This is a genomic window from Pseudomonas sp. W2Aug9 (assembly GCF_023127755.1).
Classification (GTDB): domain Bacteria; phylum Pseudomonadota; class Gammaproteobacteria; order Pseudomonadales; family Pseudomonadaceae; genus Aquipseudomonas; species Aquipseudomonas synxantha_A.
The window spans coordinates 1-57,671 of the sequence record NZ_SPKL01000006.1 but is presented as its reverse complement, the minus strand read 5'-3'; the positions used below and the strand labels follow the sequence as shown (position 1 = coordinate 57,671).

Sequence of the window (57,671 nt, the reverse complement as noted above, 5' to 3'; positions counted from 1 at the left end):
TGCACGGTGGATTGTGCAGCGTAATTGGTCGATTGGCAGCCCGCCAGAGTTGCGGAAACGGCCACCGCCACGGCTTGAGCCAGGCGGGTCAATGCGTCTGAAGAAATGGATTTACGAATAGATGACGACATTGGCTGGAAGTAAGTTCCGGGCAAAAATGTCGGGCGATTCTAGAAAGCGCTTTGGTTCCGGTCAACCATTCAGAAATTACGTATCAGATTGCATCCTCTTAGAACTTATCTTTCCAAGCCCTCAAGCTAGCAAACACCTCGGCCCCAGAGCGGTTGTCGCGGCCATTCCGTTCGTCCGCTTTTTGTTTAACGGATGTTTCAGCGGTGCGCAAAAAGGGATTCGTGAGTTTTTCCAGCGCCAGGCTCGAAGGCAGCGTGATCTCGCCACGGGCGCGAAGTTGGGCAACATTTTCCACCCGTTCGGCGATATCGATGTTGTCCGGTTCAACGGCCTGGGCAAACTTGAGGTTGCTTTGTGTGTATTCATGGGTGCAGTACACAAGTGTATCGGCAGGCAGGGCAGCCAGGCGCTGCAGGGAGGCATGCATCTGCTCCGGCGTGCCCTCGAACAGGCGGCCGCAACCGGCAGCGAACAGCGTATCGCCACACAACAACACGCCCTGGTGGTAAAAGGCGATATGCCCCAGCGTGTGCCCCGGCACGGCGTACACGTCGAAGTCCCAGCCCAGCACGTTGATGCGGTCATTGTCGTGCAGGGCTACATCCCGCGCCGGAATCTTTTCATTGGCCGGGCCGTAGACCTTGGCGCCGGTAATATTTTTCAGTTGCTCGACACCGCCCACATGATCATGGTGATGGTGGGTGACCAGAATGTCGCTGAGGGTCCACTCGGTGTTGTGCTTGAGCCAGGCCAGCACCGGCGCGGCATCGCCGGGGTCGACCACGGCGCAGCGCAGGGTGGAAGGGTCTTGTAACAACCAGATGTAGTTGTCGGTGAAGGCGGGTAGGGCACTGATCTGTATCATTCTTCGATTCGCCAAGCTGAACACATTGGTGCATCTTAGAACGTCTAGGCGAGTTGGAGAATGCAATGACTGATAAAGCGTTCGCCCAGGCCGATCCTGAGTGGCTGGCCCTGATCAGCGCGGCCCGCGAATGGTTGTCCGGGCCGATTGGACAATTTCTGCTGGACGAAGAGCGGCGTATGCTCGACGACGAGCTGGGCCGGTTCTTTGGCGGCTATCTGGTGCATTACGGCCCCTCGGCCCAGACGCCGCCTTCGGCGCCCCAGGTGCAACGCAATGTTCGCCTGGGCGCGCCGCTGCCGGGGGTGGAAATCGTCTGTGAGGAACAGGCCTGGCCCTTGAGCGAGCACGCCGCTGATGTGGTGGTGCTGCAGCATGGCCTGGATTTCTGCCTGTCGCCCCATGGGTTGCTGCGCGAAGCCGCGAGCAGCGTGCGCCCAGGTGGCCATTTGCTGATTGTCGGTATCAACCCCTGGAGCAGCTGGGGCTTGCGCCGTGTGTTCGCCCGTGATGGCCTGCGTCAGGCGCGCTGCATCTCGCCATCGCGGGTGGGAGACTGGCTGAACCTGCTGGGCTTTGCGCTGGAGAAACGTCGCTTCGGGTGCTATCGTCCGCCGCTTGCGACAGCCAAGTGGCAGGGCCGCCTGGCGGGCTGGGAACGCCGTGCGGGTGCCTGGCAATTATCCGGCGGCGGCTTCTATCTACTGGTAGCGCGCAAGATCGTGGTCGGGTTGCGGCCGGTGCGTCAGGTTGCGCGCCAGCCCATTGGCAAGCTCGTGCCGATGCCGATGGCCAAGGTCAACCGCAAGCAAAGCGAACGCTGAACCCTTTTTTGATTTCAGGCCGGTTTGTCCGGCCTCGGGATACTGTCGGTCGATTACCGCCAGCCCGTTTTGATGGATACAACCGATGACCGATAGCGTAGAACTCTTCACCGATGGCGCCTGCAAGGGCAACCCCGGCCCGGGCGGCTGGGGTGCCCTGCTGGTGTGCAAGGGCGTGGAGAAGGAACTGTGGGGCGGTGAAGCCAATACCACCAATAACCGCATGGAGCTGATGGGCGCTATTCGTGGCCTGGAAGAGCTCAAGCGGCGCTGCAACGTCTTGCTGGTGACCGACTCGCAATACGTGATGAAGGGCATCAACGAGTGGATGGTCAACTGGAAGAAGCGCGGTTGGAAGACGGCGGCCAAGGAGCCGGTCAAGAATGCTGACTTGTGGCAGTTGCTCGACGAGCAATGCAACCGTCACGACATCACCTGGAAATGGGTGCGTGGGCACATCGGCCACCCTGGCAACGAACGCGCCGACCAGTTGGCCAATCGTGGCGTGGATGAAGTGCGCGGCTACAAGCAGAGCTGAATCAGCTCACGTGTTAACATCGCGCCCTTTGATTCACCACATCACATTGCACACCACACCGTTGAGAGCTGAACCCTGATGGCCATCCGATCTGTTGTACTCGATACCGAAACCACCGGCATGCCGGTGACCGATGGTCACCGGATCATCGAAATCGGTTGCGTCGAACTGATGGGGCGCCGGCTGACCGGCCGCCACTTCCACGTTTACCTGCAACCGGACCGTGACAGTGACGAAGGCGCGATCGGCGTCCACGGCATCACCGATGAATTCCTCAAGGGCAAGCCACGCTTTGCCGAAGTCGCTGATGAGTTCTTCGAGTTCATCAACGGCGCCCAGTTGATCATCCATAACGCGGCGTTCGACATCGGCTTCATCAACAACGAATTTGCCCTGATGGGGCAGACGGACCGTGCGGACATTTCCCAGCACTGCACGATCCTCGATACCTTGATGATGGCCCGTGAGCGTCACCCGGGCCAACGCAACAGCCTCGATGCCTTGTGCAAGCGTTATGGTGTCGATAACTCCGGCCGTGAACTGCACGGCGCCTTGCTCGACTCCGAGATCCTGGCCGACGTTTACCTGACCATGACCGGCGGGCAAACCAGCCTGTCCCTGGCTGGTAATGCCTCTGATGGCAGCGGCTCGGCAGAAGGCTCCGGCAATCGCCCTTCGGAAATCCGCCGCCTGCCGGCCGATCGCAAGCCTACGCCGATCATCCGCGCCAGCGAGCAGGACCTGGTCGAGCACGTGGCGCGGTTGGAAGCGATTGCCAAGGCGGCGGGTGCGCCGGCGTTGTGGACTCAATTGACACAACAATAAGCACGGGGCAGTGCAGTTGATCTTGATGGGCTGCCAAATCTTCATTCGCCACATTCGCTTCCAGCTTCTACCCTGAGTGCAAAGCCCTCCGGAGTAAGAGCGCTCATGTACAAAGACCTCAAGTTCCCTATTCTTATCGTGCACCGTGACATCAAGGCCGACACCGTTGCCGGTGACCGGGTTCGAGGCATCGCCAGGGAGTTGGAACAAGAGGGCTTCAGTATATTTTCTGCGGTGGACTACGCCGAAGGGCGGTTGGTGGCTTCCACCCATCACGGTTTGGCGTGCATGTTGATCGCAGCAGAAGGCGCCGGGGAAAATACCCACCTGCTGCAAAACATGGTCGAGCTAATCCGCCTGGCGCGGGTGAGGGCACCCAACCTGCCGATCTTTGCCCTGGGTGAGCAAGTCACCCTGGAAAACGCGCCGGCCGATGCGATGAGCGAGCTTAACCAGCTACGCGGCATTCTTTATCTGTTCGAAGACACCGTGCCGTTCCTGGCGCGCCAGGTCGCCCGCTCTGCACGCACTTACCTGGACGGCCTGTTACCGCCGTTCTTCAAGGCCTTGGTGCAGCACACCGCCGATTCCAATTATTCCTGGCACACCCCTGGCCATGGCGGTGGCGTGGCATATCGTAAAAGCCCGGTGGGGCAGGCGTTTCACCAGTTCTTCGGGGAGAACACCCTGCGCTCGGACTTGTCTGTTTCTGTCCCTGAACTGGGCTCGCTGCTCGATCATACCGGGCCCCTGGCCGAAGCCGAGGCCCGCGCCGCGCGCAACTTTGGCGCCGACCATACGTTCTTCGTCATCAATGGCACCTCCACCGCCAACAAGATCGTCTGGCATTCCATGGTCGGTCGCGACGACCTGGTGTTGGTGGACCGCAACTGCCACAAATCGGTGTTGCACTCGATCATCATGACCGGCGCTATCCCGCTGTACCTGTGCCCGGAGCGCAACGAACTGGGGATCATCGGCCCGATCCCCCTGAGCGAATTCAGCCCCGAGTCAATCCGCGCCAAGATCGACGCCAGCCCGTTGGCATATGGCCGGCCACCCAAGGTGAAGCTGGCGGTGGTGACCAATTCCACCTACGACGGCCTGTGCTACAACGCCGAACTGATCAAGCAGCAATTGGGTAATAGCGTAGAGGTGCTGCACTTCGATGAAGCCTGGTATGCCTATGCGGCATTTCACGAGTTTTTCGCCGGGCGCTATGGCATGGGCACCTCGCGCACACCGGACAGCCCGCTGGTATTTACCACCCACTCCACCCACAAACTGCTGGCCGCATTCAGCCAGGCATCGATGATTCATGTGCAGGATGGCGGCGCACGGCAGCTGGACCGTGACCGTTTCAACGAAGCCTTCATGATGCACATCTCGACTTCACCGCAATACAGCATCATCGCTTCGCTGGATGTCGCTTCGGCGATGATGGAAGGCCCCGCCGGGCGCTCGCTGTTGCAGGAAATGTTCGACGAGGCCCTGAGTTTCCGCCGCGCGCTGGCCAATCTGCGCCAGCATATTGCTGCCGAGGATTGGTGGTTTTCGATCTGGCAGCCACAGTCGGTGGCGGGTATCGACCGCGTTGCCACGGCGGACTGGCTATTGCATCCCCAGGATGATTGGCACGGCTTTGGCGATGTGGCTGAAGATTATGTCTTGCTGGACCCGATCAAAGTCACCCTGGTGATGCCTGGCCTCAATGCAGGTGGCGCCTTGAGCGATTGTGGGATTCCCGCCGCGGTGGTCAGCAAGTTTCTCTGGGAGCGCGGCCTGGTGGTGGAAAAAACCGGGCTTTATTCGTTCCTCGTGTTGTTTTCCATGGGGATCACCAAAGGCAAGTGGAGCACCTTGCTCACCGAGTTGCTGGAGTTCAAGCGCAGTTACGATGCCAACGTCAGCCTGGCCAGTTGTTTGCCCTCGGTGTACGGCCAGGGGCCGGTACGTTATCAGGGCTTGGGCCTGCGCGATCTTTGCGACCAGTTGCACAGCTGTTACCGTAGCAACGCCACCGCCAAGCATCTCAAGCGCATGTACACGGTATTGCCGCAGATAGCGATGAAACCCGCCGATGCCTACGACCAACTGGTCAGAGGCGAAGTTGAAGCGGTATCCATCGATGCCTTGCCAGGACGCGTCGCAGCCGTAATGCTGGTGCCTTATCCACCGGGCATTCCATTGATCATGCCCGGCGAGCGCTTTACCGAATCAACGCGGTCAATCATCGACTACCTGGCATTTGCCCGCACGTTCGATAGCAGTTTCCCCGGTTTTGTCGCCGATGTTCATGGGCTGCAACACGAAGATGACGGCAGTGGCCGTCGTTACACCGTCGATTGCATCAAGGGTTAAGAATGTTTATGCAGCAAGCTGTGATGAACCCGAAGTACCCAGGGCTCAGTGTGCGCGTCGCCGACGAAGGCTTCGACGCATACGTATGGGGCAATGACTTCAGCTTCGAGGTCAGCGCCTATGGCATACCGCAGATGGGCCAGCGCGTCGAGCAATGGCCGGTTGAGCGCGTCCTGCCGTATCGCAAATGCTATGGCATCGACCCGGAAGAGTTCGCCAGCTTTCGCGATGCCGCCGACAGTGCGATCTTCATGGCCTACCTGGATGACCGTGCGGTAGGGCACATTGTGGTCAGCACCAACTGGAATGGTTTTGCGCATGTTGATGAGTTGGCCGTGGTGTTGCCGGCGCGACGCCATGGCGTGGCCAAGGCGCTGCTGGATGTGGCGCAGTTCTGGGCGCGCAAGAAAAACCTACCGGGCATGATGCTGGAAACCCAGAACAATAATCTGGGTGCCTGCCGCCTGTATGAGCGCTGCGGGTACCTGATGGGCGGGATAGACCAACTGCGTTATCGCGGGATTGATCCACAAACACGCGAGGTGGCGATTTTCTGGTATCGGTTGTTCAAGACCGAGGTGGAAGCAGTCTGAACTCGCTTCTACAAGGGTTTGGTGTCGTTGCAAGCCAGGCTTTCGGCTTTCTGGGTGACTATTTCCAGCAGCGCATTCAAGGCTGGTGATGTCGCACCGTCCTTCAGGGTCAGTGCATAGAGGCTGACCAGTATGGGGGGCGACACCGGGCATACATCCAGCCCGGCCTCCCTTGCACCAAAGGCGGTAAAGGGGTCGACAATCGCCAAGCCTTCTCCGGCCTCGACCATGCTGCGCATCATCTGGTACGTCTGCACCCGCGTTTGCACCACCGGCAGCGGGCGCAGGGCTTGCAGCTTGGCATCCAGCAGGCGGCTGAGCGGGTCATGCCCCTCAAGTCCGATCAGCGACTGCCCGGCCAGGTCTTGCAGCGCAATGTACTTCTGCCTGGGTTTGAGCCAGCCATGGGGCGCGAGCAATTGCAGCTTGCCCTGGGCCAGCACCGTGCTTTGGATTTGCGCATGTTCCGGGTCATGCAGGCTCAGGCCCACATCCGCTTCGTGCAGCAGCAGGCTCCTGACGATATCCCGGGTCGGCTGGCTCGACAGATTGCACGGCGTATCCTGGAAACGTCTGCGCAGCACGGCGATGCTGTGCGGCAACAGCTGGTTGGCCAGAGGCGGGGTGCAAAGGGCACGCAGGGTTGGAGCGTGATGGTGTTTCAAACGGCTGGCCAATCGCTGTACTGGCTCAAAGGCTTCGTACAGTTGGGCAATGTGCGTCTGCAACTCCAGCGTTTCCCGTGTTGCCTGGAGCCGACCGCGCACGCTGGCAAACAGCATGAACCCCAGCTGCAACTCGGCGTCCTTCAGGATTGCGTCTACTTCACCCACAGAGAGTTGCAACCATTCGGCGGCCGTGCCCAGGTGTCCGGTTTGCAAGATGGCCTGAATCACTTCGATATGACGTAAACGCATGGCCGGAGTCTATGTGCAGCGCGATGGGTATTCAATGGTGCAAGCCCTCAGGCGCAAAAAAGACTGCGCGGGTCGCCCCGGCCTATGGCGCTCGGCCATGACCTCATTAGAATGGTGCGTCTGATCAGCAACGACCAATGCCGGCTTGCCGGTACTTACAACAAAAAACAGGTCTGGTCTCAAATGCCTCTACCCTCGACGTTCTTCGGGGTGACGGCCAAGCAACTCGTGGTTCTTGTGACCGTGGGATGCGTGGCGGCTTACCTCTTCAACGACCCCACGCAACACCCATCCGAAGGCCTTGCACTTGAAACGTTCATCCGTTCCCAGGAAAAAGTGAACGAGCAGGTCGGCACTGTGTTGGCGGTTACCTTGATCAAGCAAGTGGAGGCGTACCCCGCGTCCAACCGGTCGGGCTACAAGCGCTCGATGTACGCGGTGGAGGGGGAGAGAGGGCAACTGGTGGTGACGCTCAAACAAAGTGAGCAGGGCATCGAAGTGACGCAGATCCGCAGTCCTTGATGGCCCCGGCCCAGTCAACGCCATCGATGGCCAGGACTGAGCGGGTGTACAAACGGGGACCCTTATGATGCCAGGGTAGTTTTCGATTCGCGGACGAGAATGGTCCCCGACTGGATCAGTTTGAATTCATCGCCTTCCAGTTTCTCTACACGGTCGCCAATGGCCAGCTTGTAGGTGGTGGTGGGCGTCGAGCCAGCCAGGTCGCCTTGCGCCGGGTTGGATTCCTGGAACTCATGCACCGAATATACGCGGCCTTCCGCGTCTCTGGCATGGAACTGTCCGACTAGTACTGCTGCCATCTGTTTAGAACCTCTGGAGATAAACGCTCGATTTGCGGTTCTGTAGACCGTCAGGGAGCGGGGTAGTTTACCTATAATAAAAAAATACTATTCGCTGATATTTTCAGACACTTCCTACGCAGGTTACTGCAAGGAAAACGCCCCGGTAATCATCGAAACCCTCTGGTGAACACGCCGCTAAGCCTTTATAACTACAAGCTCCTTTATTCAGAAGTCGGGAAACCTCAATGAGCAAGGTCTACACGATTGCCGTCCTGGTGGGCAGCTTGAGAAAAGCGTCGATCAACCGCAAGGTCGCCCTGGCCTTGGCCGAGCTGGCGCCTGCCAATCTCAAGTTGAACATTGTTGAAATCGGCGACTTGCCGCTCTACAACGAGGACATCGACGGTGCAACACCGCCCGCAGCCTACAGTACTTTCCGCCAACAGGTGAGTTCATCCGACGCGGTGCTGTTCGTGACCCCGGAATACAACCGCTCCGTACCGGCAGCGTTGAAGAACGCTATCGACGTAGGTTCTCGTCCATATGGGCAAAGCGCCTGGAGCGGCAAGCCTGGTGCGATCATCAGTGTGTCGCCGGGTGCCATTGGTGGTTTCGGCGCCAATCATCACCTGCGCCAGTCACTGGTGTTCCTGGATGTGTGGTGCATGCAGCAGCCGGAAGCTTACCTGGGTGGGGCGGGCAGTGTGTTCGATGAGGCGGGCAAGGTGTCGGAAAAGACCAAACCATTCTTGCAAGCATTTATCGATGCCTACGGCAAATGGGTGGAAAAACAGAAGGCTTGATCGGGCAATGCGCTCAGGTGTGGGAGGAGCAAGCCCCTCCCACCTTTTCGTTTAACGCAGCCAGTTGGTCCGGGCCAGTTCAATCACCTCATCCCCGCGCCCACTCATCACCGCTTTGAGCATATACAAGCTGAACCCTTTGGCCTGTTCCAGCTTGATACTTGGCGGCATCACCAGTTCCTGAGTGGCGGTCACCACGTCTACCAGCACCGGGCCATCATGGGCCAATGCGCGGCGCAAAGCCGGCTCGAGGTCTTCGGATTGCTCCACACGAATCCCCAGGATGCCCATGGCATTGGACATGGCCGCGAAGTCCGGGTTTTTCAACTCGGTACCAGTGTCCAGGTACCCGGCAGCCTTCATTTCCATGGCCACAAACCCCAGGGACGAGTTATTGAACACAATGAGTTTCACCGGCAAATTCAACTGCGCCAGTGAAATGAAATCCCCCATCAACATGGTAAAACCGCCATCGCCCGACATTGAAATCACCTGGCGCCCAGGGAATGCCGCCTGGGCGCCGATGGCCTGAGGCATGGCGTTGGCCATCGAGCCATGATTGAACGAGCCGATCAGCCGGCGTTTGCCATTCATCTTCAAATAACGCGCCGCCCACACCGTGGGTGAGCCGACGTCGGCGGTGAAGATCGCATCATCGTCGGCCAGCTCGCTGAGCAAGCGTGCGACGTACTGGGGGTGGATCGGTCGATTCGCCTTGGAGGGTTGCGCCAAGTCATCCAGCCCCTGACGGGCCTTCTCGTAGTGCTTCAACGAGGTCTCAAGAAAGCTGCGATCGGTCTTGCGGGTCAGGCGCGGCAGCAGGGCATCGATGGTCTCCCTGACATCGGCGGCGATGCCCAGATCCAGCGTGGCGCGTCGTCCCAGGGCTTGCGGGTCGCGATCAACCTGAATGATCTTGGCATCGGTGGGGTAGAACTGGCGGTAGGGGAAGTCGGTGCCGAGCATGATCAAAGTGTCGCAGTCGAGCATGGCGTGGTAACCGGAACTGAAACCGATCAGGCCGGTCATGCCCACGTCAAACGGGTTATCCCACTCCACATGTTCCTTGCCGCGCAACGCGTGCACCACCGGCGCGCCGAGCGCATCGGCCAGCGCTACGACTTGGTCGTGGGCACCGGCACAGCCGCTGCCGCACAGCAGGGTGACCTTTTCACTGCCCTGAAGGATCTCGCTGAGGCGTTGCAGGTCCTGCTCAGCCGGTAAGGTGCGCGGTGCGTGCAGAGCTGGCCAGGGCTTGAGTTTATCTTCCACTTCAAGCAACGACACATCCCCCGGAATCACCACCACCGCTACGCCGCGGTTGAGGATTGCCGAGCGCATGGCACGGTGCAGTACCTGGGGCATCTGCTCGGGGTTGCTCACCAGCTCGATGAAATGGCTGCACTCCTTGAACAGTTCCTGGGGATGGGTTTCCTGGAAATAGTTGAGGCCGATCTCCGACGACGGAATTTGCGCAGCAATCGCCAGCACCGGCACATGGTTGCGATGGCAGTCGAACAAACCATTGATCAAATGCAGGTTGCCCGGCCCGCAACTGCCGGCACACACCGTCAACTCCCCCGTGGCGGCGGCTTCGGCACCGGCGGCAAAGGCGGCGACTTCTTCGTGGCGCACATGCATCCACTCGATACTGTCCATGCTGCGCAGTGCGTCGGTCAGGCCATTGAGACTGTCACCGGTCAGGCCCCAGATGCGCTTGATACCCGCCTGTTCAAGGGTGGTCGCCAGTTGCTGGGCCAGGTTGATTTTCGCCATGAGGAACTCCAGTCGTCAGTGAGGTTAAAAACTGCTGATCAGTAGAGGACAGTTCGATTACAGCGAATGCTCACCCTATAGTGTGAAGATTGCTTCATGGCCACGCGGTATTGGCGGGGGCGCCGGGGGATGAACCACTGGTCACGTACCAGCGCAATGCACGGGGCGACGTTGGCCTTGGTCTGCCCACCCAAATTTGCAGAGCCAAGCAGGACCAAATGTGGGAGGGGGCTTGCTCCCGATAGCGGTGGATCAGGCAACGAATCTGTTGACTGGTACTCCGTCATCGGGGGCAAGCCCCCTTCCACATTTTGATACTCAGCGTCGACGGAACAGCGGCAGCGGCTCGTCCGTCGCAGCCTGATAGGTCACCGAAAAGTCCTTGAGACTTTCCAGCGCTTCGTACGGGTCTTTGTCGGCGCGCAAGGCGAAGGCATCGAACCCGCAGCGGTGCAGGTAGAACAACTGGTCACGCAGCACATCGCCAATCGCCCGCAGTTCGCCCTTGTAGCCATAACGGTCACGTAGCAGGCGGGCGTTCGAGTAGTTGCGGCCATCGGTGAACGCCGGGAAGTTCAGGGCGATGACCTGGAAGTGTTCCACGTCGTCACCGATTTCCTCGGCTTCTTCATCGGCGTCCAGCCACACGCCCAGGCCGCCATCGCGGGCCTTGAGGGCGTGGCCGTGTTCGCGCCACAGGGCCAGCGGCACGATCAGGTCGTCGCAGTTGGAGATGCCGTCGAAGCTCGCGTCCTTGGGCAGCAGGTGCCAGGTTTCGTCGACGACTTCGTTGTTCTTAATGATTCGCTGCATAGACGCGCTCCTTGAACAGGTCGATGCCGATGCGCTGGTAGGTGTCGATGAAACGTTCATCTTCGGTGCGCTGTTCGATGTAGACGTCGATCAGCTTGCCGATCACCTCGGGCATGGCTTCCTGGGCGAAGGATGGGCCAAGGATCTTGCCCAGGCTCGCATCGCGGCTGGCGCTGCCACCCAGGGACACTTGGTAGAATTCTTCGCCTTTCTTGTCCACGCCCAGGATGCCGATGTGGCCGACGTGGTGGTGACCACAGGCGTTCATGCAACCGGAGATGTTCAGGTCCAGCTCGCCGATGTCGAACAGGTAGTCCAGGTCGTCGAAACGGCGCTGGATGGATTCGGCAATCGGGATCGACTTGGCGTTGGCCAGGGAGCAGAAGTCGCCGCCCGGGCAGCAGATGATGTCGGTCAACAGGCCAATGTTCGGCGTGGCAAAACCGCCTTCGCGCAACTCGCCCCACAGGCTGAACAGCTGGCTTTGCTCGACGTCCGCAAGAATGATGTTCTGCTCGTGGGAGGTACGCAGTTGGCCAAAGCTGTAGCGCTCGGCCAGGTCGGCAACGGCGTCCAGCTGCTTGTCGGTGATATCGCCTGGGGCAACGCCGGTGGGCTTGAGCGACAGGGTCACCGCCACATAGCCTGGCTTCTTGTGCGCCAGGGTGTTGCGCGTGCGCCAGCGGGCGAAACCTGGGTGTTGCTGGTCAAGGGCGGCCAGTTCGGCGTTCTGGTTGCGCAGGGCTTTATATTCAGGATCGACAAAATGCTTGGCGACGCGGTGCACTTCGGCTTCGGTCAGGGTGGTCTGGCCGCCGCGCAGGTGTTCCATTTCGGCGTCGACTTTCTGGGCAAACACCTCAGGGGTCAGCGCTTTGACCAGGATCTTGATCCGGGCTTTGTACTTGTTGTCGCGACGGCCGTAGCGGTTGTAGACCCGCAGGATGGCGTCGAGGTAACTCAGCAGGTCCTGCCACGGCAGGAACTCGTTGATGAACGCGCCGACCACCGGGGTACGGCCCAATCCACCACCCACCAGCACGCGGAAACCCAGCTCACCGGCAGCGTTGTACACCGGCTCCAGGCCGATATCGTGCACTTCGATGGCGGCGCGGTCCGAGGTCGAGCCATTGATGGCGATCTTGAACTTGCGCGGCAGGTAGGCGAACTCAGGGTGGAAGGTAGTCCACTGGCGCACGATCTCGCACCACGGCCGTGGGTCGATCAACTCGTCGGCAGCCACGCCGGCAAACTGATCGGTGGTCACGTTGCGCAGGCAGTTACCGCTGGTCTGAATGGCGTGCATTTGCACAGTGGCCAGTTCAGCCAGGATGTCCGGCACGTCTTCCAGGGCCGGCCAGTTGAACTGCACATTCTGGCGGGTACTGATGTGGGCATAGCCTTTGTCGAAGTCGCGGGCAATCCTGGCCATCATTCGCGTCTGGCGCGAAGTCAGCTGGCCATAGGGCACGGCGACCCGCAGCATCGGCGCAAAGCGCTGAACATAAAGGCCATTTTGCAGGCGCAGAGGGCGGAACTCTTCTTCGCTCAGTTCACCTGCTAAGTAGCGTCGGGTCTGATCACGGAACTGCTTGACGCGGTCCTCGATGATGCGCTGATCGTATTCGTCGTATACGTACATATAGGTCCTGTTCTCGGCAAATCTGCGCGCACGGCCGCGCACTCCCAACGGAGCCGGCGCACGATACCAGTTTGCGTATATGCGCAAAAGTGATGTTTGGGTATATGTAAATAACCAAACTGACTAATGAGAACTGTTATCGCCATACCCACATTTGTCATAGGGGCAACTCTGGTCTTTACTGTGGTCGAGTCTTAGTGCCGTCACCTATAAAACTGACAAGAGGCGATGCAATGAGCAATTCCACCAAAGCCCGTAAACCTGACAGTACCGTGGATGCTTGGGCCATTCTGTTCCTGATCATCTTGGTGGTCGGGACGGCCGTGTTCTGGGTCAGCCACCAGTAAAAGAGCGTTGACTGAGCCTCGATTTGCTGTCGCATTGCCACTATTATGGCGATCAATATTCCAGGCTCGAAACAACCATGTTGAAGGTTCTGATTACGTGTATGTGGTTAGCAGGATCGACGTACGGGGCGATGGCCCGGGCGGCGTCGGTGGTTTTTCTTAACCCAGGCTCGTCCACGGAAACCTTTTGGGTCAGTTATGCGCAATTCATGCAGGCCGCCGCCAAGGACCTCGGCCTGGATTTGCGCGTGCGCTATTCCGAGCGGAATGCCGATAACACCCTGGCACAAGCCCGTGAGACGCTGCAAGGCAGTCAGCGGCCCGACTATCTGGTGCTGGTCAATGAGCAATATGTAGCCCCGCCGATCTTGCGCATGGCCCGGGGCAGTGGGGTCAAGCTACTGATTGTGAATAACGCACTGACCGGCGATCAGGTGCAATTGCTGGATGCCCATAAAGACGCTGAGTGGATCGGCAGCCTGGTGGCCGACGATGAGCAGGCCGGTTACCTGATGCTCATCGACCTGCTAGGCAACCATGCCCCGCTCGCGCCAGGGGCATCCCTTGAGCTGTTGGCGTTTTCCGGAGCCAAGAACACCCCGGCTGCGCAGTTGCGTGAAAAAGGTTTGCGCCGTGCGTTGGCCGAGCACCCCCAAGTGCGTCTGCGTCAGCTTGTCTACGGTGAGTGGAACCGCCAGCGTGCCTTTGAGCAGGCCACACTGTTATTCAAACGCTACCCGCAGGCCGCATTGGTGTGGTCGGCCAATGATGAAATGGCACTGGGTGCCATGCAGGCCCTGCAAGACAGCGGGCGGGTGCCGGGTAAAGACGTGTTGTTCAGTGCGCTCAATAGCTCGCCAGAAATCCTCAGGGCACGCTTGGATGGGCGCCTGAGTACCTTGGTGGCAGGGCACTTCACTTTGGGCGGATGGGCGATGGTGTTGATCAATGACCATGCCAAGGGTATCGATATCGGCGCGACCGGCACGCGCGACCGTCAACAAGCATTGTTCCAACTGATCGATGCCGACCAGGCGCGACAGTTGCAGGCGTCGACGCCGTCGGTGGATTTTCGTGCACTGTCGGCCGTAGGCAAGCCGGCATCCTACCGGTACCCGTTCAGCCTGCAATTACTGCTGCGTTAAACCCCGGCCAAGTGCAGCACAAGCTTGACGATGCCGAACAACGTCAAGGCAAATACCGCCGTGAAAAGCAGGCCCAGGATCACAAAGTGGCTGGGCTTGCCGTGGGTAAAGTCACGGGTGCGGTTCTTGCCGCTCTGAACACCAAAGGCCGCTGCCAGGACGCTGTGGAGCATTTGCCAGAAGGTTGGCGGCTTGTTTTTGGCTGGATCGTTCATAAAACCCTCGTGCGCAAGGCTGTCTTACAGAGCATAGACAATTGGGCAGCACGCGGCTGGCTTGTATCAGCCCTCTGAACCCTGCTTCTTGATCGTTCCCACGAGTGGAAACGATCAAGAACGACCGTACACCTCCAGGTGCAGGAACAGCTTCTGATCAAGCGGCGCATCGATCCGTGCGTCATCCAGATAGATCACGACGCGGTTATTGGCCTTGTCCCGCTCCATCAGTTCTTTGCGCGTAAACAGGCGTTCTGCTGGGGTCTTCAGGTGGCCGTAATTAGGCGGTGAGACGGGAGAGTCGACGGAGGTGTAATGGAAGTGCGCGTACCACAGGTTAGCTTCCTCCCACTTTATTCCTGGTTTGATTTTACGTTTGTCACGTATGACATATTCGGTGAGAAAGTCACCGGCCTTCAGTGGAATACGTTTTTTTTTCTTCACCAGGTTGATATCAACAAAACCATGTGTGTGTAAATAATCGACCTTGTAGGCTTTGGGGCGCTGTAACAGATACCCTTCGGCGCACACCTTGTGAGCCTGTTTAGAGGCAGCTTTTGCCGCGTCATCGTAGCGCTTGCGCAGGGCAGCGGCTTCTTCGCCAGTCGCGCTCTCAAGCTCCTTGGCCAATGCTGAAAATTTTGCCGCATGTTGACTCAGCATCTCCTCCCAATCCCTGGGGTTGACTGTCTCGCGTTGACTGGGCTCCTGGAGTTTGCGCTGTTGGAAGCTAATACGTTCATTGATACTGGTTCGCTCGTTTTCGATGGTTTGTGCATCCGCTTTGATTCTTTTCAATGAGCGAACCACAGGCGCGGGCGTTTTTGCCGGCACACTCTCGGGCTTGACGATTTTCCAAACGCCTTCGCTGGGATGTTCGTGGTAAGAGGCGATGATTGCGCCGGTGAGTGGGTCGGCAATGTCGACATAATTGCCCGGTTCATTGGGCTGGTGCGTACGCATGTCGCCCACCAGACTCTTCTTGTCTGCGGTTTTGATCACCCGCCGGGTGGTGGATTTTTGTCGTTTGGTTTTGTCGAGAGCCGGCCTGGGGGCAATCTTTTCTTCAACGAGGATCAAGTTGGCCAGTTGCGCCTCAAGGCTTGAACGTGCCTCACCCAGGTGTTCTAGGTACGACACGCGATAAGCCTCCCGCACGAAACCGGAGTTCATTTCGTACAACGACTTAACGGCATTCTCCAGTTGCTCATAGCGCTCAAGGGCACCCTTGAGGACATTGATTTGCTCCACCGTCGAGTAGCCTGAGGTGGTGCGCATTTCTGTATGTGCGAGCACAATGCTGACGATTTGGGGGTCGTGGAGTACACGGATGAACGGAAACTCCATCACCCCCATTGGGCGATGGGTTCGATTGAACACCAAATCAGTGAACACTAGCAGTGCATGCTGTTTGATCGCCACTGAGGAGATGTTTTGATCGGAAGGGTCTCCTTCCAACAGTAATGGGCGCAGTGCAGGGTCGGCTTGCTTGAGGAAGGTCTCGATCTGTTCTGCCGGCTCGATCATTTGATTGAGGGCCGCTACTTGGCGCTTTTTGGTGTTGATGTACTCATCGTAGGCATGTGTGATGTTTTCCGGTAATTCTCGATTGGCGCGCTCACCGAGCTCGTCGGAGTTTTCGCCGTTGTCGCTTACCAGAGTGTCGGCCATTTTTTGCGCCAGACACGCAAAGACCGAACTCCAGTAGCTATAGATGATTCTTGTGGCCTTATCTCGTGTTTGCCTGCGTGTGGAATCTGTGCGGTCGGCTTGCATCAGTTCATCGGCCTTGGCTTCGATTCGTTGCATCACAGGGATCAATGTCCGGCCGTTTTGTTGGTAGTTGTCGAGTGCTGTTTCCCACTGGGCCCTGGCATGTGCTGTATCGACTCGCCTGGCCGCGTGGCGCCTGGCGACCTGGGCGTGAAGCTGCGGGATGCTGGCTGAGGTGCCGAGGAGTAGCCAGTCCTTTCTCAGAAGTGTTGCCTGGTCGGCCAGATTGGCGCGGGTCGTATTCAAGATGGACTCCAACACAGCGGTAGAGATCACTTCTGAATTCATCTCTATCAAGAGCGCGTCAAATTCTTGTTTTAACGTGCGAATACGCTGGTCACGCTTTGACTTCCACCCACTCAAGCTGTCCCTGGGCATGCCACCCTCCAGCCTGGCACGCCGGTCCAGCCGCCAATGCCCTTGGCCATCGCTGACCAGCTTGAAGCCGGGATGCTGGGGATGGTCCGGATGCACCAGGTAGACCTCGTTGAAACCCGGCACCACGTTCGCCTGAAACAACAACCCGCCGATGCTGGCGTGCCACTTGCCGTCAATCCAGTACAGCCCTTTGAGAACACCGTGTGTTAGAGGGGAGGGTAGCGGAGTGGGCCACGGAACTTGCACATCGAGCAGCGCCTTGAGCAACTTCGCGCCGGCTTGAGGGCTGGCAATCGAGTGACCGAAGTCCAGGGCCGTGTGGCCGGTCGCCGGTGGTTCACCGGGCAGCGATACTGGGCCATGGCGCACTATGGGCGCTTCTTGCGCAGCGGGCAGGCCCACCGGGCGTCGCCACGTTTCCAGGTGCAGGGCATGCTCCTGCGCGGAGGGCTCCGACAACGGCTGTCGAGACCGATCGGAAGGGGCAGTGGCGTGCAGCAGCACCATGGCGGTGTTGAGCAAAAGATCGATCAGGGCCAGCTCACGGGTGGTGGGATCGTTGCTGTCCAGGCCGGCCAGATCCTGCTCCAGGCTGCTGACCAGCACCATGAACCAACCAGCCAGCATGGCCGGGCCCTGTACCAGCGGTAACAGTAGGGTATTGAACAGCAACCACGCGCCTTCCATCACGACGGCCCAGCGGCTTTCGTGGTTGGACACCGACTCGCGGTCCGCCAGGTCGACCAAGGCCCGTGCCGTGCTGCCGAACAGATGATTGAGCAGTTGACCGTTGACTTGCGATTGCAGCCATTCGCCCGCGCCTTCATCGACGGCGAGCGTCGCAGGTGCTGGCTTTTCAGGGATGCTGAATTCATCCCCGGGCAGGAAACGAATGATGTGCGGTTCCTTGATGCCGCCATGGTCATAGATGGGGCGGGCCGTGTCGCTCAGCCACGCCAGCACCGTGTCTTGCAACGCACCGGGCGCGGCCAGTGCGTCGAGCAAGGCCTGGCGGGTCGGGTATTCATGCAGGGCCTCGGCATACAGCGGCTGGTACAGCAGGTGCGGGCCGACACTCGTATCACGCGGCTCGATAATGAACGCGTTGTTGACTTCATCCGGTGCGGCCCCGGGCTTGCGGCACAGGGCCAATGGGCGCAGAACAATCTCCTGTTCGTCGACGATTCGGTCCGAGGGCATTTCACCCATCAACGCTTTGACGTAGCGATAACCGGTGACGGTGACGCCATGCTGCCCGCGAATCTTGTATTCCAGTGCCTGCATCGGCAGCTTGACCTTGAGTTCGCGGGTAAACAGGGTTTCCCGGCGGCGCGCGTCAACCGTGTCGGACAACAAGGTGTCTTTGATTGTTTGTGGATAGGTGGCGCCGATATCGACACGCTGGATCAGCCCGGTACTGCCCAGCAGGTAGTCTTCGTCCAGCCAGGTCGGCAGCGCCTGGGAGCCTTTGGCTGAGAGCGTCAGTGTGCCTTTAGGTTTGCCGGCCAGGTTCTTCAGCGCCAACTCCGTCAGCGACATGCGCACATGCTCGATAATACCGGCGCCGCCTGGATAACCGGCGGCCACGGCAAAGTCCAGCACCACTTCGTCAGGGTCGCAGTCGCCATGATCGGCTTGCATCTGCTTGCGCAGCGCGGCGCGGCTGAAACCGTAGATGTTTTCAATGCCCTCGTTGAACGAGCGGCCCTGGTTGCGTTGCAGCACCTGCGCCATGTCCTGTACGTGGCGATGGTAGGCAAAACGGTCGGTGGCGCTGGCCTGGGCGAGCCATGGCGGCAGTTGCTCATTGACCTTTTGCAAGGTCGGCTCAGCGGCTGTCGGCACCTGGGTAAACAGCAGCGCCGGATCGGTGAGTTTTCCCAGGCGTCGTTCAAGCGTTCTTTCGTCCTGGCCCTGAAATTTCAACGTCGCCAGATCTTCCAGTTGCTGATTGAGGATCAGGCCGGCCTGTTGCTCGAACACATTGCCGTCCGGTTCGTTGCGCCGCCACGTAAGGCTGTCGAACTGGAAGCGCGCCTGCATCCTGGCTCCCCAGGCAACACCGAAGTCATCGAGGCCGTCAAACGCCTGGATATCCCCGGCCACGCTGTACAGCAGCACCTGCTTGTCGCGCACCAGCAGCAGGTCGGGGGTTAGCAGGCTGACCTGTTCGCCGGCATGGGTGAATGTGTTCTCAATCAAATAAACATAGGTGGCGGGTGAGGATTGGGGTAGGCGCTCGGCTTGCACCGGCCAGGTAGCGACGACCCTGAGCATGTCCCGCTGGGTCGGGTTCAAGCTCGATTGGCTGGCGGCTATTGCCGTCATCCGGCCGTTGAGAAATTCGCCCAGCCACTGCCAACGGCTGCTGCCATGGCTGTCGGTTTCGCTCCAGTAGTCGGCCAGCGCAGCCTGGAAATACAGGTGAATCGATTCGGGCAGTTCATCAATGATGCTTGCGATTGCCTGCATGTCGATCAGCGGCGCGGCATCAGGCTTGAGGATCGTGGGGATCTGTTGCGTCAAGTAGTACGCCAGCTCGCGTTTTGGCTGCAGGTCGAGCAGCTGTGGGTTGAGCACATGGGCGATGGCAACTTCCATCAACGACCGGTAGGTGTACACCCCATCGGGGTGCGGGATGGCCAGCTTGACGGTAGCCAAGTCCAGCTTGAGCGACGGATAGCGCTCCAGGATACGGCTGCGCAGGGCGTTGAACACCACGGAATACAAGGCCGGGCGCGTAGCGAAATGCGCATGGATGGCCTGGGCGGGCAGTTGGCTCAGGGTCGTGGGGGTGCTCGGGGTGGGCATGATGAAATCCTTTTACCTGTTTGATAGAAGCGACAGGAAATCGAATGTGGTGACCCCGCAGGCGGTACAGGAATACCACTGCCGGCGCCCCGCCCCGAACGCGCACGACGTCATATATGCACCGCCTGGCCTAGCGGGCGCCGTGATGTGCTGTCAGTCCATTTCAAAGGAGTGACACGATGGACTCTTCATCCCAGCTTTCTTCGCCGGGCGTGCCAACCAACGACGTACCTGAGCCGGTGAAAAAGCTCAACGCCACCCAAAGCCTGCACGGTGACTTCCTGGAGCGCAGCAGTCCTGATTGGCTGATCAGCGCGACGCCGGCCCGCAAGCAGGCGCTCAAGGACGCCAGCACGGTCATGCCAGCGTGGCTCGCGAACGCCACGCCTGAGCAACGCAATGAGGTGACCGGCCGTTTTCTTGCCAACCTCACCACCCAGACGCAACTGGACAAGACGATGGCCTCCTTCCAGGGCATCGACGACTTCGCCCGGCCCTTGCTGCTCACAGCCCTGAAGGATCAGTACCGACTGGACCTCGATGTCGACAAAACCCTGTTGTGCCTGCGCCGCCCGCTGGCGGTGGGGATTGCCGAAGTCGAGGCGGGGGATTTCGAGTTTTTGAAACTGCCCCTGCTGGAAGCGGCCTTGCACAACTTTGAGGCCTACGAGTGCAAGGAGGGCGCTTACCACAAGACCTCCGGGTTCATGCAAGCCACCGGCACCTCCGGCACCTACCACTCGGTGGCGATCAACCTGAAGGTCAGCCAGTTTTTGACGCTGTGTCGAAACCTCAATATCGGCGCCAAATACCAGGCCTACCTGCAATCATTTTTCTACCCCGAAGACGCCAGCGCGCAAGTCACCCTACGTGACCAGTTCATCGCCAATCAGAAGGCCGCCGTCAGGGCCGCCGCCGAGCAGGCACTGTTGACCGGCGATATCGAGCCGGCCGATCACCGCATGCTGCTGTCGGTGATCGAGGGTGAAATTCATCCCTGGATGGGCGACAAGCAGGTCTGGTTCAGGACCCTGGGCCTGATGCGGCTGCGGATGACCGGCTGCATGGTGTTCTCGATCTGCAAGAAATACAGCTACCCGGACGAGCTGATCATCTATGTGCCCCAGGACCCTGAGCATCCGCTCAAGCGCTACCGCTGGCGGCAAATGCAGGCTGAATTCAAGCGCCTGTTCACCGCCCGCGACCCGGCCAAGGCCAATGATCCCTCGCCGACGCCGTACCAGCAGTTTTTCAGTCGCTTCGTGCCCTACGACAAGCGGCCCTACTACTTCAGCCAGTTCACCCAGAAAGCCGCCGACTCACCCACCGACATCTGGCGCTCACCGTGGAAGAAATTGCTGGATTTCACCACGCCGCACTTCATCACCGGCATCAAGGAGTTGCCTCCCGAGGCGCCTGCCAAGCTTGAACCCAACCCCGACCCTTTCCTTGATCCCTCAACGCGCACGCGGCGCGGTAAAGGGATCTGGGCGGCGAACATCGACCCTTGGCAGTACTTCTACGAGCAACACCGCGAGCAGGTAATCGCAGATGCACGGGCCCATGCCGTGCCCACCGCGGACGTGGATGCCAAGGCCCGTGACGCCAAACTGGCGCACCTGCTGGAAATCGGCATGCTGGGGTTGAACATGGTGTCGATGTTCGTACCGGTGCTGGGCGAGGTCATGATGGGGGTGATGGCCGGGCAGTTGCTCTATGAAACCCTGGAAGGTGCGATTGAATGGGGCGAAGGTGACCGCCAGGCGGCCAAGGCGCACTTGATTGACGTGGCCGAGAACCTGGCACAGATCGCCGTGATGGCCGGTGTGGGGGCGGGCGTCAGTCGCTGGCGAGCGGCCAAGGCCGAGCCGGTGATCGAGGCACTGAGCGAGGTTAAGCGGCCCGATGGCCAGGTACGCTTGTGGAAGCCGAGCCTGAGTGGTTATGAACACCCCGTGACCCTGGACCGCGCCGCCTACCCCAACGCCCAAGGGCAGTATGTGAAAGAGGGCAGGACCTATATCCGCCAAGGCCCTCAGGTTTACGAGCAATACTTTGACGAGTCAATTCAGAAGTGGCGGATCAAGCACCCCTCCGACCCCCAGGCCTACCAACCGGTGCTTGAGCACAACGGTCACGGCGCCTGGCGGCATACCCTGGAGCGCCCGCTGGAGTGGGATCGGTTGACGCTGTTGCGGCGCATGGGGCATCAAACCGAGGTATTCACTGACCAGGAGTTGCTCAAGATCGCCGATGTCAGCGGCGTCAGCGACAACACGCTGCGCAAGATGCATATGGACCATACGCTTGCGCCGCCCGAGCTGATTGATACGCTGCGCCTGTTCAAGGCGGATGCAGATGTGTCACGGGTGATCGAGCAACTAGAGGGTACCCGTGATATTGATGACCTGTACCTGTATGCGCTGCCGTTGATCGTTGAAATGCCCGGTTGGCCGCGAGGGCGCGTACTGGAAGTGTTCGAGGGGGCCGGTACCTTCGGCCGGTCGGTCAAGTATGGTGCTCACCGCTCGTTTAAAGGAGGGCGCGCAGCGCTGCCGATCAAGGTGGGGCGCAGCGATATTCTCGGCGGCGAAGTGCCTGCGCGGATTCTATTGGCGTTGGACGATTCAGAGCGGGTGCAGTTGCTCGGCACCGACGGCCCAGGCAGCCTCGACGCGCGCAAGGCGAGGTTCAACCAGCGACTGGCCGACTATGCGCGCCAGCGCAGGCCGGCGATTTTCGACAGTATCTACGGCGGCACCGAGCCGCTGGACAAGCGTATCAGCCTGCTGCAACGCACCTGCCCGGGGCTCAGCAAGGCGGCAGCGCAAACGGTGCTCGACCACGCCCGTGTCGATGAGCTTGAACGGCTAGCCGCCACCGCGCGCGTACCCTTGAACATGCTCGAGGAAGCTCGCTGGTATGCGCGACAAGGACGGTTGGCCCGAGCCTACGCCGGGCTGCGTAGCGAGACGATTGCCGCGGCCGACAGCCGACGGCTGGCGCTGCATGCCCTTCAAACGCTGCCGGGCTGGCCGGATACGTTGCGCCTGGAAGTGCGCAGCACCCACACGCGTGGCACGCTGATCGACAGCATTGGTGCGCCCACCGCGGCGCAGAAAAAATACTTGGTCAAGCACGGCCCCAGCTACCAGGCGTTCGATGAGCGGGGCGAAGCACTCAACAGTCTGGCACCGGAGGGCGACAACTTTTTCGCCTCGCTGATGCATGCCTTGCCCGATGAGGCGCGCCAGAGCCTGGGAGTGCCGCAGGTCAGCCAACACGCCGTGTTGCAACGCAAACTGATCGAGCAAGCCGATGCGCATCGTCTGGAGGCCTCGGCGTGGCTGGAGCCAAAAGTGCCCAGGTTCAAGCCGCCGGTGCGCATCAACGACACGCTGATAGGTTATCAGGCCAGTGGGCGGGGGCCGAGTGTGAGCCCGCTGCTGGCTCATCAGGTGCGCATAATCTATCCGGATCTGGATGAGGTGCAGATCAATGCGTTTTTCCTTGAGCTGGTACGGGCGGGGAACGATGGCCGAGCAATCGTCAGCAGGTTGAAAGCGCTGTTTGAAGAGCGCCAGGCGCTGCATGACGCGCTCAATCATTGGGTCAATCGCTCGTCGGTAGCCAATCGTCAGAGCAATTTCCTCGCCGGGGAAGCGCTCAAGCGTAGCTGGGGCCGTTCTTGGTTGGCCGGGAAAGTGCCGAGTGCCGATGCCTTGGCGTTGACCCTCAATGAACCGTTGCCTTCATTGACGGCGAACTTTTCATACGTGCGTGAACTATCTGTTCTCGGTACGGCCCTGCATGACACCAATATCGATGGGTTTCTGAGCCAGTTTCCCTCTCTCGAAAAACTGACCTTGCGGCCGCCCTATTTCCCAACCGTAGAAACCACGGATGCCAGCCCGAAGTTGACCCGCGTGCCCCAGGTGTTGGCACAGTTCACAGGGCTCAAACATTTGGCAGTCAGCTTCGATGCACATCAGTTGACCGCGCAGTTATCGTCGCAATTGACGGCACTGGCCGGCCTTGAACACCTGGAGCTCGGTTATTTCGCCTACGACGGCCACGTCCTCAACGGCCTGGATTTAAGCCCCTTGCAACGCTTGAAACGCTTGAAGATCGTGGCGCCCAACGTGCCAATGCAATGGCCCGCCTATGTGCAGAAACTGCCGCTTCTGGAGCGACTGGATCTGGCCCAGACCGCCATTGCCACGTTGCCTGCCGAGCTCTATAGCGGGTACGAGCGGTTATGGAGCGGGTTATCGCTGGACTGGTCGACGTTCAGCTATGAAGACTTCAAGCCAGCCTATGAGCACGTCAGGAATTATGCGGGGTCGTTCGGGCCACACCTGGCGAACCTGGACGAAATGGTCAGAGGCTTTGCGCGCGGAGAATTGAGCCTGCTGATGGGCGAGGTCCCTGTCGGCCGTCGAATGACGGACGTGGTCATGGGCCTGTGGAACACGCCACAAACGCGGATGAACGCCGTGCAAGCGCTGCGTGAAGAACACCTCGGCATTTTCAAGCCGTTCTACGAACCCTCTTTGGTCCCCGTACTCCGGGTGCGCTGGAGGGACGGGCAGAATGCAAGCATCCTGGCGTTGCTGAAGAAAAGCTGGCGCGGGGCGGTATGCCAACGCTATGGCCTGCCGACCGATATCGATATTTCGATGTTTGAACTGCCGGATCCAAAGATGTCGCCGACCAATCCCCTGGTCGCTGAAAAAATCCGCGAATTGCCAGTGTTGCCGGCCGGTACCTTTTCGCATGTCAAAACGTTAAAGGTGAATTGGCTGGAGGATGTGCCGCCTGATCAGCTCAGTGGTTTCATCCAGGCGTTCGCCGGAACGCAAAGCCTTGAACTGCGCTTCAGTCGCCTCACTGAGGTACCGATCAGTGCGGACATCCTGCCGGAATTGACACACCTGGACTTGTCCGACAACCAGATCGCAGTGACCCCGGCAGTACAGGCTCAATTCAATGGGTTGAACAGGCTGCAAGTGCTGAGCCTGCAATATAACCGGCTGGGCACCCTCGACGTCAGCGCACTGACCCGCCTGACGGCGCTGAACCTGCGCGAATCGATGCTACGGGAATGGCCGCAAGGCGCTGAACACCTCGCGCAATTGGCTTGCCTGGACTTACGTGACAATCAGTTGACGAGCCTTGCACCGCTTGCGATTGATGATTCAGATGTGTTGATGCGCACTGAGTTGGCAGGCAACCCGTTGAGCGTCGAAGGCACGACGGTACTCAATGCAGCGCGGCGTCGGGTCGAGACGACCAAAGGATTGCCTGAGGGAGCGTTGAGTCGGTTTGCGCTGGATCAGGAACCCCTGGTGTTTCCCCCGAAGCACACCGCAGGTTCGGTAGCGCACTATTTGCTGCCCTTGCCATCGGGTAATGGACACTTTGAGGGGGTTCCGGAAAATGCGATAAGGGCGTTAAGCCCGCTCTTGACGCAAGAGCAAGCCATGGCCAGGGTCAGGCAACTGCGCGAGACGGGGCTGAGCGACCTGCAAATAGATACGCAGGTCGCTCGGTGGTATCAGACCCATGACGTGCTGACGCGTGAGTTGAATGGTTGGTTGTTTACCCGCGAGGCGCGCGCTTTTGGCGACAGTCTCGACAGTCTGAAGCGAGTAACCCCCGCGCAGGCGATCCGCGAATCCTGGGTTCGGGCTGTGGTAGAAGGGCGCCCGGCTGGCGAGGTCGAGACGTTGAGCTTGCAGGCGACCCAACCTGGTGATTTTCCCGCGCTCTCCGTGCCGTTTACCCATGTGCGCAGCCTCAATCTGACGGGGGTCAAGCTCACTGCGCAAGGCAGCAACGGGTTTTTAGCCGCCTTTGGCCCATTGAACCGGTTGATACTCAGTGGTAATGAGCTGACAGCACTGCCCGAAGCCGTTCAACGCATGGAGCAGCTTGAGCGTCTGGAACTGGCCTACAACGCCTTCACGCAAGCGCCGTCGTTGCCTGCTCGATTGCGCAGTGAGCGCTTGCGTTGGTTGGACTTGAATCATAACAACCTGCAGGCCTTTGATATGCGGGACTTCAGTCGCCTGGAGACATTGGACGTGAGCTACAACGACATCGCAAGCTGGCCCGAGGGTGCGTTGGAGTCGCAGCACCTGACCCGGCTGAACCTGAGCGGCAATGCGCTGGTGTCCTTCCCGCAGTCTTTACTCGAAGGCGCGCACGACGGCTTGGTGTCAGGTACGGACCTGTCCGATAACCATAACCTGACCGCGCAAGCCCTTGAACAAATGCGCAATTACGCCGAGGCGCATGAGGCCAATGAGGTCATGGGCTTTTCGCGAGCAGAACTCGACCGCGCCCATCGTCGCAATTATGGCGGGTCCGACACTGAGTCGGACCCGGACTCCGACTCCGATGCTGATTCGGGCTCTGGTTCTGACGACGATGATAGTGATCCGGACGCCGGCTACCTGCCGGCTGAGAGCATTGAAAACCCGCTGCAAAATACCGCGCAGCCGGCACTTGACCCCTGGTTGGCCGATACCTCAGCGGAGTTGGCGACACAACGAACAGCGCTGTGGAATCAACTGGCACAGGCGCAGGATCATGATCGGTTTTTCCACCTCATTTCGCTGTTGCGCCTGACCTCGGAATTCAACCTCAATCGTCCAAGCCTCACGCAACGGGTATGGGGCGTTATCGCGGGGGCCGCAGAAAATGCCGAGTTGCGCGGTACCCTGTTCATCGAAGCCGAAACCCATGGCACCTGTATCGATGGCCGCATCCTCACGTTCAGTGAGATGGAAGTGCGGGTGTTCGAATACCGCGCCTTGCGCGATATCCCACAGCAGCGGCTCGACCTCAGGGGCCGGGCGCTGCTGAACCTGTCGCGGCAGTTGTTTCGGTTGAGCAGGGCCGATCAACTCGCAGAAGCCGCCGCGGTGGGCATGGACCGGGCCGAGGTGCGCTTGAGTTACCGGATCGGCTTGACCCGCGGCTGGCCCGACGGCCTGGAGCTGCCTGGGCAGCCGACCTACATGGCGTTCGCAAACCCGATCAATGCCGAGCTACAGGCACAGTTACGCGCACAAATCCTGGCAACTGAAAGTACCGATGCGTTTGTCGAAAGCCTGATTCAACGTGAGTACTGGTTGCGTTATCTGGATGAGCGTTACGCCGAACAGTTCGAGGCCCTTGAGGACGAACTGGCACGCCGTTATGAAGCCTTGGAGGACGCGCACAGTGATCGGGGCGATGCCCAGAGCATGGCGCGCTATGAGCAAGCCATAGGCCAGTTGGAGATCGAACGGGCCGCCGCCCGTACTCAGAAACGCATGGAGCTGTCCCGGGCGGAGATACAACGGTTATCGGGCATGGAACCTGCCACGCCCGCTCCGTCGTCACCCCAGCCCGGTCCGTCCTGGCGTCCCTGAAGCGGCAATTTAAGAGCGCCGAACCGGGTGGTCGGGGTTTAACCTCAGTTGTCATACCCCAGGTTCGGCGCCAGCCAGCGCTCCGTCACGCTGAGGTCCTGGCCTTTGCGCGCGGTGTAGCTGGCGACCTGGTCCTTGTCGACCTTACCCACGGCAAAGTACTGCGCCTGCGGGTGGGCGAAGTACCAGCCGCTGACTGCTGCTGCGGGGAACATCGCATAGTGCTCGGTGAGGAACACCCCGCTGCGCCCGGCGTGCATTTCACGGGCCTCGGGGTCCAGCAGTTGGAACAGCTGGGCTTTCTCGGTGTGATCCGGGCACGCCGGGTAGCCGGGGGCAGGGCGGATGCCGCTGTACTGCTCCTTGATCAGCGCCTCGTTGTCCAGTTGTTCATCCTTGGCATAGCCCCAGTGTTCTTTGCGCACTTGCTGGTGCAGCCATTCGGCGCAGGCTTCGGCCAGGCGGTCGGCGAGGGCCTTGACCATGATCGAGTTGTAGTCGTCGCCAGCGTCCTGGTAAGCCTTGGCCACTTCCTCGGCACCGATGCCGGCGGTGGTGATGAAGCCACCGATGTAGTCGGTCACGCCGCTGTCCTTGGGCGCGACGAAGTCGGCCAGGGAAAAATTCGGCTTGCCGTCGGTCTTGATGATTTGTTGGCGCAGGTGATGCAGTTTGGCGATGGGCTGGCCGTCGTCGCCGTAGACTTCCAGGTCATCGTCCTGCACCTGATTGGTCGGCCAGAAACCGAACACCGCGCGGGCGCTGATGAGTTTCTCGTCGATCAGCTTCTTGAGCATTTCCTGGGCATCGGCGTACAGCGCAGTGGCGGCTTCACCGACCACCTCGTCTTCGAGGATGCGCGGGAACTTGCCGGCCAGGTCCCAGGAGATAAAGAACGGCGTCCAGTCGATGTACTCGGCCAGGACGTTGAGGTCGATATTGTCCAGCACCTTGGCGCCGGTAAAGGTCGGTTTGACCGGGGTGTAGCTGCTCCAGTCGAACTGCGGCTTCTTGGCGATGGCCGCCGGGTAGCTCAGGCGTTCGGTACGCGCACTGCGGTTGGAGGTGCGTTCACGCACGTCGATGTATTCCAGGCGGGTTTTCTCGACGAAACCGGCCTTCAGTTCCTTGGACAGCAACTGCGTGGCCACACCCACGGCGCGCGAGGCGTCGGTCACGTAGATCACGGCGTCATTGCTGTACTTGGGCTCGATTTTCACTGCCGTGTGCGCCTTGGAGGTGGTCGCGCCACCGATCATCAACGGCAGGTGGAAGTCCTGGCGCTGCATCTCGCGGGCCACATGCACCATTTCATCCAGGGACGGCGTGATCAGGCCGGACAGGCCGATGATGTCGCACTTCTGCTCCTTGGCCACCTGCAGGATCTTCTCGGCAGGCACCATTACACCCAAATCCACGATGTCATAGCCGTTGCACCCGAGCACCACGCCGACGATGTTCTTGCCGATGTCATGCACGTCGCCTTTGACCGTGGCCATCAGGATCTTGCCCTTGGCCTCCGGCTTGTCGCCTTTTTCCAGCTCGATAAACGGGATCAAGTGGGCCACGGCCTGCTTCATTACGCGGGCGGATTTCACCACCTGGGGCAGGAACATTTTGCCGGCGCCGAACAGGTCGCCGACGATGTTCATGCCGGACATCAGCGGGCCTTCGATCACTTCGATCGGACGTGCGAACGACAGGCGCGACTCTTCGGTGTCTTCGACGATATGCGTGGTGATGCCCTTGACCAGCGCATGTTCCAGACGCTTGTTGACGTCCCAGCCACGCCATTCCTCGGTCTCGGCTTCCTTGACGCTGCCGTCGCCTTTGTACTTGTCGGCAATCGCCAGCAGGGCGTCGGTGCCTTCCGGCGTGCGGTTAAGCACCACGTCTTCCACGGCGTCACGCAGCTCGACCGGGATCTGGTCGTAGATCTCCAACTGGCCGGCGTTGACGATACCCATGGTCAGGCCGTTGCGGATCGCATACAGCAGGAACACCGAGTGGATCGCCTCACGCACCGGGTTGTTGCCGCGGAACGAGAATGACACGTTGGATACGCCGCCGGAGGTCAGCGCATACGGCAGTTCGTCGCGGATGTAGGCACAGGCGTTGATGAAATCGACGGCGTAATTGTTGTGCTCCTCGATACCGGTGGCGACGGCGAAGATATTCGGGTCGAAGATGATGTCTTCCGGCGGGAAGCCGACTTCATTCACCAGAATGTCGTAGGAGCGTTTGCAGATCTCTTTTTTACGCGCTTCGGTGTCGGCCTGCCCGGCTTCGTCGAAGGCCATCACCACTACCGCAGCGCCGTAACGCTTGCATAGTTTGGCGTGATGAATGAACTGCTCGACGCCTTCCTTCATGCTGATGGAGTTGACGATGCCCTTGCCCTGGATGCATTTGAGGCCGGCCTCGATCACTTCCCACTTGGAGGAGTCGATCATGATCGGCACACGGGAGATGTCCGGCTCTCCGGCAATCAGATTGAGGAAGGTGACCATGGCCTTCTTCGAATCCAACATGCCTTCATCCATGTTGATGTCGATCACCTGGGCGCCGGCTTCCACCTGCTGCAGGGCGACTTCCAGGGCTTCGGTGTAGTTGTCTTCGCGGATCAGCCGAGCGAACTTGGCCGAGCCGGTAATGTTGGTACGCTCGCCGACGTTGACGAACAACGAGCTGCGATCGATGGTGAACGGCTCCAGGCCGGACAGGCGACAGGCCTTGGGAATGTCCGGGATCGGGCGGGGCGCATAACCGGCCACGGCCTTGGCAATGGCTTCGATATGGCCCGGTGTGGTGCCGCAGCAGCCGCCGACGATATTCAGGAAACCGCTCTGGGCGAACTCTTCGATGACCTTGGCGGTTTCCGATGGCAGTTCGTCGTATTCGCCGAATTCGTTGGGCAGGCCGGCGTTGGGGTGCGCCGAAACGTGGGTGTTGGCTTTGTTCGACAGCTCTTCCAGGTACGGGCGCAGTTCGCTTGCGCCGAGGGCGCAGTTGAGGCCGACCGAAATCGGCTTGGCGTGCGCCACCGAGTTCCAGAACGCTTCGGTGGTCTGGCCCGACAGGGTACGGCCGGAGGCATCGGTGATGGTGCCGGAGATCATGATCGGCAGTTCGATATTCAGTTCTTCAAACACGCCTTGCACGGCGAAGATCGCGGCCTTGGCGTTGAGGGTATCGAAGATGGTTTCGATCAGGATCAGGTCGGCACCGCCTTCGATCAGACCTTTGGTGGCCTCGGTGTAGTTTTCCACCAGTTCGTCGAAAGTCACGTTGCGGTAGCCAGGGTTGTTCACGTCCGGGGACAGTGAGCAGGTACGGCTGGTCGGGCCCAGTACACCGGCGACAAAACGCGGCTTGGCGGGGTTCTCATGGGTTTTGGCGTCGGCCACCTTGCGCGCCAGGCGGGCGCCTTCCACGTTCAGTTCATAGGCCAGCTCTTCCATGCCATAGTCGGCCATGGAGATCCGCGTGGCGTTGAAGGTGTTGGTTTCAAGGATGTCGGCGCCGGCGTCCAGGTAGGCCTTCTCGATTCCGCCGATCACGTCGGGGCGAGTGAGGACCAGCAGGTCGTTGTTGCCCTTCACGTCGCTCGGCCAGTCGGCGAAGCGTTTGCCCCGGTAGTCCTGCTCCTCAAGCTTATAGCTCTGGATCATCGTGCCCATGCCACCGTCGAGGATCAGGATACGGTCCTTGAGGGCTTTGTGAAGGGCTTGCAGGCGAGCGCTACGATCGGGCATGGGACTACTCTGGTCAGGCATTACGGAGGGCGTGAATCATAGCAAACCTGTGCCGATTTGGAGCATGTCCGGGTTGTGCATGAATATCGCTCATGTTGTCGGCAGTCATGGCCCGGTAGAATCACCGCCACTTCACAGACCGCACGCCTTGAATCGGGACCCGATACATGTCACTTCGTTTGATCGTCAGCGCCGTCCTGGCCTTGATAGCCAGTACCGCGCAGGCTGACGGCCGCGCTTCGGCGATTTCCTATACCCGCGATATCCAACCGATCTTCACCGAGAAGTGCGTGGCCTGCCATGCCTGCTACGACTCTGCTTGCCAACTCAACCTTGGCAGCGCAGAGGGCGCGGCCCGTGGCGCGAGCAAGGTGCCGGTGTACGACGGCGAGCGTAGCCAGGCCACACCGACTACACGGCTGTTCTATGACGCGTTCGGCAAACAAGCCTGGCAGCAGAAGGGCTTCTATTCGGTACTGGATGCCCAGGGCAGCCAGGCTGCGTTGATGGCACGTATGCTGGAGCTGGGGCATAACGCGCCATTGCCACCCAATGCCAAACTGCCCGACGAGATTGTATTGGGCCTTAACCGCCAAAACATGTGCGCGACGCCCGGCGAGTTCAACGCCTATGCCGGCGCCCATCCCAAGGAGGGCATGCCGCTGGCCGTCACCGGCCTGACCGACCAGCAATACCAGACCCTGCAACGCTGGCTGGCCTCCGGTGCGCCGATTGATGAGCAGAGTCTGGCTCCCAGCACCAGGGAAGCCTTGCAGGTGCAGCAATGGGAAACCCTGTTCAACCAGCCGGGCGCCCGGCAAAGCCTGGTGGCGCGCTGGTTGTACGAGCATTTGTTCCTCGCCCACATTTACTTCGAAAACGGCGAGCCGGGGCATTACTTCCAGTGGGTGCGTTCGCGTACGCCGAGCGGGCAGCCGATCGACTTGATCGCGACCCGTCGTCCTAACGATGACCCAGGCACTCAGGTCTATTACCGCCTGTGGCCGGTACAGGGCGTGATCGTGCATAAAACCCACATCACTTACCCGTTCAGCGCGGCGAAAATGGCACGGATCAAAGACCTGTTCTATTCCGGTGACTGGCAGGTGAGCGCCTTGCCGGGCTACGGACCGGGGCGCCGTGCCAACCCGTTCGAAACCTTCGAAGCCATACCGGCCAAGGCGCGTTATCAGTTCATGTTGGATAACGCCGAATACTTCGTGCGCACCTTCATCCGCGGTCCTGTATGCCGTGGGCAGATCGCCACGGACGTGATCCGTGACAACTTCTGGACACTGTTCCAGGAGCCGGACCATGACCTGTACATCACCGATGCCCGTTACCGCGGCCAGGCCACGCCATTGTTGGCCATGCCTGGGCAAAACGATGATGTGGGCAGTGTGCTGGGCCTGTGGCTGGCCTATCGCGACAAGCGTAATCAGTATGAGGCGTTGCGCCGCGATAGCTACGCAGATGTGCCGCCGCCGAGTTGGTCGAGCTTGTGGGCGGGTAATGACAATGCCTTGCTGACCATCTTTCGCCATTTCGACAGCGCCTCGGTGACCAAGGGCCTGATCGGTGAGGTGCCGCAGACGATGTGGCTGTTCGATTACCCACTGCTGGAGCGCACTTATTACCAGTTGGCAGTCAACTTCGACGTGTTCGGCAATGTGTCGCACCAGGCCCAGACGCGCTTGTACTTCGACCTGATCCGCAACGGCGCCGAACAGAACTTCCTGCGTCTGATGCCGGCCGACACCCGCGAGGACTTCCTTGACGACTGGTACCAGAACAGTGGCAAGCTCAAGTTGTGGCTGGACTATGAAGCCATTGATGACGACAAGCCCACGGGGCTGCATCTGGACGAGAAAGATCCCAAGCGCGATTTTGCCAACCAACTGCTGACGCGTTACGGCGGTTTGAACGTCAGCCCGGACCCGATCAACCGCTGCACCGGGGCCTATTGCTCGCGCACCGGTATCGACCCGGCCTTGCAGGACGCCGAACAGGCGCTTAGCCGCCTGACGTCGCGCCCGGCGGCGGGGCTCAAGGTGATCGACCAGTTGCCCGAAGCCACCATGCTGCGCATCGAAACCCAGAGTGGCCAGCGCGTGGTCTACAGCATGCTGCGTAACCGTGCCCACAGTAACGTGGCTTTCCTGTTGGGTGAGGCTTATCGCTACCAGCCGGGCCTCGACACACTGACCATCTATCCGGGGGTGATGAGCAGTTACCCGAACTTCATGTTCAACATTCCAGCTCAAGAGGTGCCGCAATTCGTCACGCAAATGGAGCAGGCCAAGGATGCCAAGCGGTTTGAGAAAATAGTCGATCGCTGGGGGGTACGCCGCAGTCATCCGCAGTTCTGGCAATACTTCCACGATTTGTCGCGGTACATTCGTGAAACCACGCCAGTGGAAGAGGGTGTATTGGACATGAACCGCTACGAGAATCTATAACTACTGTATTGGTCCGGTCATTTCTCCAAGTGAGCGCTGAAGCAGTCGGATACCTACCTACGGACTGGACAGGGGACACCGATGTTGATTTCAGTGCAGTTTCTACGCGCCTTGGCGGCATGGAGTGTGGTGGGCCACCATTTCATGCAAGGGTTTTTCAACTTTGAAGCCAGCAACGCGCTGGAATTTCTGTTTGTCGACAAAGGCGCCATTGGGGTGGATGTGTTCTTTGTCATCAGTGGCTTGGTGATTTACCTGGCGACTGCCGACAAAGCGCTGAACCCCGGGCGTTTCATGCTGATGCGCGTGGCGAGGATTGTTCCGGCGTATTGGTTCTATACCCTGCTCATGATTCTCGTGGTTGCCGTTGTGCCTGCGATCTTTCCAGAGGCTCGGCTCGAACCCGGTCATGTACTCATGTCGATGCTCTTTATACCGGCCCAAAACCCGGGAGGCTTCGGCGTCTACCCACTGCTCGATGTCGGGTGGACACTGAATTTCGAGATGCTGTTTTATTGCCTGTTTGCCTTTGCCTTGCTGGTGCCCGCGGCCTATCGCTTGTGGGTGGTAGCAGCGCTGCTGTATCTGGTGTGCTACATCATCACTCCCGCCGTTGACCTGGCCAGTGGCTTCTACCATGAGGACATTATTTTCGAGTTCCTGATGGGCGTGGTGATCGGCGTGCTGTATCGGCGCGGCCTATGCCGGGCCAAGCCGTGGCTGGCATTGTTGGGTATCGCAGCGGCCCTGGTGGCTATTGATCATGGCGCGGACATACCCCGAGCCCTGGAGTGGGGAGTGCCCAGCGCGATAGTGGTCTTCAGTTGCGTGGCACTGGAACCTTACTTCCAGGGCGCGCGCTTGTTGAAGGTGCTCGGGGATTGCTCCTACTCGGTCTATCTACTCCACGTGTTGGTGCTCAGCGCCGGGCGTTGGATCGCCGACCGCACGGGGATCGACCCTTACGCCATATTGCCTGGATGTATCGTCATCATCGGACTGGGCGCATTTGTGAGTTACCAATGGCTGGAGAGGCCTGCCTACCGCACGCTCACACGCTGGTTTGGCGTTGATGCTCCGGCACCCCTTTCGACAGCGCCTCGGTGACCAGGGATCTGGTCGGCGAAGCGCTTTACAAGTGGCCGGTCTCAGGGCTTCAAGTACTTCCAATAGCTTTTGCCATAGTCCATCAATAACTCGGTTCCGGCCGGAATATCCCGCCACGCGACAATGAATACCATGTATTTACCTACGCACAGGGAGCCGACGTTCTCGATACCGACATCGGTAATGCCCGGTACCTTGACCGCATTGATCAGGCTCAGCGTATTACTGTTGCCGTGGCCGCTAATGCTGGCACCGCTGGTGTTGGTCTGAAATAGATATGTGCCGACCGCCGCTTCACCCTTTTCAAGTATTTCGGTATTCACCGAAGCTTGGTCCAAGTGCAGCTTGCCGGTGTACGGCCCCAGCACATCGAACCGCTTGATGTCGGTGCGGGCCACGACCGAGAGTCCGCGTTCCGTGCCCTCGTTGAGTTTCTTGACCTCCAGCAATCGATCGAGCTTGCGATGATGGTTGCCCTCCTTGGAGATCCATTCGCGAATGCTCTTGGTGGCAGCCTCCTTGACTTCCACATGTTGCATGCCGATGAACTCATCGAAAAAGCCGTTGGCATCGGTAATTTTGATGTTTTGCAGTGGGCCTTCCAGTTCCAGGGTCAAGCTGCGCCTGACATCGTTTGGGTCCTGCAGGATCGGTGCGTTGTTGTTGATTTTATGGTCAAAGGACGCCGTGATTGAAGTGGAGCGCCGGCGGGCAGGGACGGCCTCTTCATCCAGGCGCGGATGTTTCGAGCCGCCTGCCGTAGGTGGCGGAGCGGGGCGTTTCCTGGCGATCGGTTGATCCAGCGGGCTCCTCTGCCCGAAGATCAACATTTCCCTGCCGGCGCGGGTCATGCTGCCATTGTCATTGACGTAGGCGCTCCAGATCACCGGATTGAGGTTTTTCTCATCGACAAACGTGAGCACGGAATGCCTTGAACCAGGGGTAATGTAGTGCTTGTGCCATTCGTCCAGGTGTTCAGGTGTCAGTACGGTGAATTCTCCACCGTTGGCATGCTTGGCGAGCACTTTGCCGGCGGCGCGATAGCTGCCATCGAGGTTGACGTACTGTGCCAAATCCCGTGGGTCCAGGTTATGGTCAGCGGCGAAGCCTTCAAGGGTAAGGCTGTTGCGTTCTCGTTGCGAGCTGTTGCGCCAATGCTCCAGATGGTCGTGGGTAATGGCGGTACGGGCGGTTCCCGCACGGTCGAGCATCTGTTGCCCTCGGGGTGTCAACGTGTCGCGGCTTTTGACAAATTGGCGGAATGCGGTGGGGTCCAGATTGTAGGTCTTGATGAAGGTGTCCAGGGTTTTTTTCAAGGCGTGTTCACTGGATTCGGTCCATTTCTGCAGGATCGAGGGGGTCACGACGTTCGTGACATCCGGCGCGCCGCCCGTGACTTTGATCTGGCTTGAGTACCAATGCCCCGGTTCTACGGAGGATAGCGTGATCGACAGGTCGCGATTGTTCTTCGGGTTGACCATGACCACCGAGAAGCTGTTGTCGGCGCCCGCGGCGGTTTCCTGGATAAATCCATAGGAATTGTCACGTACCTGATACACCGCGATCTTGCCCTTGTCATCGACATTGCAGATGAACTTCTGGTTGTAGTCCGCGCGGGAGAAGATACCGCGTGCGTCGGGTTTGAGACCGCTGATCAACTGAGGGTCGACGGCGTATTGACGGATCAACGGGCTGCTGTTGCTGATCACCGTGATCGGTTCGCGATAACGCGGGCCGAAGGCTTTATTGGACGCGGCATCGATGAGGCGAAAATCTGGCGCGTCGAGGCTACCGACGTTACGCATCGGAATGTCAGGGAAACCGTCGACGGTAAAGAGTCGATCGCCGGCCTGAAGTGGCTTCCAGGTCGTGGGGTCAACTGACTTCATGTGGCGGGCAGCGAGGGTTCCATCGCGTAGGAGGGCGACCCCGCGTTTCGTCTGGCGCATGGCAATACGGCCAAGCTTGACCAGTCCAAAGCGCGCCAGCCTGAGCAGGCTGGGTACCGCCGCCAGGGGGTTGAGTTCCTGCAGAACTGAAATCACCAGCGTGCCTGTCAGTTTTGCGAGTTTTGGCAAGGCCAGGCGCAACCCGGTTTTCCCGGCCTGGATGATCAGACGGCTGGAGCCGGCAACATACCTTCCGACCGGCAAGGCAAAAGACACGAAGTCGATGGTCAGGCTCGCGATCCCCGGTTTGATGCGCTGGGGATCCCCGGATGCGAGGTCGTCAATGCCGGCCCAGAAGGGAACAAATACCTTGCCCCAGAACGTCATGTCTTCCAGTACATCGCGGCCGATGTCCATTTCCCGTGTGCTTTTGCGGGTCTGTTCCAGGAGCGCTTCTTCGTCGCGGAAAAACAGCTCTCGGGCGATCATACTCGCCAATTGTTCACTGCGCGGGGCATACAGGGTATTAGGGGCGAACGATTCGATTCGACGTCCCAGGGCATCGATGGCCGGCAATGTTTCGCCGACTTGCTCAACGATCAACTCGGCCTTGCGGCCTGCAACAGGGGTATTGCTCTCCTTGTAGGCATTCGGATCAAAGGGGACTTCGGTGGCCAACCTGTATTTACACCAACTCATCGCGTCGCGTAGTTCTACGACCTTGCCGTCCAGCGGCAGGGTCTTGATGTCAGGACGTCGACGAATCAATCCGGCGAGGGGGAACACCTCGATGTAGTTGACCTGGAAGGGCTGGCGTGGTTTTACGATTCGAAGGATGAAACCTGCCCGGTAACGAACGGCATCGGTCTTGCGTTTGTCTTCATATTCGACCGGAACCTTGTCCAGGGCTTTTCGCAATGAGTACACCGTGATTTCGTCTTGATCCACATTAAGGGTGTCAGAACCCAGGTGGGCAAGCAGGGATTGGATCAAGACCTTGTAGGCGTTCCTGGGCGTCTCAAGGGCCTCACGGAAAACTTTGTCGTACTCGGCGTCCGACGCCGAGCGCCAACGACTGGGCAGCTTGAGCGCAAGATCGCGGACTGCGTTGAACACCTCATGCTCATGTTGCTCGAGGGCGGCTACGGCTTGGGCAAGTTCCTCACGGGAGTGGCCTGACTGCCGAGTGGCAATCAACCCGTTGGCTTGCGCCCAGTAAACGCTCGGCGCGAGCTTGGCGGCCGCTACCAGTGCTTGTTGCTCGGGGCTGTTGGCATGGGCGCTATAGTGTGCCGCTGGCAGGTTGAGCAATTGTTCGAAGGTCATGTGGCGCGATGAGCCTGGTGCCAGCGCTTCGGCCAGAAGGAAACCGCTTCTGAAGTTGACCCAGGCAGTGGTGACACCGTAGGGCAGGTCCTGGGGAATATCGGCGACCCATACCTCGCTGGCGATATTGGCCTTGGCCACGCACATCACCAAGGGTGTCGACTCAGGGCTGATCGACAGGGCGTTTTCAAAGCGCCGGGCCAAAGAATTGCGGATCGACGAATAATAAGTTCCCGCTGAGATGAACAACTTCAATTCATTATCAATGGACGCTTGAGGTGCGGGGATGATCGTCAGCCATAGCGCGCGCCAGAGTAATTTCACTAGAACCGGCTGTGGGCAACTTTCGTGCTTTTGGCTGCCATACCAGCCCAACGCCGTGGCTATCCGTTCGGCCAGTGCCAGGTTCTGCGGGCTGTTGAGAATCTGCTCAAGCAAGACCGTTGGTGTCGTTGCGAGCAGTTCCTGCTGCGATGGGGAATAGTGCTCAGGCAATACTGTACGGAACAGAGATCGGCCGGTTTCCTTTTCGATTTGGCGGGTCACCTCCTTGATAGTTTCGTCGGCCGGTGCATCCAACAAATGCTCCAAGTCGCTTACGTGGCCGTCGTGTCCTAGTCGCTGCAGAACGCGGTGCTCCTGCAGGCCATAGAGCACCGATTTCCACTGTGCGGTGGTCTTGGGCTGTGGGGGGGCGATGGAGTAATACTTGAAGACCAGATCAAGCCTTACCGAGCCATCGGCTTTGAGTCCATTGCCCACGCGGCGGTTGATGTCGAGCAATACATCGACGTCGATGGACCAATAAGTGGGGACATGTCGAAGGACCACGGCGTGGTCGTCGATGCTGAAAACTTCGGGAAGAGCGGGCATCGGCGGGCGGGTGCTGCTGAGCATTGTCGAGAGCAGGTCGTAGAGAAAGTCCCGCCCCAGTACGGAATTGTCAGGCTCTGGTTTCTTGCAGAGGAACTGTTGAAAGTCTTCATCCTCCTGCAGTTTTTTCAGCACCCGAAAGGCTTCCTTGCACTCGCGACCCAATGCGGAATCTTGCGGGGGGTAATAATAACAATCAGAAGCGGGTGACGACTTCAGTGGGATGCGTGCGGTCACGTAATCAATCAAATGGTCCAGATGCGCTGGCTGTTCAGGCAAACCCTTGAAATGGAAACTCTGCATAGCAATATTCATTGAATCCTCACAACCAATAGCCGAAGAGGATTCACTATATTCAGCATGATTTTGCGGGAGGCCTATATAACTAGGTGCAAGGCAGGCGTTGGCGATCGATCTGTTTTCACGGGCAATGGGGCGGTTGTTCGCCATCGGTCAGGGGGATAGGGGGCTTTTCCGACAAAAATGCTCGGACTTTGTACCTGCGTAATAATTTGGCGTAAACTGCCGGCAAGCCTGTGAGGAGTTTCCATGACTGCCATAACCATTACCGACGCCGCCCACGATTACCTGGCTGACCTGCTGTCCAAGCAGAACACCCCGGGTATCGGCATCCGCGTCTTTATCACCCAGCCCGGCACCCAGTACGCCGAGACCTGCATTGCCTACTGCAAGCCTGGTGAAGAGAAGCCTGAAGACACCGCCCTGGGGCTGAAAAGCTTCACCGCGTACATCGATGCCTTCAGCGAAGCTTTCCTTGACGACGCTGTAGTCGACTACGCCACCGATCGCATGGGCGGCCAGTTGACTATCAAGGCGCCCAACGCCAAGGTGCCCAACGTTAACGCCGACAGCCCGGTCAATGAGCGGATCAACTACTACCTGCAAACCGAGATCAACCCGGGGCTGGCCAGCCACGGCGGTCAGGTGAGCCTGATCGACGTAGTGGATGACGGTATCGCGGTATTGAAGTTCGGCGGCGGCTGCCAGGGTTGCGGCCAGGCGGACGTGACTCTGCGCGAGGGCATCGAGCGCACCTTGCTTGAGCGTATTCCTGAGCTCAAGGGTGTGCGCGACGTGACTGATCACACGCAGAAAGAAAACGCCTACTACTGAGTAAGGTGTTCACTGCGAGCTTAAAAGACGGCGCCCCGTGAGCGCCGTTTTTTTATGCTCTAAATTCAGCCAGCTATGATGATTGTCTGATAGTTTGGATTGGCTGTGGTTCAGTCCATATCTTCAAGGACGATAGAGGTGGGCGTGACCTGCGCGGTACAGCGAGGATTCGCCAAAGCTATCATTTGCCAACACCCGCCCGACCACAATCAGCGCGGTACGCCGAAAGCCTTTAGTCGCGACCTTCTGGGCAATATCACTCAACGAACCCACCACCCAATCCTGGTCCGGCCATGTCGCGCGGTGCACCACGGCGATCGGGCAATCTGCACCATAGTGCGGCAGCAGCTCAGCGACGATCCTGTCCAGATGATTGACCCCCAAGTGAATGGCCATTGTCGTGCCGTGCCGGGCCAGGCTGTCGAAGTCCTCACCCGCCGGCATGCTGGTTTTATCCGCATAACGGGTCAGGATCACACTCTGGGCAATGTCCGGCAGGGTCAGTTCGGTTTCCAGCAACGCCGCGCAGGCAGCCACCGCCGTGACCCCGGGAATGATCTGAAAGGGAATGCCCAGCTCGCGCAAGTGACGGATTTGCTCACCAATCGCCCCATACAGGCTCGGGTCGCCGGAGTGCACGCGCGCCACATCCTGGCCTTGCGCATGGGCGGCTTTGATCACGTCGATGATCTGTTCCAGGTGCAGCTCGGCACTGTTGACCACCTGGCGTGCCTGATGACCTTCCAGTACTGCCGCAGGCACCAGCGAGCCAGCGTAGATGATCACCGGGCAGCTGCGGATCAGCCGCTGGCCCTTGACGGTAATCAGTTCCGGGTCGCCGGGGCCTGCGCCGATGAAGTAGACGGTCATGGGGAATTCCTGTTGAAAAAAACGGGCGAGCATGAAGATTGCTCATGATCGAGAGCGGCAATTATCGGGATTTTAACCGGCGCAGGCTAATGCAAGGGTGGCCTGGATGGTTTTCTTGCGGGTGATGAGCAGGTGGGCAGGGCCGTGGGCGAGTTGCTCGGCCAAGGCCAATGCGGCACTTTCGGCGATGCCGTAACAGCCGGTATGGCTAAATGCTACGTCTGATTTGTGGCTCAGCCGATGTTCAAAGCCGGCCAGTTGTTCGGCGCTGAAACACTGCAAGGGCAGGCTCAATAATTGGGCCAGGGCCACCAACCCCGGCTCAGCCTGTTTGCGATCAATGCTCGCCAGCGCGGTAATGCGTTGGCGTTCAATGCCGCCTTCGGCGAGGGCGCTATCAAGGAGTTCCAGCAGGGTTCGGACATCACAACCCCGCTGGCAACCCAGGCCGACGACGAGGGTCATGCCGAGTAGTGTTCGTCGCGGTTACGGCGAAACAGCCAGGCACTGATCAGACCAAGGGCCAGCCAGAACGCCACATTGGTCAACTGCGATGCGATCTTGAACTGGGCTTCGAGGGCCTCCGGGGCCAGCATGGAGTGGACTTCCGGCTGCGGAGCGCCAATCACGTGGGGTACGGCGACGATCGCCACGCCCAGCACTTTGAGCAACCAGCCGCGACCGAACACCAGCAAAGCAATGCCGGCAGCGGTAGACGCGGCAGTGCCGATCCACCAGATCTGCCGTTGCGCCAGATCAGCGGCGGCGGTGCCCGGCAGCTCAGGCGGCAGGCCCAAGGTCGGCGCAAGTACGAATGTCGCGTAACCGGCCAGGCCCCACAGTAGCCCTTGAGCTGTACGGGTTGGTGCGCGCAGGGTGTACAGGCCGGCCAGCATCAGCGCAAACCCGACCGCGACGACCAGGTTGCCACCGGTGGTCGACAGCACGCGCTGCCAGCCATCTTCCGGCTCCCAGGCTTCGGCGTCGTGGGTGTGGGCAGCGGCGCCAGCAGCATGTTCATGGGTGACTTCGGCAACAGCTGGAACCTTTTCATAGGTCTCCGCCTGCAAAATCAACGGTGCGACCCACAAGCTTTGCAGCAGGGTCAGCAGCAGGGCGGCCAATAAGCCGGTGAACCCTGCGGTTTGGGCAATACGCTTGATCATGTCGGCAGGTCTCAGTGGCACGGGAACGCGGCGCTGTGGCGGGTATCGTGGGCCGCGTTGTGCACGGCTTCGATATGGGAGAAACCGGCGAAATACACCAGGCACGCACCAAGGATTGACGCACCGATGGCGGCGGTCAGGCGTTGGCTCAAGGTGGCAGTGCTGCTAGCGGAGTGCGAAGTGCTGCTGATGATCGACATGGCGCGTCCCTTTCAGGTATCAGGGTGAAACGAGCGCATGAAAACCCCGCGAGCCAGGCACGCAGGGTTCTGAACAGCGCCCGCCCACCGCGGGTTTGTTATCTGATATTTTCGGGCCGGTCTCCGGGCTTGCGAGGGGCGGCTCTTGATAGAGTCCATCCTGACAAGCGTCTCCTTCCCATGCACAGCACAGTGGATTTGACGCTTCGCTCGCTTACCGTTGCGGGGGCAGCACCGGACTGGCCATAAATCTATGACGCACCGGTTTCCCGTTTCACCCTGTGAGGGGCACCCGAAACAAGATGTGTAGGAGAGCATGACGCAGTGATGTGCGTCAAACTGATACGTAGTGACGAACGCAGCTTGCCTGTCGAAACCTTGCCATCTTGTATCAAGCACCGCCGACTGTGTTGTATCTGACCGAACTAATCAGGTGAGTCGGTAATCCAGCAAAATCGCAAAGTGCTCTCCCATATAAGTTGGCTTTGTTAACATGTGCTCGATGTTTTCAATATCAAATCTCCCATCTTCCGCGCCGGGCCGGCCATGGTCACCAATTCCGATATCTAACTCACGAAGTACCCGAGGGTTCTGCAGGAGTATTTTGGCATAGAGGGTTGCCTCGGCGGAAAAAGCTCTGGTGGTTGGTATTTGACCTGCCGCTTCTTTCAATTCGTTAAAGTTTACAAATCGGTCGTTTTCGCCTGCGGCGTACTCACGAAAGTGCTTTTTTATCCCATTTATCAGATCGTCTTGGAAGCAATGGAGTAGGGGGCCACGTTTGCTGATCCCTTGTTCCACAAGGCTGCTCATAAGCGGCTCTGATCGTTTGAATCGCGGTAAGTTGCCGCGAGCGTTCAGGGCTGCGGGAGGGTTGTCCTGAGAATCCAGCGGCGCACGCCCAACAGCGTCAGCACTGACGGGCTGTTTGTTATTGATTGCACCCGTATTGTTAAAAAGAGCGAGGGGGGTGGGCGCGTTAGAAGTCGATATCAGCATGATTCATTCCTGAAGCCAATGGATTAAAATTCGCCACATTTCAAAAACACTCCGCTAATTGCGAAATGGCAGGAGTCTCTGTATGAAATGAGCACTGCTGCGTGGTGTCGGACTGCGCGACCGTTCCGTATTGAATATGACATCATATTGCCGGGCGCTTTTGCGGGATCGGCGCAAGCCTTACAAAGACTGAGTTGGTCAAGGCACAGGCTGGGTAAGTTTATGCTTTAGGCGGCGCGACATTGACCCGCTCCGTTGCACTGCGTAGCCTTGCACCCTCGAGGTTCTTCGGCCCAGGTCGAAGCTAAGAAGGGAACGCGGTTCAAGCCGCGGCTGCCCCCGCAACTGTGAAGGGTTCAGTTGACTGCCACGCCACTGCCGAGACGGCGGGAAGGCGCAGTCAGCGTTGGTCACAAGACCTGCACGCCCCAAGCCAGGAGACCTGCCTCGTCACCGATTTTCCAATTCAACCGGGCGGGGTGATCCGGTGACGAAATCCGCTGCTGCGCGCGCCGCAGGGCCTGTCGTCCCGTATGCCCGCCCCAAAGGGCATCCGATGAAAACACTGGCCAAACTCCCCGTCACCATCGTTACCGGCTTCCTCGGCTCGGGCAAGACCACGTTGCTGCGCCACATGCTCGATAACGCCCAGGGCCGTCGCATAGCCGTGATCGTCAACGAGTTTGGCGAGCTGGGCATTGACGGCGAAATCCTCAAGCAATGCTCCATCGGGTGTACCGAAGAAGAAGCCAACGGCCGCGTGTACGAACTGGCCAACGGCTGCCTGTGCTGCACCGTGCAGGAAGAGTTCTTCCCGGTGATGCGCGAACTGGTCGCCCGTCGTGGTGACCTTGACCATATCCTGATCGAAACCTCGGGGCTGGCCTTGCCAAAACCCTTGGTGCAAGCGTTCCAGTGGCCGGAAATCCGCAGCGCCTGCACGGTTGACGCGGTGATCACGGTGGTCGACAGCCCGGCCGTGGCCGCCGGCACTTTCGCTGCGTTCCCGGATCAAGTCGACGCCCAGCGCAAACTGGACCCGAACCTGGACCACGAGTCGCCTTTGCACGAGCTGTTCGCCGACCAACTGGCCAGCGCCGACCTGGTGATCCTCAACAAAGCCGACCTGATCAGCACCGAAGACCTGGCCCGCGTGCGCCTGGAAGTGGCCGAGGAGCTGCCGCCGGCGGTTAAGATCATCGAAGCCAGCAGCGGTCGCCTGCCATTGGACGTGCTGATCGGCCTGGGTGCCGGCTCCGAAGAGCATATCGACGCTCGCCACAGCCATCACGATCATCACCATGAAGGCGAAGACGACCACGATCACGATGCTTTCGACTCAATCTCCATCGACCTGCCTCAAGCCGACGAAGCACTGTTGCTGGACGCCCTGACCCAATTGGTGGGGCAACACGGCATTTTGCGCGTCAAAGGCTTTGCTGCTATCCCGAACAAGCCGATGCGCCTGCTGATCCAGGGCGTGGGCACACGCTTTGACAAGCACTTCGACCGTGCCTGGGGTGCCGATGAAGCGCGTATCACGCGCCTGGTGCTGATCGGTCAGGAGCTGGACGCCGCTGGCCTTGAAGCGCAATTGCGCGCTGCCCTCAGCGTTTAACCATGCACCTGCTCAGGACCCAACCCGGTGGTTTCGTCGCGGACGACAATATTGCCGACCTTGGCCAAACCCCCGCCGAGCTGGTGATCCTGTGCAGCGGTGACTCCAGCCTGGCGCTGCTGGCCGAAGCCGCCCAGCAGTTGCCCGAGGATTACCCCAGCCTGCGGCTGGCCAACCCGATGCAGGTGCAGAACCACGCCTCGGTCGACCTGTACGTCGATGAGGTGTTGCGTCACGCCAAGGTCATCCTGATTTCCTTGCATGGCGGCATTGGTTATTGGCGCTACGGCATCGAGCGCCTGGTGGAGTTGGCCGAGCGTGGCGCCACGTTGATCCTGGTGCCGGGGGATGATCGTCCAGATCCGGAACTCAGCGGCCTGAGCACCGTCGCTGCTGAACAGCGCGAGCGTCTGTGGCACTTTTTGCGCCAGGGTGGCCTGGGCAATGCATTGGACTTTTATCACTGCCTGGCCAGCGCCCATCTGGGCCGCGACTATGCCTGGGCCGAGCCACAAACCTTGCCGCGTACGGCGATCTATCACCCGCACAAAGCCAATGCCCGCCTCAATGACTGGCAGGCGGATTGGCGCGCCGACTTCCCCGTGGCCGCGGTGCTGTTCTACCGCTCCCACTTGCAGGCGGCCAATACCGGATTTATCGATGTGTTCTGCCAGCGCTTGCAGGCAGCGGGCCTGAACCCGTTGCCCATCGCAGTGGCCAGTTTGAAAGAGCCCGGTTGCCTCACGGTGGTCGAGGACCTGTTGGACGACGTGCAAGTCGCGGTGATCCTCAACACCACAGGCTTTGCCCAATCCAGCCCCGAAGCGCCGCATCTGCGACCGTTTCGGCGCAACGTGCCGGTGATCCAGGCGATCTGCGCCCAGGATAACCAGCCCGGCTGGGAAGCCAGCGAACAGGGGCTCGGCCCCCGCGACCTGGCCATGCATATTGCCTTGCCCGAGCTGGATGGGCGCATCATCAGCCGGCCGATCAGCTTCAAGGACCTGGCCTGGCGCAGCGAGCGCAGCCAGTCTGACGTGGTGTGCTACCGCGCAGCGCCCGAGCGCATGGATTTTGTCGCTGAACTGGCGCGGCGTTGGGTTGACTTGGCCCGGGTGCCGAATGCCGACAAACGCATCGCCCTGATCCTCGCCAACTACCCGACCCGTGACGGTCGCATCGGTAACGGTGTGGGCCTGGACACGCCAGCAGCGGCGCTGAATATCCTGCGGGCCTTGCAGGTTGAAGGCTATCCGGTGGCGCCGGCGCTTGCGGACAGCGGCACCGCACTGATCCACGAGCTGCTCGGCGGTGTCACCAACGACCTCGACAGCCTCGACCAGCGCCCGTGCCATCAAAGCCTGGGCCTGGCCGAGTACCAGGCGTTGTTCGATCGACTGCCCGAGTCCAATCGCCAGGCCGTGCTGGAACGTTGGGGTGCTCCACAAAACGATCCAATGTTCCGCGACGGCCGCATGATGATCGCCGGCCTGCGCCTGGGCCTGACCTTCGTCGGCATCCAGCCTGCCCGGGGTTACCAGGTGGACGCGAGTGCCGTGTACCACGACCCGGACCTGGTGCCGCCCCATGGGTACCTGGCGTTCTATTTCTGGCTGCGTCACACCTACGGCGCACACGGCGTGATTCATGTGGGCAAGCACGGCAACCTGGAGTGGTTGCCGGGCAAGGGCGTGGGCCTGTCGGAAAACTGCTGGCCGGATGCATTGCTGGGGCCGCTGCCGAACATCTACCCGTTTATCGTCAACGACCCGGGCGAGGGTGCCCAGGCCAAGCGGCGTACCCAGGCCGTGATCATCGACCATCTGATGCCACCGTTGACCCGTGCCGAAACCTACGGCCCGTTGCGTAACCTTGAGTTGTTGGCCGACGAGTATTACGAGGCGCAATTGCTCGACCCGCGCCGCGCCCTTGAGTTGCAAAAAGACATTCTCAAGCTGGTGCGCGAAACCCGCATCGACCAGGAGCTGGAGCTGGACAGCGAGACTGACGCCGACATCTGGTTGCCGCGCCTGGACACCTACCTGTGCGATTTGAAGGAGTCGCAGATCCGCGACGGCCTGCATGTCTTTGGCGAGTCGCCCGAGGGCCGCTTGCGCATCGACACCTTGCTGGCGTTGCTGCGCATTCCGCGTGGCGATGGCCGTGGCCCGCAATCGAGCCTGTTGCGGGTGCTGGCCAAGGCCTTCGAACTGGGCTTCGATCCGCTCGATTGCGCCTTGGCCGAACCATGGACGGGGCGGCGCCCGTTGGTACTGCAAAAGATCGACGGGCAGTTGTGGCGCACCGCCGGCGATACCCGCGAACGCCTGGAGCTTTACGCAACGCGCTTGATCGAGCAGGCGCTGGAAGGCCCTGTCGAGCAGTTGGAAGAGCCTGGCTGGGAGGACGTCAAGTCGGTCGTCGAAAGCCTGCGCATCGTGGTGGCGCCACGCCTGGACGCCTGCGGCCCGGCGGAAATGCGCGGCCTGCTCGATGCCCTGAGCGGGCGCTTCGTCCCGGCAGGGCCCAGCGGTGCGCCCAGTCGCGGACGCCTGGATGTGCTGCCGACCGGGCGTAACTTCTTTACCGTGGACGTACGCAACCTGCCAACCACCACAGCCTGGCGCATCGGTTTCCAATCGGCCAACCTGATTCTGGAACGCCATCTACAGGATCATGGCGATCATTTGCGCCAACTCGGCCTGTCGGTATGGGGCACGGCCACCATGCGCACCGGCGGTGATGATATCGCCCAGGCCATGGCGCTGATGGGCGTGCGCCCGGTATGGGCCACCGGCAGCCAGCGGGTCGACGATTTTGAAATCCTGCCGATCAGCCTGCTGGATCGCCCGCGTGTCGACGTGACCCTGCGCGTGTCCGGCTTCTTCCGCGATGCCTTCGCCAACCTGATCCGCCTGTTCGACGCAGCGGTGCAGGCGGTGGCGGCCCTGGATGAACCGGACGACATGAACCCTTTGGCCGCCAAGGTGCGCAGCGAGCGCCAGGCGCTGGTTGAGTCGGGCCTGAATGCAGAGGCTGCGGCCAAGCAGGCCGGCTGGCGCATCTTCGGCGCCAAACCGGGCGCCTATGGCGCGGGCGTGCAGGGCGCGGTTGACGGGCGCCTGTGGCAGAGCCGCGAGGACTTGGCCGAGGTCTACCTCAACTGGGGCGGCTATGCCTACGGGGGCTCCGATGAAGGCACCGCCGCCCGCGAGCAGTTTGCCCAGCGCCTGAGCCAAGTGCAGGCGGTGTTGCAGAACCAGGACAACCGCGAGCACGACTTGCTCGATTCCAATGATTACTACCAATTCCAGGGCGGTATGCTCGCCGCCGTGGAAACCCTGAGCGGTGACAAGGCCGCCAGTTATCATGGCGACCACAGTCAGCCGGACTTGCCCAGAATCCGCACCTTGAAGGAAGAGCTGAACCGGGTGATCCGCGCCCGCGCCGCCAACCCCAAGTGGATCGAAGGCGTGAAACGCCATGGCTATAAAGGCGCGTTTGAAATGGCCGCGACCGTGGACAACCTGTTCGCTTTCGACGCCACCACCGCGTTGATCGACGACCATCAATATGCACTGCTCGCCGATGCCTACCTGCTGGACCCTGACACCCGGGCGTTTGTGCAGCAGCACAACCCCGATGCCCTGCGCGACATGACCGAGCGTATGCTCGAAGCCCAGCAGCGGGGCATGTGGCAGGCGCCGGGGGCTTATCGCGAAGCACTGGAAAACCTCTTGCTGGATATAGAAGAAGACAGCTGATGACCGAGATTCCCCATTTTCCGCTGTCCGCCGTGGTCGGTGCTGACGACCTGAAACTGGCGCTGTGCCTGACCGCCATCGACCCCCGCATCGGCGGCGTGCTGATCGAAGGCCCGCGAGGCATGGCCAAGTCGACCCTGGCCCGTGGGCTGGCGGACCTCCTCGCCAGTGGCCAGTTCGTGACTTTGCCCCTGGGCGCGACCGAGGAACGCCTGGTCGGCACGTTGGACCTGGAAGCCGCACTGGGCGAAGGCCGTGCACAATTTTCCCCCGGCGTGTTGGCCAAGGCTGACGGCGGCGTGCTGTATGTGGATGAAGTCAACCTGCTGGCCGACCATTTGGTGGACCTGCTGTTGGACGTGGCCGCCAGCGGCACCAACCTGATCGAGCGCGACGGTATTTCCCATCGGCATTCGGCGCGCTTTGTGCTGATCGGCACCATGAACCCGGAGGAGGGGGAGTTGCGCCCGCAGTTGCTCGACCGCTTTGGTTTCAATGTGGCGCTGAGCGGGCAGACCTTGCCCGCCGAACGTGGGCAGATCATTCGTCGTCGTCTGGATTTCGACAGTGATCCGGCGGCCTTCTGCGCGCAGTGGGCCGCGCCGCAAGCCGAGTTGCGCGAACGCTGCACGCAGGCGCGGGCGCGACTCGACAGCATCGACCTGGACGATCACGCCTTGGCGCAGATTACCGAACGCTGCTTTGCCGCAGGCGTGGACGGTATGCGCGCCGACCTGGTCTGGCTGCGTGGTGCCCGGGCCCATGCGGCGTGGCGAGGCGCGTCAGCCATTGCCGAGCAAGACATCGAAGCGGTGGCCGAGTTTGCCTTGCGCCATCGCCGTCAGCAGCAAACGCCCGCGGCCGCACCGCCGAATCAAGGGCAGTCGTCGAAACCGTCTGAAAGCTCGCCCGGCCAAGGCCAATGGGGCGATATGCCTGCGCCGGCCTTGCCCACGGGCGCCCGCCGCGATGTGCCGGCCTGGCCAAAAAAGCCCTAGGCATTCGCCCCCGACCTGACGCGGGGGCGGATGCCCGGCCCCAGGCGGGGCGACTGGACAACGGCAGGCAGGGCAAGGCGCGCAGCGCACAGAAAGGCAGGATCAATTGGCCGGGTACGTTGCTCGGTGGACGGCCACAATGCCGTGATGATCTGCTGTTCCACCTGCGTAGCCGTTCGGCGCCGGAACTGTGGTTGGTAATCGTCGATGCCTCGGCGTCCACCCGGCGCCATCGGGCGTTGACCGATGCCAAGGGTTTGTTGGCTCAGCTGTTCGACGACGCTTATCGGCAACGGGCGCGCATGGCGCTGTTGACGGCCAGCGGATCAGCGCCGAAGTGGCAGGTGCAGGGCTTGAAGGCGGCAAAGGGATTGACGGGTTGGCTGGAGCAGTTAGGCGCCGGTGGCGGTACGCCATTGCTCGCCGCCTTGAGCGAGGCCGGGCAGTGGCTCAAAGCGCGGCGCAAGCGTTACCCGGCGCAGCAACAGCGATTGCTGGTGATCACTGATGGTCGGCTCAAAGCCATTGATGGGTTGCCGCCGTTGGAGTGTCCGGGGTTACTGGTAGACATTGAGCGCGGGCCGATCAGGTTGGGACGGGCTCAGGAGTTGGCGATGGGGTTGCAGTTGGATTATCAGCATATCGATGATGTGTAGTGCCTGGGCAATCGACATCGGGAGCAAGCCCCCTCCCACATTTTTCAGTGCGCCGCACTACCTTGTGGAAGGGGGCTTGCCCCCGATGGCTGCCTTGAATACACCGAGGATTTATCAGCCTGCCCCCGGCACATTCGGCCAAAGATCCGCCACCAGAAACAACCGCTCCGCTTCCTCCCAGTCCTCACCGTTCTGCACCATCCGAACCAGTAACTGCGCCGGTGCCATCGGATCCAGGTCCTTCAGCCAGCTTTGCATCTACGCTTCACTCCACACTTGATCCGCCGTGTAATGCGCAGGTGCCAACCAGGCGTGGCGGGGCAGGGGTTGCCAGTGGCCGGGTGGGCGGGTGCTGACAAAATCCGACCAGTCACGCTGATGCAACCAGCAACCACGCAGATGCTGCGGGTGGGCGCCGATTGGGGGTTGCGCCGTGCCAGGCCAGGGATAGAGCAGATAACCGCCCAGCCACAAATGCGCATCGAACACCTGGATATCCAGCGCCGCCAAGGCGTCGCGGCTCTCGGCCCGCGCAGAAATCGGCAGTTGATGTTCGGCCAGGTGCGCCAGCTTGCGGTCCAGCCGGTCATGGCAGCCCGGCCCGAGCCATAGCGCGGTGTCCTGGCCATTGCCGTCCTGTGGGCCAAGATAGAGTTTGATCGCCAATTCCAGATGGTGCACGCCATCGCGGTCGCGCAACAGCATGTCCAGTTCGCCCAGGGTATGCCCGGCGCGGCGGATCGGCAGGTTGGCGGCCAGCAATTCCACACCCGGCGCGTGCTGCACGGCAAACTGCCACAGGCGCTCGTAATAGAGGCCCAGGCGCCGTGTGCGCGACAGGCTGAGCCACTGCTGCAGGGCGCTGCTGTCCTGATCAAGCGCACGCAGCCAATGCTCAAGCCGGTGTGGCGCCTGCGCCCAGTCACTGCCGGCCAGCGGGTGGCGCTGCGGCCACGGCGTTTGCGCCAGCATGGGCGGGGCGAGGATCACCCACGCCAGGTCGCGCACCTCGGGGTGGCGCAATTGGCGGGGCAAGTTGTGCAAGTCAGGGAACACGGTCATGGTCCGAGCATAGCCTTTTCAGCCGGGTGAAGGTGCCTGAGAACCATTGTCATCAAGGCGCGGCGGCGACAAAGGATTTTGCCTGACGCGGCCTTTCGCCCATAATCGTTCTTTTTTGCCGCACCCCAAATCCCGCAGGAGCCCCATGGAGCAATTTCGCAATATCGGCATTATCGGTCGCCTGGGCAGTACCCAGGTGTTGGACACCGTCCGCCGGCTGAAGAAGTTTCTGCTCGAGCGCCACCTGCATGTGATCCTCGAAGACACCATCGCCGAAATCCTCCCGGGCCACGGCCTGCAGACCTCGTCGCGCAAGATGCTCGGCGAGGTCTGCGACATGGTCATCGTGGTCGGCGGCGATGGCAGCCTGCTCGGCGCCGCCCGGGCGCTGGCGCGGCATAACGTGCCGGTGCTGGGGATCAACCGCGGCAGCCTGGGGTTTCTGACCGACATCCGCCCCGATGAGCTGGAAGTTGAAGTGGCCAAGGTGCTCGACGGCCATTACCTGGTGGAAAACCGCTTCCTGCTGCAAGCCGAAGTGCGCCGCCATGGCGAGGCGATCGGCCAGGGCGATGCCCTCAACGATGTGGTGCTGCACCCGGGCAAATCCACGCGGATGATCGAGTTCGAGCTGTATATCGACGGCCAGTTCGTGTGCAGCCAGAAGGCCGACGGCCTGATTGTCGCCACGCCTACTGGCTCCACCGCGTATGCACTATCGGCCGGTGGCCCGATCATGCATCCCAAGCTCGATGCCATTGTGATCGTGCCGATGTACCCCCATATGTTGTCCAGCAGACCGATTGTGGTCGATGGCAACAGCGAGCTGAAAATCGTGGTGTCCAAAGACATGCAGATCTACCCGCAAGTCTCCTGCGACGGGCAGAACCATTTCACCTGCGCCCCCGGTGACACCATCACCGTGAGCAAGAAGGCACAGAAGTTGCGCTTGATCCACCCGCTGGATCACAACTACTACGAAGTGTGCCGTACCAAGTTGGGCTGGGGCAGCCGCTTGGGGGGTGGGGGCGACTGATGCTCGATCCCGCGCGTAGCTACGACCTGATTGGTGACGTGCACGGTTGCGCTCATACCCTTGAGCACTTGCTCGACCAATTGGGTTACCACAAGCAGGGCGGCACCTGGCGCCATCCGTCGCGCATGGCGGTGTTCCTGGGCGATATCATCGACCGTGGCCCACGCATCCGCGAGGCGCTGCATATCGTCCATGATATGACCGAGGCCGGCCAGGCGCTGTGCATCATGGGCAACCATGAGTTCAATGCGCTGGGCTGGACCACCCCGGCACCACCCGGCAGCGGCAGGCAGTTCGTGCGCGAGCACAACCCACGTCATGCGCGGTTGATCCAAGAGACCCTGACCCAGTTCGAGCACCACCCGGCCGACTGGCACGACTTCCTCGGCTGGTTCTACGACATGCCGCTGTTTGTCGATGCCGGGCGTTTTCGCGTGGTGCACGCGTGCTGGGATGAAGGCTTCATCCAGCCATTGCGCGCCACCTTCCCGGATGGCTGCATCGACCAGCACTTCCTGCAAGCCGCAGCCGTACCGGGCAGCTTCGCCTGCAACGCCTTCGATCGGCTGTTGCGCGGCACCGATATGCGCCTGCCCGACGGCCTGACCCTGACCGGCGGCGATGGCTTGACGCGGTCGTTCTTCCGCACCAAGTTCTGGGAAGATGACCCCAAGACCTACGGTGACATCGTGTTCCAGCCCGACGCTTTGCCAGAGCCGGTGGCGCGCACGCCGTTGTCGTCCACCGAAAAGAATTCCCTGCTGCGCTACGGCGTCGACGAGCCGTTGTTGTTCGTCGGCCATTACTGGCGCAGTGGCAAACCGGCGCCGATCCGCCCGAACCTGGCCTGCCTGGACTACAGCGCGGTGCTGTACGGCAAGCTGGTGGCGTATCGACTCGACCAGGAAACCCAACTGGATCCGCGTAAATTTGTATGGGTCGACGTTGAGCGACCCGAGGCCATTCCATGAGTACCGTAGCCGTATTGCGCTTGCCCCTGAGTGTCGACCTGGGTGGTTTCGTCAAGTTGCTGCAACGCATGCAGGTGCCCCATCGCGTCAGTGAAGAGGCGGGTGAGCAAGTGTTGTGGGTGCCTGAAACCATCAGCGATGACGTGCGCGTGTTGTATCAACGCTTTCCTGCCGGCGACCCGGACCAGCAGCTGGATATTCCTGAACAGGCGCCAGTTGCACGGCCAGGTTTCGTCCAGCAGCTGCGTCATAGCCCTGTCACGGCGCTGGTGCTGTTGGCCAGCCTGATTGTCGGCGCCGTGACCCTGCTTGGTGAAAACCTGCAAGCCATGGCCTGGCTGACGTTCCTGCCGTTCCGGGTGCTGGGCGAGTACATCCAGTTCACGCCGTTGGCCGACACGCTCGCTTCAGGGCAGTGGTGGCGATTGGTCACGCCGATGCTGATCCACTTCGGCATCCTGCACCTGGCCATGAACGGCATGTGGTACTGGGAGTTGGGCCGGCGCATCGAAGCGCGCCAGGGCAGTATCAACTTGCTGGGGCTGACCCTGTTGTTCAGCCTGGTCTCCAACTACGCGCAATACGCTTATGGCGGCCCTGGCCTGTTCGGTGGCTTGTCCGGTGTGTTGTATGGCCTGCTCGGGCATTGCTGGATCTTTCAACTATTGTCACCCAACCCAGCCTATCGCCTGCCCCGTGGGGTGCTGGTGATGATGCTGGTGTGGCTGCTGCTCTGCCTGTCGGGGCTGGTCTCGATGATCGGCTTCGGCCAAATCGCCAACGCGGCCCATGTCGGCGGCCTGGTTATCGGTTGCCTCACCGGTTTGCTCGGCGGGCTGTACAACCGTCGCAAATCGTCTATTTGATAAGGAAGAGCCGAATGTCCTCTTTTGCTGAAATGATCGAAAACATCACCCCCGATATCTACGAAAGCCTCAAGCTCGCCGTGGAAATCGGCAAATGGTCCGATGGCCGCAAGCTCACCGCCGAACAGCGCGAATTATCCCTGCAAGCGATGATCGCCTGGGAGATCCAGAACCTGCCCGAAGAGCAGCGTACCGGCTATATGGGCCCGCAGGAATGCGCGTCCAAGTCGGAGCCGGTGGCGAACATCCTGTTCAAGTCGGATGCGATCCATTGATTGAAATTGGTCGCGGTGCAGTCAGCAAAATGTCGGCGCAACTTGGTGAGCCGACTGTTCAATATGCGTTTCGCCTGGGCGATGTCGAGGTGCCGGTCAATCCGATGATCGGCACCCATGTGCGCCTGGAGTACCTGGGTGCCATTCATTGCAGCCATTGCGGGCGCAAGACCAAGACCAGCTTCAGTCAAGGGTATTGCTACCCGTGCATGACCAAGCTGGCCCAGTGTGACCTGTGCATCATGAGCCCCGAGCGTTGCCATTACGACGCCGGCACCTGCCGTGATCCGGGCTGGGGCGAAAAATTCTGCATGACCGACCATGTGGTGTACCTGGCCAATTCGTCGGGGGTCAAGGTCGGCATCACGCGTGCCACCCAGCTGCCCACCCGCTGGCTGGACCAGGGTGCCAGCCAGGCATTGCCGATCATGCGCGTGTCGACTCGCCAGCAGTCCGGCTTCGTCGAAGACCTGTTCCGCAGCCAGGTGGCCGACAAGACCAACTGGCGCGCCTTGCTCAAGGGCGACGCGCAATCGGTGGACCTCAAGCAGGTGCGCGATGAGCTGTTCGCCTCCTGCGCCGAAGGCTTGCTGGGTTTGCAGGAACGCTTTGGCCTGCAAGCCATCCAAACCATTGCCGACATCGAGCCGATTGAAATCCGCTACCCGGTCGAGCAGTATCCGACCAAGATCGTCAGCTTCAACCTGGACAAGAACCCGATTGCCGAAGGCACGCTGCTGGGGATCAAGGGCCAATACCTGATCTTCGATACCGGCGTCATCAATATTCGTAAATACACGGCCTACCAGCTCGCCGTGCATCAGTAGAAGGATCCCAAGCATGCGCACCGAACAACCGAAGATGATTTACCTTAAGGACTATCAGGCGCCGGACTACCTGATCGACGAGACGCACCTGACCTTCGAGTTGTTCGAGGACCACAGCCTGGTCCACGCGCAGCTGGTGCTGCGCCGCAACCCCGAGCGCGGCGCCGGTTTGCCGCCCTTGGTACTCGACGGCCAGCAACTTGAGCTGTTGAGCGTCAACCTGGCCGACCGGCCGCTGACGGACGCTGACTACCAGTTGACCGACAGCCACCTGACCGTGCAGCCAAAGAGTGAGACCTTCACCCTCGACACCACCGTCAAGATCCATCCGGAAACCAACACTGCCCTGGAAGGTTTGTACAAATCCAGCGGTATGTTCTGCACCCAGTGCGAGGCCGAGGGCTTTCGCAAGATCACTTACTACCTCGACCGCCCGGACGTAATGAGCGTGTTCACCACCACGGTGATCGCCGAGCAGCACAGCTACCCGGTGCTGTTGTCCAACGGCAATCCGATTGCCAGTGGCCCTGGCGAAGACGGCCGGCACTGGGCGACCTGGGAAGATCCGTTCAAGAAGCCGGCGTACCTGTTTGCGCTGGTGGCCGGTGACCTGTGGTGCGTCGAAGACAGCTTCACCACCATGACCAATCGCGAAGTCGCGTTGCGCATCTACGTCGAGCCGGAAAACATCGACAAGTGCCAGCACGCCATGACCAGCCTGAAGAAATCCATGCGCTGGGACGAAGAAACCTACGGCCGCGAGTACGACCTGGATATCTTCATGATCGTGGCGGTCAACGATTTCAACATGGGCGCCATGGAGAACAAGGGCCTCAATATCTTCAACTCCAGCGCCGTGCTGGCCCGCGCCGAAACCGCTACCGACGCCGCCCACCAGCGCGTCGAAGCCATCGTCGCCCACGAATACTTCCACAACTGGTCGGGCAACCGCGTGACCTGCCGCGACTGGTTCCAGTTGTCGCTCAAGGAAGGCTTCACCGTGTTCCGTGATTCGGGCTTCTCCGCCGACATGAACTCGGCCACGGTCAAGCGCATTCAGGATGTGGCCTATCTGCGTACGCACCAGTTCGCCGAAGACGCTGGCCCTATGGCCCACGCGGTGCGCCCGGACAGCTTTATCGAGATCTCCAACTTCTACACCCTGACCGTTTACGAAAAGGGCTCGGAAGTAGTCGGCATGATCCACACCTTGCTCGGCGCCGAAGGCTTCCGCAAAGGCAGTGACCTGTACTTCGAACGCCATGACGGTCAGGCCGTGACCTGCGACGACTTTATCGAGGCCATGGAAGACGCCAATGGCGCCGACCTCAGCCAGTTCAAACGCTGGTACAGCCAGGCGGGTACGCCACGCTTGGCGGTGAGCGAGTCCTACGACGCGGCGGCCAGGACCTACAGCCTGACATTCCGCCAGAGCTGCCCGCCAACGCCGGACAAGGTCGAAAAACTGCCGTTCGTGATCCCGGTGGAATTGGGCCTGCTGGACGGGCAGGGCGCCGCAATCAACTTGCGCCTGGCCGGTGAGGCTACAGCTGCAGGCACCTCACGAGTGATCTCGGTGACTGAAGCCGAGCAGACGTTCACCTTCGTCGATGTCGCTGAAAAGCCGTTGCCTTCGCTGTTGCGTGGGTTTTCGGCGCCGGTGAAATTGAGCTTCCCGTATAACCGCGATCAGTTGATGTTCCTGATGCAGCACGACAGCGACGGCTTCAACCGCTGGGATGCCGGCCAGCAGCTGTCGGTGCAGGTGTTGCAGGAACTGATCGCCCAGCATCAGGCAGGCCAGCCGCTGAAGCTGGACCAGCGCCTGATCGATGCGCTGCGCACGGTATTGAGCGACGAAAGTCTCGACCAGGCCATGGTCGCGGAAATGCTCTCGCTGCCAAGTGAAGCCTACCTGACGGAAATCAGCGAAGTGGCGGATGTGGATGCGATCCACGCGGCCCGTGAATATGCCCGCAAGCAACTGGCCGAGAACCTGTTCGAAGGCTTGTGGCTGCGCTACCAGGCCAATCGTGAGCTGTCCAAGCAAACGCCGTACGTGGCAGAGGCCGAGCACTTTGCCCGCCGTGCCTTGCAGAACATCGCGTTGTCGTACCTGATGCTCAGCGGCAAGCCAGAAGTATTGGCGGCCACCCTGGATCAGTTCGACACCAGCGATAACATGACCGAACGCCTGACGGCCCTTGCGGTGCTGGTGAACTCGCCGTTCGAAGCGGAAAAGGCCCAGGCGCTGGCGGTGTTTGCCGAGAACTTCAAGGACAACCCGTTGGTCATGGACCAGTGGTTCAGTGTTCAGGCCGGCAGCACGTTGCCGGGTGGTCTGGCGCGGGTCAAGGCGTTGATGGAACACCCGGCGTTCACCATCAAGAACCCGAACAAGGTGCGCGCCTTGATCGGCGCATTCGCCGGCCAGAATCTGGTCAACTTCCATGCGGCGGATGGCTCGGGTTATCGCTTCCTGGCGGATCTGGTGATCGAGCTCAACACCTTGAACCCGCAGATCGCCTCGCGCCAACTGGCGCCGCTGACGCGCTGGCGCAAGTATGACAGCGCACGCCAGGCGCTGATGAGGGCGCAGCTGGAGCGCATTCTCGCGTGTGGCGAGCTGTCCAGCGATGTGTATGAGGTGGTCAGCAAGAGCCTGGCGTAACGTTTTCTGCCTGATGTTCCGGGGGCAAAATGTGGGAGCGGGCTTGCTCGCGAAGGCGGCCAGGCAGCCGACACAGTTATACCGAGTACATATCCATTGCTGCGGTAACGGCTGATATTGGTTCCGCTTTTACAGCGGGTCACTTTCGAAAAGCGCGAAAGTAACCA

At 60.2% G+C, this 57,671-nt stretch carries 38 protein-coding genes, 1 pseudogene and 2 riboswitches (1 of these 41 running past the window's edge); of the genes and pseudogenes, 22 read left to right on the top strand and 17 right to left on the bottom strand.

Features of this window, described 5'->3' with window-relative positions; all coding sequences use genetic code 11:
• On the bottom strand, positions 1–131 hold the beginning of the coding sequence (locus tag E3O56_RS03345) for a transglycosylase SLT domain-containing protein (RefSeq protein WP_032875985.1). Its footprint begins 1,270 nt before the window's first position; the window shows 131 of its 1,401 coding nt (coding positions 1–131); it begins with the start codon at positions 129–131; its stop codon lies beyond the left edge, outside the window.
• A gap of 98 nt (positions 132–229) precedes the next feature.
• Positions 230–997, bottom strand: coding sequence for a hydroxyacylglutathione hydrolase (gene gloB / locus E3O56_RS03340; protein ID WP_103734338.1), 768 nt, complete (start codon positions 995–997; stop codon positions 230–232).
• A gap of 65 nt (positions 998–1,062) precedes the next feature.
• Here gloB and E3O56_RS03335 point away from each other — a divergent pair, with 65 nt between their 5' ends.
• The 5 genes from E3O56_RS03335 to E3O56_RS03315 all read left to right on the top strand — a co-directional run bounded on the left by E3O56_RS03335 (position 1,063) and on the right by E3O56_RS03315 (position 6,138).
• A complete protein-coding gene (locus E3O56_RS03335; protein WP_032875979.1) occupies positions 1,063–1,821 on the top strand; it encodes a methyltransferase domain-containing protein in 759 nt (252 codons plus the stop codon).
• A gap of 85 nt (positions 1,822–1,906) precedes the next feature.
• Positions 1,907–2,359, top strand: a complete 453-nt coding sequence (rnhA, locus tag E3O56_RS03330; protein ID WP_003173571.1) for a ribonuclease HI — start codon at positions 1,907–1,909, stop codon at positions 2,357–2,359.
• Positions 2,360–2,443: 84 nt separating this feature from the next.
• The gene (gene dnaQ / locus E3O56_RS03325) at positions 2,444–3,184 is read left to right on the top strand and encodes a DNA polymerase III subunit epsilon (RefSeq protein ID WP_248127909.1); all 741 of its coding nucleotides are present in this window, start codon (positions 2,444–2,446) and stop codon (positions 3,182–3,184) included.
• A 105-nt stretch (positions 3,185–3,289) separates the two neighbouring features.
• Positions 3,290–5,545: an Orn/Lys/Arg decarboxylase N-terminal domain-containing protein gene (locus E3O56_RS03320; protein ID WP_248127853.1), complete on the top strand. Its 2,256-nt coding sequence runs from the start codon at positions 3,290–3,292 to the stop codon at positions 5,543–5,545.
• Positions 5,546–5,568: 23 nt separating this feature from the next.
• Positions 5,569–6,138 carry a GNAT family N-acetyltransferase gene (locus E3O56_RS03315; RefSeq protein WP_248127908.1) on the top strand — a complete coding sequence of 190 codons (570 nt, stop codon included), beginning with the start codon at positions 5,569–5,571 and terminating at the stop codon, positions 6,136–6,138.
• Between the two features lie 8 nt (positions 6,139–6,146).
• Here the strand turns inward: E3O56_RS03315 and E3O56_RS03310 are convergent, their stop codons facing one another.
• On the bottom strand, positions 6,147–7,055 hold the full coding sequence (locus E3O56_RS03310; RefSeq protein WP_032875974.1) for a LysR substrate-binding domain-containing protein: 909 nt from the start codon (positions 7,053–7,055) through the stop codon (positions 6,147–6,149).
• A gap of 183 nt (positions 7,056–7,238) precedes the next feature.
• Here E3O56_RS03310 and E3O56_RS03305 point away from each other — a divergent pair, with 183 nt between their 5' ends.
• A complete protein-coding gene (locus tag E3O56_RS03305) occupies positions 7,239–7,577 on the top strand; it encodes a hypothetical protein (RefSeq protein WP_248089867.1) in 339 nt (112 codons plus the stop codon).
• A 62-nt stretch (positions 7,578–7,639) separates the two neighbouring features.
• Here the strand turns inward: E3O56_RS03305 and E3O56_RS03300 are convergent, their stop codons facing one another.
• A complete protein-coding gene (locus tag E3O56_RS03300; RefSeq protein WP_032875971.1) occupies positions 7,640–7,876 on the bottom strand; it encodes a hypothetical protein in 237 nt (78 codons plus the stop codon).
• 227 nt (positions 7,877–8,103) lie between these two features.
• Between E3O56_RS03300 and E3O56_RS03295 the strand changes: the two genes are divergently transcribed.
• A complete protein-coding gene (locus E3O56_RS03295) occupies positions 8,104–8,661 on the top strand; it encodes an NAD(P)H-dependent oxidoreductase (protein ID WP_005788734.1) in 558 nt (185 codons plus the stop codon).
• Positions 8,662–8,712: 51 nt separating this feature from the next.
• Here the strand turns inward: E3O56_RS03295 and poxB are convergent, their stop codons facing one another.
• The 3 genes from poxB to E3O56_RS03280 all read right to left on the bottom strand — a co-directional run bounded on the left by poxB (position 8,713) and on the right by E3O56_RS03280 (position 12,892).
• Positions 8,713–10,437: a ubiquinone-dependent pyruvate dehydrogenase gene (gene poxB / locus E3O56_RS03290; protein WP_103734337.1), complete on the bottom strand. Its 1,725-nt coding sequence runs from the start codon at positions 10,435–10,437 to the stop codon at positions 8,713–8,715.
• Positions 10,438–10,755: 318 nt separating this feature from the next.
• A complete protein-coding gene (locus tag E3O56_RS03285; protein ID WP_005788729.1) occupies positions 10,756–11,250 on the bottom strand; it encodes a DUF934 domain-containing protein in 495 nt (164 codons plus the stop codon).
• Positions 11,234–12,892 (bottom strand): nitrite/sulfite reductase, encoded by a 1,659-nt coding sequence (locus E3O56_RS03280; protein ID WP_248127851.1) that lies wholly within the window; start codon positions 12,890–12,892, stop codon positions 11,234–11,236. The genes E3O56_RS03285 and E3O56_RS03280 overlap by 17 nt, the downstream gene beginning before the upstream one ends.
• Positions 12,893–13,316: 424 nt before the next feature.
• Between E3O56_RS03280 and E3O56_RS03275 the strand changes: the two genes are divergently transcribed.
• A complete protein-coding gene (locus tag E3O56_RS03275; RefSeq protein ID WP_032875962.1) occupies positions 13,317–14,384 on the top strand; it encodes an ABC transporter substrate-binding protein in 1,068 nt (355 codons plus the stop codon).
• On the opposite strand, the gene E3O56_RS03270 is transcribed toward E3O56_RS03275, so the two are convergent.
• Together E3O56_RS03270 and E3O56_RS03265 are read right to left on the bottom strand one after the other, a co-directional pair.
• The gene (locus tag E3O56_RS03270) at positions 14,381–14,599 is read right to left on the bottom strand and encodes a DUF2970 domain-containing protein (protein WP_248127849.1); all 219 of its coding nucleotides are present in this window, start codon (positions 14,597–14,599) and stop codon (positions 14,381–14,383) included. The two genes, E3O56_RS03275 and E3O56_RS03270, sit on opposite strands and share 4 nt — an antisense overlap.
• Positions 14,600–14,713: 114 nt before the next feature.
• Positions 14,714–19,561, bottom strand: coding sequence for a DUF6543 domain-containing protein (locus E3O56_RS03265; RefSeq protein ID WP_248127847.1), 4,848 nt, complete (start codon positions 19,559–19,561; stop codon positions 14,714–14,716).
• A 179-nt stretch (positions 19,562–19,740) separates the two neighbouring features.
• Between E3O56_RS03265 and E3O56_RS03260 the strand changes: the two genes are divergently transcribed.
• Positions 19,741–26,982 carry an NEL-type E3 ubiquitin ligase domain-containing protein gene (locus tag E3O56_RS03260; RefSeq protein WP_248127845.1) on the top strand — a complete coding sequence of 2,414 codons (7,242 nt, stop codon included), beginning with the start codon at positions 19,741–19,743 and terminating at the stop codon, positions 26,980–26,982.
• Positions 26,983–27,026: 44 nt separating this feature from the next.
• Here E3O56_RS03260 and metH read toward each other — a convergent pair whose 3' ends face one another.
• Positions 27,027–30,737 carry a methionine synthase gene (gene metH, locus E3O56_RS03255; protein ID WP_103734331.1) on the bottom strand — a complete coding sequence of 1,237 codons (3,711 nt, stop codon included), beginning with the start codon at positions 30,735–30,737 and terminating at the stop codon, positions 27,027–27,029.
• Positions 30,738–30,904: 167 nt separating this feature from the next.
• On the opposite strand from metH, the gene E3O56_RS03250 reads away from it, so the two are divergent.
• Entirely contained in the window at positions 30,905–33,196 is a 2,292-nt protein-coding gene (locus E3O56_RS03250; RefSeq protein ID WP_032875951.1) for a fatty acid cis/trans isomerase, read from the top strand.
• Between the two features lie 81 nt (positions 33,197–33,277).
• The gene (locus E3O56_RS03245) at positions 33,278–34,303 is read left to right on the top strand and encodes an acyltransferase (RefSeq protein WP_248127843.1); all 1,026 of its coding nucleotides are present in this window, start codon (positions 33,278–33,280) and stop codon (positions 34,301–34,303) included.
• Positions 34,304–34,344: 41 nt separating this feature from the next.
• Here the strand turns inward: E3O56_RS03245 and E3O56_RS03240 are convergent, their stop codons facing one another.
• Positions 34,345–38,841, bottom strand: coding sequence for an SET domain-containing protein-lysine N-methyltransferase (locus E3O56_RS03240; RefSeq protein WP_248127841.1), 4,497 nt, complete (start codon positions 38,839–38,841; stop codon positions 34,345–34,347).
• A gap of 99 nt (positions 38,842–38,940) precedes the next feature.
• Between E3O56_RS03240 and nfuA the strand changes: the two genes are divergently transcribed.
• Positions 38,941–39,525 carry a Fe-S biogenesis protein NfuA gene (gene nfuA, locus E3O56_RS03235; RefSeq protein ID WP_003190728.1) on the top strand — a complete coding sequence of 195 codons (585 nt, stop codon included), beginning with the start codon at positions 38,941–38,943 and terminating at the stop codon, positions 39,523–39,525.
• Positions 39,526–39,648: 123 nt separating this feature from the next.
• Here nfuA and cobM read toward each other — a convergent pair whose 3' ends face one another.
• From cobM to E3O56_RS03210, 5 genes are all read right to left on the bottom strand, one after another.
• Positions 39,649–40,395, bottom strand: coding sequence for a precorrin-4 C(11)-methyltransferase (gene cobM / locus E3O56_RS03230; RefSeq protein WP_078821508.1), 747 nt, complete (start codon positions 40,393–40,395; stop codon positions 39,649–39,651).
• A 72-nt stretch (positions 40,396–40,467) separates the two neighbouring features.
• The gene (locus E3O56_RS03225) at positions 40,468–40,860 is read right to left on the bottom strand and encodes a cobalamin biosynthesis protein (RefSeq protein ID WP_032875943.1); all 393 of its coding nucleotides are present in this window, start codon (positions 40,858–40,860) and stop codon (positions 40,468–40,470) included.
• Positions 40,857–41,561: a CbtA family protein gene (locus tag E3O56_RS03220; RefSeq protein ID WP_248127839.1), complete on the bottom strand. Its 705-nt coding sequence runs from the start codon at positions 41,559–41,561 to the stop codon at positions 40,857–40,859. Before E3O56_RS03220 ends, E3O56_RS03225 begins: the two co-directional genes overlap by 4 nt.
• Positions 41,562–41,572: 11 nt before the next feature.
• Entirely contained in the window at positions 41,573–41,761 is a 189-nt protein-coding gene (locus tag E3O56_RS03215) for a CbtB-domain containing protein (RefSeq protein WP_032875937.1), read from the bottom strand.
• 96 nt (positions 41,762–41,857) lie between these two features.
• Positions 41,858–42,072: riboswitch (cobalamin riboswitch) on the bottom strand.
• Positions 42,073–42,190: 118 nt separating this feature from the next.
• Positions 42,191–42,760, bottom strand: a complete 570-nt coding sequence (locus E3O56_RS03210) for a hypothetical protein (protein WP_179119832.1) — start codon at positions 42,758–42,760, stop codon at positions 42,191–42,193.
• Between the two features lie 264 nt (positions 42,761–43,024).
• A riboswitch (cobalamin riboswitch) is annotated at positions 43,025–43,225 on the top strand.
• A 91-nt stretch (positions 43,226–43,316) separates the two neighbouring features.
• On the opposite strand from E3O56_RS03210, the gene cobW reads away from it, so the two are divergent.
• Genes cobW through E3O56_RS03190 form a run of 4 tightly spaced genes read left to right on the top strand, consistent with a single transcriptional unit; the run spans position 43,317 to position 49,796 of the window.
• Positions 43,317–44,378 (top strand): cobalamin biosynthesis protein CobW, encoded by a 1,062-nt coding sequence (gene cobW / locus E3O56_RS03205; protein WP_103734327.1) that lies wholly within the window; start codon positions 43,317–43,319, stop codon positions 44,376–44,378.
• A gap of 2 nt (positions 44,379–44,380) precedes the next feature.
• The gene (cobN, locus tag E3O56_RS03200) at positions 44,381–48,142 is read left to right on the top strand and encodes a cobaltochelatase subunit CobN (RefSeq protein WP_248127835.1); all 3,762 of its coding nucleotides are present in this window, start codon (positions 44,381–44,383) and stop codon (positions 48,140–48,142) included.
• Positions 48,142–49,140 (top strand): AAA family ATPase, encoded by a 999-nt coding sequence (locus E3O56_RS03195; protein WP_078821506.1) that lies wholly within the window; start codon positions 48,142–48,144, stop codon positions 49,138–49,140. Before cobN ends, E3O56_RS03195 begins: the two co-directional genes overlap by 1 nt.
• Positions 49,141–49,193: 53 nt before the next feature.
• Positions 49,194–49,796: a VWA domain-containing protein gene (locus E3O56_RS03190; protein ID WP_032880973.1), complete on the top strand. Its 603-nt coding sequence runs from the start codon at positions 49,194–49,196 to the stop codon at positions 49,794–49,796.
• Between the two features lie 114 nt (positions 49,797–49,910).
• Here the strand turns inward: E3O56_RS03190 and E3O56_RS03185 are convergent.
• Positions 49,911–50,858: pseudogene (locus tag E3O56_RS03185) on the bottom strand (DUF1853 family protein).
• 145 nt (positions 50,859–51,003) lie between these two features.
• Between E3O56_RS03185 and E3O56_RS03180 the strand changes: the two are divergent.
• Genes E3O56_RS03180 through pepN form a run of 6 tightly spaced genes read left to right on the top strand, consistent with a single transcriptional unit; the run spans position 51,004 to position 57,504 of the window.
• The gene (locus E3O56_RS03180; protein ID WP_003217892.1) at positions 51,004–51,894 is read left to right on the top strand and encodes an NAD(+) kinase; all 891 of its coding nucleotides are present in this window, start codon (positions 51,004–51,006) and stop codon (positions 51,892–51,894) included.
• Positions 51,891–52,865 (top strand): metallophosphoesterase, encoded by a 975-nt coding sequence (locus E3O56_RS03175; RefSeq protein ID WP_164699547.1) that lies wholly within the window; start codon positions 51,891–51,893, stop codon positions 52,863–52,865. The genes E3O56_RS03180 and E3O56_RS03175 overlap by 4 nt, the downstream gene beginning before the upstream one ends.
• The gene (locus E3O56_RS03170) at positions 52,862–53,731 is read left to right on the top strand and encodes a rhomboid family intramembrane serine protease (RefSeq protein ID WP_032875921.1); all 870 of its coding nucleotides are present in this window, start codon (positions 52,862–52,864) and stop codon (positions 53,729–53,731) included. The genes E3O56_RS03175 and E3O56_RS03170 overlap by 4 nt, the downstream gene beginning before the upstream one ends.
• 14 nt (positions 53,732–53,745) lie before the next feature.
• Positions 53,746–54,006, top strand: coding sequence for a DUF1315 family protein (locus E3O56_RS03165; protein ID WP_005788688.1), 261 nt, complete (start codon positions 53,746–53,748; stop codon positions 54,004–54,006).
• Positions 54,003–54,833, top strand: a complete 831-nt coding sequence (locus tag E3O56_RS03160; RefSeq protein ID WP_005788687.1) for a DUF2797 domain-containing protein — start codon at positions 54,003–54,005, stop codon at positions 54,831–54,833. The genes E3O56_RS03165 and E3O56_RS03160 overlap by 4 nt, the downstream gene beginning before the upstream one ends.
• A gap of 13 nt (positions 54,834–54,846) precedes the next feature.
• The gene (gene pepN, locus E3O56_RS03155; protein WP_248127833.1) at positions 54,847–57,504 is read left to right on the top strand and encodes an aminopeptidase N; all 2,658 of its coding nucleotides are present in this window, start codon (positions 54,847–54,849) and stop codon (positions 57,502–57,504) included.
• Positions 57,505–57,671 lie beyond the last annotated feature (167 nt).

Excerpts from the sequence above, each read along its gene's own strand:
- nfuA (WP_003190728.1), top strand. The coding sequence starts at position 38,941 with ATGACTGCCATAACCATTACCGACGCCGCCCACGATTACCTGGCTGAC.
- E3O56_RS03265 (WP_248127847.1), bottom strand. The coding sequence starts at position 19,561 with ATGCCCACCCCGAGCACCCCCACGACCCTGAGCCAACTGCCCGCCCAG.
- E3O56_RS03305 (WP_248089867.1), top strand. The coding sequence starts at position 7,239 with ATGCCTCTACCCTCGACGTTCTTCGGGGTGACGGCCAAGCAACTCGTG.
- E3O56_RS03215 (WP_032875937.1), bottom strand. The coding sequence starts at position 41,761 with ATGTCGATCATCAGCAGCACTTCGCACTCCGCTAGCAGCACTGCCACC.
- E3O56_RS03180 (WP_003217892.1), top strand. The coding sequence starts at position 51,004 with ATGGAGCAATTTCGCAATATCGGCATTATCGGTCGCCTGGGCAGTACC.
- E3O56_RS03275 (WP_032875962.1), top strand. The coding sequence starts at position 13,317 with ATGTTGAAGGTTCTGATTACGTGTATGTGGTTAGCAGGATCGACGTAC.
- E3O56_RS03335 (WP_032875979.1), top strand. The coding sequence starts at position 1,063 with ATGACTGATAAAGCGTTCGCCCAGGCCGATCCTGAGTGGCTGGCCCTG.
- cobM (WP_078821508.1), bottom strand. The coding sequence starts at position 40,395 with ATGACCGTCTACTTCATCGGCGCAGGCCCCGGCGACCCGGAACTGATT.
- E3O56_RS03240 (WP_248127841.1), bottom strand. The coding sequence starts at position 38,841 with ATGGCGAACAACCGCCCCATTGCCCGTGAAAACAGATCGATCGCCAAC.
- poxB (WP_103734337.1), bottom strand. The coding sequence starts at position 10,437 with ATGGCGAAAATCAACCTGGCCCAGCAACTGGCGACCACCCTTGAACAG.
- E3O56_RS03310 (WP_032875974.1), bottom strand. The coding sequence starts at position 7,055 with ATGCGTTTACGTCATATCGAAGTGATTCAGGCCATCTTGCAAACCGGA.
- gloB (WP_103734338.1), bottom strand. The coding sequence starts at position 997 with ATGATACAGATCAGTGCCCTACCCGCCTTCACCGACAACTACATCTGG.
- E3O56_RS03250 (WP_032875951.1), top strand. The coding sequence starts at position 30,905 with ATGTCACTTCGTTTGATCGTCAGCGCCGTCCTGGCCTTGATAGCCAGT.
- cobN (WP_248127835.1), top strand. The coding sequence starts at position 44,381 with ATGCACCTGCTCAGGACCCAACCCGGTGGTTTCGTCGCGGACGACAAT.
- E3O56_RS03210 (WP_179119832.1), bottom strand. The coding sequence starts at position 42,760 with ATGCTGATATCGACTTCTAACGCGCCCACCCCCCTCGCTCTTTTTAAC.
- E3O56_RS03225 (WP_032875943.1), bottom strand. The coding sequence starts at position 40,860 with ATGACCCTCGTCGTCGGCCTGGGTTGCCAGCGGGGTTGTGATGTCCGA.
- E3O56_RS03280 (WP_248127851.1), bottom strand. The coding sequence starts at position 12,892 with ATGTACGTATACGACGAATACGATCAGCGCATCATCGAGGACCGCGTC.
- E3O56_RS03285 (WP_005788729.1), bottom strand. The coding sequence starts at position 11,250 with ATGCAGCGAATCATTAAGAACAACGAAGTCGTCGACGAAACCTGGCAC.
- E3O56_RS03195 (WP_078821506.1), top strand. The coding sequence starts at position 48,142 with ATGACCGAGATTCCCCATTTTCCGCTGTCCGCCGTGGTCGGTGCTGAC.
- pepN (WP_248127833.1), top strand. The coding sequence starts at position 54,847 with ATGCGCACCGAACAACCGAAGATGATTTACCTTAAGGACTATCAGGCG.
- E3O56_RS03260 (WP_248127845.1), top strand. The coding sequence starts at position 19,741 with ATGGACTCTTCATCCCAGCTTTCTTCGCCGGGCGTGCCAACCAACGAC.
- rnhA (WP_003173571.1), top strand. The coding sequence starts at position 1,907 with ATGACCGATAGCGTAGAACTCTTCACCGATGGCGCCTGCAAGGGCAAC.
- metH (WP_103734331.1), bottom strand. The coding sequence starts at position 30,737 with ATGCCCGATCGTAGCGCTCGCCTGCAAGCCCTTCACAAAGCCCTCAAG.
- cobW (WP_103734327.1), top strand. The coding sequence starts at position 43,317 with ATGAAAACACTGGCCAAACTCCCCGTCACCATCGTTACCGGCTTCCTC.
- E3O56_RS03220 (WP_248127839.1), bottom strand. The coding sequence starts at position 41,561 with ATGATCAAGCGTATTGCCCAAACCGCAGGGTTCACCGGCTTATTGGCC.
- E3O56_RS03300 (WP_032875971.1), bottom strand. The coding sequence starts at position 7,876 with ATGGCAGCAGTACTAGTCGGACAGTTCCATGCCAGAGACGCGGAAGGC.
- E3O56_RS03165 (WP_005788688.1), top strand. The coding sequence starts at position 53,746 with ATGTCCTCTTTTGCTGAAATGATCGAAAACATCACCCCCGATATCTAC.
- E3O56_RS03245 (WP_248127843.1), top strand. The coding sequence starts at position 33,278 with ATGTTGATTTCAGTGCAGTTTCTACGCGCCTTGGCGGCATGGAGTGTG.
- E3O56_RS03170 (WP_032875921.1), top strand. The coding sequence starts at position 52,862 with ATGAGTACCGTAGCCGTATTGCGCTTGCCCCTGAGTGTCGACCTGGGT.
- E3O56_RS03315 (WP_248127908.1), top strand. The coding sequence starts at position 5,569 with ATGAACCCGAAGTACCCAGGGCTCAGTGTGCGCGTCGCCGACGAAGGC.
- E3O56_RS03295 (WP_005788734.1), top strand. The coding sequence starts at position 8,104 with ATGAGCAAGGTCTACACGATTGCCGTCCTGGTGGGCAGCTTGAGAAAA.
- E3O56_RS03270 (WP_248127849.1), bottom strand. The coding sequence starts at position 14,599 with ATGAACGATCCAGCCAAAAACAAGCCGCCAACCTTCTGGCAAATGCTC.
- E3O56_RS03320 (WP_248127853.1), top strand. The coding sequence starts at position 3,290 with ATGTACAAAGACCTCAAGTTCCCTATTCTTATCGTGCACCGTGACATC.